Here is a 55,400-nt window from a genome sequence, read left to right as displayed (position 1 = left end):
TCGCCACTGGCGGTCTTCAGCCCCTCGGCGGTCACCTCGCTGACCGGCGAGCCGACCAGCACGCGCACGCCGAGCTTCTCCAGGGTGCGGTGCACCGGCTGGCTGATGCGCTCGGGCAGCGCCGGCAGTACCCGCGGGCCGGCCTCGATCAGGGTGATGCGCATGTTCTCCGGCTGGATACCGTTCAGCCCGTAGGCCGCCAGCTCCTGCGCGGCATGGTGCAGCTCGGCCGATAGCTCGACGCCGGTGGCGCCGGCGCCGACGATGGCCACGCTGATCTGGTCGTCCTCGCCCTGGCGGGCATGGGCGCGCAGGTAGTGGGTGAGCAACTGCTTGTGGAAGCGCTCGGCCTGCTCGCGGGTGTCCAGGAAGATGCAGTGCTGCGCGGCCCCGGCGGTGCCGAAGTCGTTGGTGGTGCTGCCGATGGCCAGGACCAGGGTGTCGTAGCCCAGGGTGCGCGCCGGCAGCAGCTCGCTGCCGTCCTCGTCGAGGGTGGCGGCCAGCTGGATGCGCCTGGTCGTGCGGTCCAGCCCGCTCATCCGGCCGAGCTGGAACTGGAAGTGGTTCCATTTCGCCTGGGCGACGTAGTTCAGCTCATCCTCCGCGGAGTTGAGCGAGCCGGCGGCCACTTCGTGCAGCAGGGGTTTCCAGATGTGGGTGAGGTTGGCGTCGACCAGGGTGACCTGGGCGCGACCCTTTTTACCCAGGGTGCGGCCGAGACGGGTCGCGAGCTCCAGCCCGCCGGCGCCGCCGCCGACGATCACGATACGATGGGACATGGGACGTACTCATAGCTAGGGAATCCTGTGCAGGCCGGCGGCGCTCAGTGCGCGAGGTAGGCCAGGAGGCGGCTGAGCAGTCCCAGGACGATGACCACGAGGGTGAGCCCGGCCATCATCAGCCAGGGCTTGAAAGGTGCACGCTCGACTTGGTGAACGGGCGAGCTGAGGTACTGCTCGACCTTCTGCTGGTCTTCGGGGCTCAAGCGACTGGGCATGGGCGGCCTCCGTTTCTAATGCCGAGCATTCTAGTCGGGTGTTGGCTCGCGCTCAATCCGACCCGTCGGTCAGAGCCCGACACCATTGTCGAGCAGCACCACGCGGCCGAGCTGGCTACGCAGGAAATCCGGGGCGTCCTCGTGGGCGAAGATCACCCGGGCGAAGTTCGGCCCCACCAGCGACAGCGAACGCCAGCCCTGACGCAGGAACTCCGTGGGCGGCGGAAAGGGGGTGTTGAAGTCCGGCGTCTCGCGCTTGAGGCTGACGAAGGCGAGCAGGTCCAGCTCGCCTGGGTCGATGCCGCGCTCGCTGTAGTTGTGCGCCTTCTTGCGCAGGGTCGGCGCCAGGCGCCGCTGCAGCTCGCTGCAGTTGATCCGCCGCGGCTTCTGCTCGCGGCGGATCAACTGGCGCAGGCTCTGGGCCAGGCGCCGGCGTTGCAGCTCCTCGCGCCATTCCTCGTTGAGCCGGCGACCCTCGTCGAGGACGAAGAACACCTCGAAGCAGGCATCGCGGAACAGCACGTCCGGTGGCTGCTGTTCCGGCGCGATGAACTCCTCCTGGCGAAAGGGTACCTTGAGCGTCTGCAGCAGGCGCTCGCAGGCCCAGCACTCCCGGTCCCACTTGCGCGCGTTGGAGAGGAACTCATTGGCCAGTTCCGCCTGGCGCCGGAGCAGGTGCAGGTAATCGGTTTCATTCATATCAACAGCTTAGCCGCTACTGGCGCTTCGGTCCCGCTGCGACATGGCGCCTCACCCCATGGCCGGGCAAAAGTGCCGGAGTTGGCGGCGCCCTGTGTACACTGTGGCGGTCCTTCCCCGGAGCCCTTCAGCATGTTCCTGCGCAGCGCATCGACTGCCGATCACCCGCGGCTCATCGCCCTCTGGGCGCGCACGCCGGGCATCCAACTGCGCCGCGACGACGACTTCGAACCCTTCGCCGCCTACCTGGCGCGCAACCCCGGCCTCAGCCTGGTGCTGGAGGCCGAGGGACAACTGATCGGCAGCCTGCTGGTCGGCCACGACGGCCGCCGCGGCTACCTGCAGCACCTGGTGGTGGATGCGCCCTACCGGGGCCGCGGGCTGGCCCGGCGCCTGCTCGACGAGGCGCTGGCACGCCTGGCGCGGCTGGGCATCGGCAAGTCCCATGTCTTCGTATTGCGCGACGCGCCCGAAGCCCTGGCCTTCTGGGAGGGCCAGGCCGGCTGGGGGCGGCGCGACGACATCCTGGTCTATTCCGCTGGAGCCTGAGCATGAGAAGCCTGTGTGCCGCACTGTTGTTGTTCCTGGTCCCGCTGCTGGCCCAGGCCGCTGGCGAGGAGGTGCCCCCGGCGGGGTGGACGCTGCTCGACCAGTACGAAAAGCCCTACACTCAGAACGACGACCTGAAGGTCCTGCTGGTCGCCCGCGACATGGCCGGCGGCAAGCTGCTCAAGGCGGCGCTCGAAGGCCGCCCGCAGGGCTACCTGGAACGGCGGCACGCGATCTTCGTCGCCGACATCAGCCGCATGCCCTCGCTGGTCTCGAAGATGTTCGCCGTGCCGGCCATGCGCGACTACAACTACCGCGTGCTGCTCGACCGCGAGCCGCGGGTGGCCAGCCATTTCCAGGTGCCGGCGGACAGCGTGCTGTGGATAAGCCTGCAGCAGGGCAGGGTGACCGCCACCCAGGCCTACGATTCCGCGCCCGCGCTGCGTGAGGCCCTGGAGCAGGTCCGCCCGTGATAGCCGCGCAACTGCTCTCGGAAGAGAGCCTGGCCCTGGGCTGGGCGCTTTACCTGCCCGCGCTGGCGCTTGCCGCGTGGCGCACGCCCTGGGTGGAACTGGTCAGCGACTTCCGCCGCCAGCACCTGGTGTTCGGCACCATGCTGGCGCTGTTCCTGCTGTGGCTGGTGCGCAGGGACTTCGCCTCGGGGCTGTCCTTCCACTTCATCGGCATGACCGCGGTGACCCTGCTGCTGGACTGGCCGCTGGCGCTGCTCGTCGGCCTGGTGGCGCAGCTCGGCCTGTGCCTGCTGGGGCGCCAGGACTGGGCGGCGATCGGCGTCAACGGCGTGCTGCTGGTGCTGGTGCCGGTGTTCATCACCGAAATGGCGGCGCTGTTCGTCGAGCGCCGCCAGCCGCGCAACCTGTTCGTCTACATCTTCTGCTCGGGCTTCTTCCCCGCGGCGCTGGCGGCCCTGTGCAGCATGCTGCTGGGCCTGGGCCTGCTGTGGGTGGACGGCATCTTCCCGATGCCGCCCTGGCTGGACGACTTCATCGGCTACCTGTGGCTGATCATGTTCCCCGAGGCCTTCATCAACGGCACTGTGGTCACCGGCCTGGTGGTCTTCTACCCGGACTGGCTGGAAACCTTCAACCGCACCCGCTACCTGCAGGCGCCCTGGAAGGAAGAGAAGAACGACGAGGGCAGGGACGACGAGGATGACCGGCATTGATGACAGCCGATTCGCAGCTGTCATCCCTTTCCTCGGATTGATCCAGGTCAGTTCGCCGCAAGCGTCACGCCGGGACACTCTGCTGCCCCACAGCGATGGAGAACGGCATGAGCATTCACAGTTGGGCCGAACAGCGCCTTCACGAACTGCTGGTGGAAGCCGAGGCGGCCGGCATGGACACGCAACTGGTGCTGCGCGCCCTGCTCAGCTCGGTGGTACGGGCCAACGCCCAGGTGCGCACGGAAGAAGACCTGGCGCACGAACTGCAATTCCTGGCCGAGAACCTCGACGAGGAGCGCGATTACGCGTTCATGCGGCCGTAACGTTGCCCCGAGTCCCTTCGTAGGATGGGTGGAGCGAAGCGATACCCATCGCCGGCACCGGATGACGGGGAATGCCGTCCTTGCTGTTGATGGTGGGAGCGTGCGGGTACTGTCGGAACAACCTGCACCGAGATGCTCTTCGTAGGAGCGAGCTTGCTCGCGAACAGATTCCGCAGTGAAGCTCATTCGCGAGCAAGCTAAGCCTGTCCCCGCCGGGCGGATTCATCCGCAATGCCCCCGTAGCGGTGACGCATTCGACTCCTCGACGGCCCGGGCTCCGAGGTCGATGAGCTTGCCACGGCCCGCAATGTTGCCCGCCACGCGCGATAGATGGCGTCGGGCGCGCCATGGGGCGAGATGAGGGTATTGAACAGGATGTTGCTATCCAGCACGACCCGCATCAGCGCTTGCGTGCCCAGGCCAGCGCTTCGTCGACCGCACCAGCCAGTTCGGCTTTGCTCCGCTGGGCGTTGGCGGCCTTGGCCTGTTCGGCGCTCAGTTCCAGGATATGGGCCCGCACCGCCTCCTCGATGAAACGCGACAGGTCGCCCTTTCGCCCTCCGCCCTGGCTGGCCAGGAACATGCGTAGCGACTGGTCGGTATCGGCCGAGACGGCGACGTTCCAGCGAACGGTTTCCATGATGATTTCCTGCAATAGGTGTTTATGTGCCTGTGTGTTCATATGCCGAAATCCGTAGCGAGCACAACAGCGCAATCAAGCCCCGAGGCAGAAGCCATTCGCGAGCAAGCTCGCTCCTACCAGAAATATGTTGTGCGGCGACCGCATAGGCGTAACTGTGAGCCACCTGAGCCGAGCGCTCTTCGTAGGATGGGTTGAGCCTTGGAGAAACCCTGTGGCCATGGCGATGGAGTTTCTTCTACACCCGTAGGAGCAACTGTCTTCTGGGCTCCCTCGTTCGCGGGGGTGACTGGATCAAAATTCGCGTCTCCCATGTCGCCCCATTGTAGGAGCGGGCCCTGCCCGCGATTCGCGCGCAGGGCGCGCTCCTACAGGGGAATGGCATGGCTCGGCCCGCGTAGGATTCATCCGCGATGCCGGCCAACAGGCCGGCCCATTCAACTCGCGAACCCTCAATGCCCCCGCAGCGGCGGTGCATCCAGCTCCGCGGAGAACACGTCGTCCTCCAGGTCGTTGCCGGGAATCGCATGCTCCTCGGCGGCCCAGGCGCCCAGGTCGATGAGCTTGCAACGCTCGGAGCAGAAGGGGCGGTAGAGGCTCTTGGCGCTCCATTCCACCGGGGCGCCGCAGGTCGGGCATTCAACGGTCAGGGGCTGGCTCATGGGCGTCCTCCGCGCAGGCTGAGATAGAAGTCGTGCAGGCGCTCCACTTCGCGCTGCAGGTGGCCGAGATCGCGGTCGTTCAGCAGTATGTCATCGGCATGCTTGAGGCGGTCGTCGCGTTGCGCCTGCGCCTGCAGGATGGCGCGCACCTGTTCCTCGGGGACGTTGTCCCGACGCACGGTGCGCTCCAGTTGCAGGTGCTCGGGGGTATCCACCACCAGCACCCGCTGGGCCATGCGGTGCTGCCCGGACTCCACCAGCAGCGGCGAGACCAGGATGGCATAGGGCGACTCGGCCTGCGCCAGGTTGCTGGCGATCTCCTGGCCGATCAGCGGGTGCAGCAGCTGCTCCAGCCAGCGGCGCTCCTCCGCGGACTGGAAGATGCGCTCGCGCAGGGCGGCGCGGTTGAGGCTGCCGTCGGGCAGCAGCATGGCTTCGCCGAAGCGCTCCACGATGCTCGCCAACGCGGGCCGGCCGGGCTCGACGACCCAGCGCGCGGCATGGTCGGCATCCACCATGTGCACGCCGAGGTTGGCGAAGTGGGCGGCGGCGGCGCTCTTGCCGCTGCCGATGCCGCCGGTGAGGCCAAGGATCCAGGGTTTCATCGTACTCCTCGCGCCTGGCTCCCCGTCGTCCCGCGAACGCCGGGCCGGAGAGGCAGCGCTCGAGCAGGATTACCGGAAGCCGGCGAACTGCAGATAGGTAGTGGTTATTTGATCACCCCAGAGCAGCGCAATCCAGCCGGCGATGGCCAGATAGGGCCCGAAGGGGATCGGCGTGCCGGTCTCGGCGTTGCGCAGGCGCAGCAGAATGACCCCCAGCACGGCCCCGACCAGGGACGAGAACAGGATGGTCAGTGGCAACACCTGCCAGCCGCCCCAGGCGCCGAGCATGGCCAGCAGCTTGAAATCGCCATAGCCCATGCCTTCCTTGCCGGTCAGCAGCTTGAACAGCCAGTACACCGACCACAGGCTCAGGTAACCGAACACCGCCCCCCAGAGCGCATCGCCCTGGCTGGCGAAAAGCCCGAAGTAGTTGACGATCAACCCCAGCCAGAGCAGCGGCAGCACCAGCGCATCCGGCAGCAACTGGTGGTCGACGTCGATCAGGCTCATGGCCAGCAGCCCCCAGGTCAGCAACAGCATGGCCCCGGCCTGCCAGGTAAAACCGAAGTGCCAGGCAACGAAACCGGAGAGCAGGGCGGTGGCCAGCTCGACCAGCGGATAACGCGCACTGATCGGCGCCTTGCAGGCCGAGCACTTGCCACGCAGGGCCAGGTAGCTCACCACGGGGATGTTCTCCCAAGCGTGGATCTCATGACCGCAATGCGGGCACTGGGAGTTGGGCAGCACCAGGTTGTAGGTGGCCTTCTGCTCGGGCTGGGGCAGGGAAAGCGCATCCCGCGCCTGCTGTTGCCATTCCAGCTCCATCATCTTCGGCAGGCGATGGATGACTACGTTGAGGAAGCTGCCGATCAGAAGGCCGAGCAGGGCGGCGCATAAAACAAAGGCCAGCGCGTGGCTGGCCAGGAAGTCGAGTACAGGCATGCTTAGACGACGGAACCCAGTTGGAAGATGGGGAGGTACATGGCGATGATCAGGCCGCCGACCAGTACGCCGAGGACCGCCATAATCATGGGTTCCATCAGGGTGGTGAGGTTGTCGACGGCGTTGTCGACTTCTTCTTCGTAGTAACTGGCGACCTTGTCCAGCATCGAGTCCAAGGAGCCGGACTCCTCGCCGATGGCTGCCATTTGCACGGCCATACTTGGAAAAACGCCGGTGGTGCGCATGGAGAAGTTGAGCTGAGTGCCCGAAGAAACGTCCTGCTTGATCTTGTTCACCGCGTTGCGGAAGACCACGTTGCCGGTGGCGCCAGATACCGAGTCCAAGGCTTCTACCAGTGGCACGCCGGCTGCAAAGGTAGTCGAAAGGGTACGTGCATAACGGGCTACGGCAGATTTATAAATGATACCGCCGACAATTGGTAGTTTAAGAATTCCGCGATCAACTGAGTCTCTGAATTTTTCTGACCGCCTGTGGGCTTCTCTGAGAGCGAAAGCAATGATGAACATTGCTATCAATACAATAAACCACCACTTCTGTAACGTCTCAGATAGGCCAATAACCATCTGTGTAAAGGCAGGAAGCTCAGCGCCAAAGTTGGCAAAAACAGACTGAAATTGAGGGACGACTTTAATCAAGAGGATCGCTGAAACTACAATTGCTACAACTACCACAGCGATGGGGTAGGTCATCGCCTTTTTGATCTTGGATTTCAGGGACTCAGTCTTTTCTTTGTAAGTCGCCACCCGGTCCAGTAGTGTTTCCAGTGCACCAGACTGCTCACCTGCATCCACAAGGTTGCAATAAAGATCATCAAAATACTGTGGCTTCTTGCGCAATGAGTTGGCTAGGCTATTACCCGCAGCGACCTCCTGCTTGATATCTTCGACCAACTTCCTCATGTTGGGGTTGTCGAAGCCCTCGGCGATGATGTCAAAGGACTGCAATAGGGGGACACCCGAGCCCATCATGGTGGCCATCTGCCGAGTGAATAGGGCGATGTCCATGGGCTTAATCTTCTTGCCCTTGCCTAACAGCGAAATGCCTTTTTTGCGTACCTTGGTCGGGTTGATGCCCTGCTTGCGCAGTTGTGCCTTGACCAGTGCAGTGTTGGCGCCGGAAAGCTCCCCTTTTACCTTCCCGCCCTTGCGATCCGTACCCTCCCAGGTAAAGACGCTCATCTTCAGTGCTTTTTCCGCCATGGATTAATCCTTGGTCACGCGGTTGACTTCCTCAAGGCTGGTAATGCCTTGCATGGCCTTGAGCAGGCCTGAGGTGCGCAGGTCATTGAAGCCTTCTTTGCGGGCTTGCTCCGCGATCTGAATGGAGTTGCCTTCTTCCATGATAATCCGCTGCAACGCCGGCGTGATTTTAACCACTTCATAAATACCCACGCGGCCCTTGTAGCCGTTCTTGCAATTTTCGCACCCCACGGGGGAGTACAGCTTGAAGCTGCCGATCCGCTCCTCGGGGAAGCCCTCGTGAAGCAGGGTTTCGCGTGGGATATCGTGCTCCTTCTTGCAGTGGGCGCAAAGCTTGCGCGCCAGGCGCTGGGCGATGATCAGGTTGGTCGAGGTAGCCAGGTTGAAGGAGGCCACGCCCATGTTCAGCAGACGCGTCAGGGTTTCCGCGGCGCTATTGGTGTGCAGCGTGGACATCACCATGTGGCCGGTTTGCGCCGCCTTGATGGCGATCTCGGCGGTTTCCAGGTCGCGGATCTCGCCTACCATGATCACGTCCGGGTCCTGGCGCAGGAAGGCGCGCAGGGCCTGGGCGAAATCCATGCCCTGGCGAGGGTTGACGTTGACCTGGTTGATACCCTCCAGGTTGATCTCCACCGGGTCCTCTGCGGTGGATATATTGATGTCCGGGGTATTGAGGATGTTCAGGCCGGTATAGAGGGATACCGTCTTGCCCGAGCCGGTGGGGCCTGTCACCAGGATCATGCCCTGGGGCTGCTTGAGGGCTTCCAGGTAAAGCTCTTTCTGCTCCTCCTCATAACCCAGCGCATCGATGCCCATCTGTGCGCTGGCCGAGTCGAGAATCCGCATCACGATCTTCTCGCCCCACAGCGTAGGCAGGGTGTTGACGCGGAAGTCGATGGACTTGCTCTTGGACACACGCATCTTGATACGGCCGTCCTGGGGCTTGCGCCGCTCGGAAATATCCAGGCCCGCCATTACTTTGAGGCGCGCGGAAATCCGGCTGGCCAACTGAATCGGTGGTTTAGCCACTTCATGCAGCATGCCGTCGGTACGGAAGCGCACCCGGTAGATTTTCTCGTAAGGCTCGAAGTGCAGGTCGGACGAGCCTCCCTTGATGGCATCCAGCAGCATCTTGTTGACGAAGCGCACCACCGGCGCGTCATCTGCATCGCCGCCAATGGTCTCTTCCTTACGCTCGGCGTCGCCGCTTTCGATGTCCAGGCCTTCCAGATCGACGTCGCCCAGGTCGTCCAGCCCCCCGGTAGCGCTCTCGAAGAGCTTCTCGATTGCATCACCGAGTTTGTCGTCCTCAACCAGAATAGCTTCGGTGGTCAGGCCTGTACTGAACTGGACATCCGTGATGGCCTGGTGGTTGGTTGGGTCGGAGATGCCGACAAATAGCTTGTTACCTCGACGCCACAATGGAATGACGCGGTGCTGGCGAACCAGCTTTTCGCTGATCAGTTCTTTGGGAATGCCTTCTTTGTCGATGGCCCCTAGGTCGCAGAAGGCTATGCCGAACTGATCCGCCGCCAGTTCGGTCAGTGGCCGGCTTTTGACCAGCTTGTTCTGTACCAGGTAGGTCACCAACGAAAGCTTGTTTCGTTGAGCCTGCTGCTGGGCTTGCTGGGCGCTCTTTTCGTCCAACAGATCAGCGATCACCAATTGGCGGGCGAGGCCGGAAAGCACGGCTTGATCGTTCATTGGGGGCAAATATGCGAGTTGAGTTGGACAGGACTTATAACGCACGAGGGCGATGGTGCCAAATGCCCATCATTGAAGGTGCCATTTTTTGTCAGAACCTGCCCTCAGACGATGTTCTCTTCATGGGGCTACGCCTGTAGGTCGCGGCCTTCAGCGCACGGTGATGTCTGGCACGATCTGTGCTTTTTTTCTGAAAGGTCGATAGACCTCTTCCCATTTCAAGGAGAGTTTCATGAAGGCTCAAAAAGGTTTTACCCTGATCGAATTAATGATCGTTGTCGCGATCATCGGTATTTTGGCTGCTATCGCCCTGCCGGCGTATCAGGACTACACCAAGCGTTCTCATGTGGCCGAGGGTCTGTCTCTGGCTGGTGGTGCTAAGGCTTCTGTGACTGAGTTTTTCTCCTCCCAAGGCAAGTTCCCGCCGTCTCAGGCTTCCGCTGGCTTGGCTACTGCTACTGACATCAAAGGTAATGCGGTCAAGTCGGTAGGTGTGACAGCCAATACTGGTCTCATCACCATTACCTTCAACGACAAGGTTGATGATGGCAAAACTCTGCTGCTGAGCCCGACCACTAGCTCTGGCTCCATCACTTGGAAATGTAAAGGTGGTACTGTAGAGACCAAGTATCGTCCGGCCAGCTGCCGTTAATTCTTGGTTTTCGTTGTATAAACGCCCACCCCTTGGTGGGCGTTTCCATATTTGAGATTTATTACAATGCGCCTGATGTCTCGCCATCTTCCCTTGGCTATGCTTCTGCTGATTATGGGGTTGACGGCTTTCTGCTATTTCCCAGGATTGAAAGGCGGTTTTCTCTTCGATGATTTTCCCAACCTCAGTGATCTTTCCGCCTACGGTGGAGTAGTGGACTGGGAAACCTTCAAAAGTTTCGTATTCAATGGTTGGTCTGGCCCCAGCGGTCGTCCTGTCGCATTGGCTAGTTTTTTATTGAACGACAATGCATGGCCCAGTCAGGGAAGCTATTTTAAGTCTACAAATCTTCTGATTCATTTGCTGTGCGGCTTATTGTTGTGCTGGTCCACCTTTCTTTTGCTGCGCTTGTATAATTATCCAAGAGATAAGGCAGAGTGGGTCGCCATTCTTACTTGTGCGCTCTGGCTGCTACATCCTTTTTTTGTTTCTACTACCCTTTATGTTGTCCAGCGAATGGCTCAACTGGCAGCGTTGTTCAGCCTTGTTGGTATAGTCGGTTATCTAAAGGGGCGGTTAGCGCTAGCTCAGGGCTATGCCAAGCAAGGGTACTGGTTGATGAGTGTTTCTCTCATCGTAGGGACAGTGCTGGCAACCTTAAGCAAAGAAAATGGCATACTTTTGCCGCTCCTTCTGGGATTGATTGAGTTTTGCAATCCGAGTCAAAGTAGGCTTGATTGGCGCTGGCGCCTTTTTTTCATTTGGATGCCTTCATTTTTAATTATAGGGGTATTGCTGAGTTATCTAAATTTTTCGGCAGAACCCTGGCCCAATCGCTCCTTTAATCAGATTGAGCGTTTGTATAGTGAGTGTCGCATTGTCGCCGAATATCTGATGAATCTGGTGGCTCCGCGTATAGAAGGGCGTGGTTTGTTTCAAGATGGTTTTTCTGTATCTAGTTCGCTGCTGCATCCGCTCTCAACTCTTTATTCGTTCTTGCTATTGCTCTGCTTGCTTGCTCTGGCTCTATTTGCGCGTAGACGTATCCCTTTACTGGCCTTGGCTATTCTTTTCTTCTTTGTCGCGCATATAGTGGAGTCAACACTCATTGGGCTTGAATTGTATTTCGAGCATAGAAATTATTTGTCTGCGTTGTTTTTGTTTCTTCCGTTGGCGCTGTTCATTGTTTGGTTGGCGGATAGAGTCAGTGTATCCGTTTCTGTATTGGTGGCTGTGTCGGTAATCCTGCTTTTAGCCTGCATGACTTGGCAGCGCGCTGAGCTATGGGGTGATACCGATCGCCTAGAAATGTACTGGGCGAACAATACACCAGAGTCTCCTAGAGCACAGAGCACTATTGCTTGGCGCTTGAATCGGCTTGGCCGAGGGGGGGACGCTCTTGTATTTATTGATCAGGCTTCACAACGTCTACCCGATAGTGCTCTGCTGACCATCAACGGGCTGTTGCTGCGAGTCGAGCAAGGGGTTGCGATTAACGCAGATTTTCAAGCAGCTGCGCTCCGCCTTTCTCAACAACCCTTTGATGCCCAAGCAGTTAGAGGTGTCCGTTCGCTTGCTGAAGTTATTGCTCGCGAAAGAGTTCTGGCCCGCTATCGCGAGCCTAGTGTGGAGCTTTTGGAGCGTATGGAAACCAGCTCTCGTTATGGGCGCTTTGCACTTTTCCGCCGACTGACACCATATCTGAAAGGGAAGCTGCTCCTATCGCAAGGGAAGCGCCAGCAGGCCTTGGCGAATTATTCCCTTGCTATCAGTCGATACAATGATACCGATGCAGCGATGATGATGGTCGCGGAAGTGGCTAGTAGCGGTTATGCAGAGGGTGCTCTGCAGTTGCTCGATCAGGCGGAGAGGGTCTACCGCAAGCAACCCACTTTCAAGCTGAAAAGATCCCCTGAAGTGTATGAGGCGGAATTCGAGCGTATACGTTCTCTTATATTAGGATCCAGCCAGATGCAGTCGTCGCGTTCGAAATTTAATCTAGTAGGTATTATCGATGAAGCTTAGTGTTGTTCTTCCGGCGAAGAATGAATCAGAGGCAGTCGCTAATGTGATTGAGGGTATTCGGGAGCTATATGGTGACGCAGAAATTATCGTAGTTGATGACGGTTCCACTGATGCTACCGCTAAAATTGCTGAAGGGGTTGGTGCTAAGGTTGTCCGGCATTTGTATTCGAAAGGAAATGGCGCAGCGATCAAGTCTGGGGCAAGGCAGGCAAGAGGTGATGTCATCGTTTTCATGGACGCTGATGGTCAGCATTCCCCGTCAGATATTCCGAGGCTGCTAGAGGCTCTGGAGGAGGGGCATGATATGGTAGTCGGTGCGCGTCAGAGCGGTTCTCAGGCCAGTATGGGCCGAGGTTTGGCCAATGGCTTCTATAATAGTCTGGCTACCTACATGACTGGGCATCGTGTCGAGGATCTTACCTCGGGGTTCCGTGCCGTGAGGGCGCAAAAATTTAGAGAGTTTCTCTACCTACTACCAAATGGTTTTTCATATCCAACTACCTCTACCATGGCGTTTTTTCGGGCGGGCTATTCGGTTTTCTATGTTCCTATTCATGCAGCGAAAAGAGTTGGAACTAGCCATATAAAGCCATTCAAGGATGGTGTGCGATTTTTGCTGATAATTTTCAAGATTGGTACGCTTTACTCGCCCTTGAAACTGTTTGCACCGATAGCAGCTTTTATAATGATCTTGGCAACATTTTGGTATGGATACACTTATCTTTTACACGGGCGCTTCACCAATATGAGTGCTCTTCTTTATACCGGAGGGGTAATGATATTTTTGATGGGGCTAATTTCAGAGCAAATCACAGCACTTATGTATAAGGATTCAGCAGGGCAGGATCGGAGCTAGTTCACGCGGGGATGAGCAGATGGGATGTCTGTCATGCTTAGTAAGGTGCTACCTTTCATGAGCAAGTGCTTACAGAGAAACGGTGGTTCCTCCTCTGGGTGGGAGGCACCGTTGCGCGCTGCAGGGTTGGGCACATTACTGAAACTGCTTTCAGCTGCTATGGCATTTTGCTCCAGTATCGTTTTTGCTCGCGCCCTAGGAGCGAGCGAGTTCGGTGTGTACTCCTTCGTTAATGCATGGGTATCGTTGCTTGCGATCTTGGCGGGACTTGGTTTTCCCCAGTACCTGATTCGAGAGGGTGTGCAGGCGCCGCATTGTCTAGCGTGGATGAGAACCTTTGCGGATCAACGAGCTTTTCTCTGTGGTGGAGTGTGTGCTCTTGTCCTTGTTATATTCGGCACGTTAGCTCAGCTGAGATTCGATAGTCATATCTTCCTGGCAGCAGCCCCGTTGCCATTGCTCTTGGCGTTGAGTAGTGTTCGTCAGGCATTGTTGCAGGCTCAAGGTTGGCTGGTGCGTAGTCAATGGCCATCCTTGCTCCTGATACCGACAGTGTCCTTTCTTCTCTGCTCAGTTTTATGGTTGTCGCAAGGCGGAGTAAGTGCCGCGCAGCTCATGTCGATTTCGACGATTTCTGCGGCGATAGCACTTTTGATCAATCATTTGCAATTTCGCCAGGCTGTGTCGCCCAAGGTGTCGCAGGAGGCTGCTGCGCTGCGAGTTGGGCAGGCTTTTCCATTTATGCTGCTGGCTTGCACTTATTTTGTTTCCAGCCGAATCGATCTGATCATGCTGGGGATCAACAGCAAGCCACAGGAGTTAGGGATTTATAGTGTTTCCTCTAGGGCCGCAGAGCTATTGGTTTTTTTGAGTATGGCTTCGGTTACAGCAGTGGCTCCAAGTTTTGCCCGGCTCTTGGCATCGAAGAAAAAGGATGAGTTGCAGTTGTTGGTGACATCGCTAGGGCGGCGACTGGCTTTGTTGACAGTGCCGCCTGCCTTGATCATTTTTATCTTCGCTCCCCAATTGGTTCCATTAATATACGGGCACAGTTATGCTGAGGGTGCGACTATCTTACAGATACTGATTGTTGCTCAGTTAGTTGCCGTGCTTGGCGGTCCTCTTGGGACTTTGCTAAATATGTCAGGCAACGAGAAGTCTCATCTGTTTGGTGTTGCGTTGGGTGTTCTACTGAATATCTTGCTAAATACCCTGCTATCTCCGCGTTACGGTGCCATTGGTGCGGCTATCGCCACCTGCGGTAGTATCCTATTTTCACGTGTTGTTCTACTGCTGCAAGTTCGCCAGCGACTGGATATACGACCTACGGTCTTGGGTGTCTGAAGGTTTTGATGAAAATTTTAAATAAAATACCTGTACTCCGGATTCTTAGTAGATATTGGCGTGAGATAACTCGTCCGGCTCCATTGCAGGAGTTCGAGGACTATGAAACTTACTGGCAGATGCGAGTCCAGGAGCAACGTACAGCCAAGGAGATGGATCGCTATCGCCTGATTGCCGGCGCACTGCCGATAAACTCGTCTGTTTTAGATGTCGGTTGTGGTGAAGGAAGCTTTTTACGCTACTTGTCGCGCAATCGACCGGATTGTAATGGGCATGGAGCGGATATTTCTTCTACTGCTCTAGAGAGGTTGGCCGCTTCAGGTATTAGGACGACCCAGATTAACCCGCGGAAGCGACTCGTTGAGCAATTCACCGAAGACTGGGATGTCGTTGTATTAATGGAGGTGATTGAGCATGTGGTAGATGCAGAGGATCTGGTGCGACAAGTTATCGAACTTGCTCCGCGTCGAATTTTCATAACGATTCCCAATGCCGGTTTCCTGTTGCATCGGCTCAGGTTAATGTTCGGTGGCCGCTTTCCCATTACCACAATAATTTACCACATGCGTGAGCATATTCGTTTTTGGACGGTAAAGGACTTCGAGCAGTGGGCGGCTGTATTGGGAATGCATATTCATAATTGCCAGGCTCAGGTGGACAAACCCGACAGGCTGATACGCTGGCTCAGCAATTGGTGTCCTGCACTGTTTGCGGCTCAGGTCGTCTATGAGCTGAGTCCTAATGTACAAGCCTGATAGCTTGGCCAAGGATTTTTCCAAGGGGCGGGTATCAGTAGTGATACCTACCTACAATGCCGCATCGACTATAGTCGATGCGGTTGAGTCTGTGCTGGCGCAGACCTACCGGGATATCGAGATAATTATTTGTGATGACGGGTCAATCGACGATACTCGACAGCGTCTCCAATTATTGTCTGACTCTAGGGTTCGTATTTTATATAACGATAGAAACTGTGGGGCTGGTATTTCTAGGAATCGGGCCATTGATGTATCTAGTGGGCGCTGGCTGGCATTTCTAGATGCTGACGACCAATGGATGCCGCAGCGTCTGGAAAGGTTGGTTGAGGCAGCAGGTAATGATGACTATGCTATAGTCTTCGACGATATCTTTGAATGTATCTCCACTATTCATGGTTTGAGGCCTTGGCGGCGTTTGCGTGGACCAAAAGCCTTTGGTACCAAGCCTGAGGTTCGAGTGCAGGATATTCCTAGTGCTGCATGGGCCGGTTCTTCTAGGCTACTGATGAAGCCCCTGGTTTCGCGCGCGATGCTGGAGTCCTCAGGAGTACGCCAGGGATGTAGGCCCTATGCCGAGGACTCGGAGTTTATTTTTCGATTGCTGGCCGCTGGTGCTTTTTTACGGTATGTGTCCGAACCCCTGTATCTGTATCGCGTACTGGCTGTCTCGACCAGTTCAAATCAGTCGCGTCACACCCATATGCGCGAGCTTCTCGATTTATCGCTGGGGTGGTTTGTTGACCGACCAGATATGTGTATGGCCATACGGCGTCGCCTTGCACTAGAGGTTCGCCTAGAAGCCTATTTCTTATTCCTATGGGCGTGCCGGTCCCGGCACTTCACTCTGGCGGGACGTTTGTTCTTTCGATGGCCGGGTGCTATTTCATTGGAACTCATGCGTCGATTTGCTCGGGAGGCACCCGTTTGGATTTCAAGATCATTTTGCAAGGTAAGTAAGTGAAGAAGACAGTCATCACTTTTGGGACCTTTGATGTCTTTCATGTCGGACATCTCAATCTCCTTGAGCGTGCTGCAAAGCTGGGGGAGAGTTTGATTGTTGGCGTTTCGACCGATGCTTTGAATATTTCGAAAAAAGGACGTCATCCCATATACCCAGAAGGTGAGCGGGTCAGGTTGATCCAAGCGCTGCGCTGTGTTGACGAAGTGTTTCTCGAGCACTCTCTAGAGCAGAAATTGGAGTACATTCGAGAGTACCGTGCTGACATACTAGTCATGGGTGATGACTGGGGCGGAAGATTCGATTGGCTAATGCCTTGGTGTGAGGTTATTTATCTACCGCGTACACCGTCGATCTCTACGACAGAAGTAATAGAACGAATACGCACTTAGCCTTGTTTCTCGTCGAGGTGGTTTCTTGATGTTTCACAAAGCGATATTTGCAACGGGTGCTGCTTTATTGGCACTGGTATCTAGACTTGTTGCCTACCCACTCACATTGATGATACCTCGTGATTCATTCAGTATTCTCGTTTTAGGGCGCGAGCACGGAAAGTTTTTGGATAATGCTAAGCATTTCTTCTGCTATTTGCAGGACAAAACTCCCGGATGGCGCTGCGCATTCCTAACTGAATCAACCACTACCGCATCCATGCTGCAACAGCAAGGTGTTAAAGTATTACGCTATCCAAGCTGGCCTGCATTCATTAGATTGCTACGTGCTGGCATTCTGGTGGTCGACTCCATGGATTACGGAGAGCATGGGCGAATAGGGCTGATTCGTGGTGCTCGTCTTATTCAGTTATGGCATGGTGCACCACTGAAGGAAATTGAGCTGGATCTTCATCGTCGTCGTTTGGCTCGACTATCTCCCTTTAAACGATGGCTAGTGGGGATGTACAAGGGAGTGTTGGGGAGATATCGACGCACCGATCTGTTGGTCTCTACATCCGAGTATTTCACCGAGAAGGCATTTCAACGGAGCTTTCACGCGAAGAAAATTCTAGCGCTGGGCTATCCAAGGAATGATGCCATGCTCGACGCTCTGAGGCAGTCTGGTGGATTGGTGAATTGCAATGTGGATGCTGTGGCGAGGCAGCGAATTCATGCGCACCGTGAGTCGGGTGGCAAGATCGTGGCATATATGCCGACTTTTCGTAATGGAAAAATCTCCCCCTTCGACACCGGTCACATGGATCTATCGCGTTTGTCTGCTTTTTGCGAGCGTCTTGGGATTTTGTTTGTCCTAAAATTGCATCCGCTCATGCAAGGCCGATATAGTATGGAGAGCTCTCCTTTCTTAGTGGATATTGATCCTGACTCGGATATCTATCCTCTCTTGGCTGGTATAGATATTCTGATAACTGACTATTCGTCTATTTACTTCGATTTTCTTCTCCTTGATCGCCCCATTATTTTCTATCCGTACGACTTGGATGAGTATCTGCGAGACGACAGATCTCTTCTATTTCCCTATCCAGATATGACTCCCGGGGCTCATGCACATACGTTTGATGATTTGCTTGCTTCTCTAGAGAGGCAGGTTGTTGGTATTGATGAATATGCGGGAAGACGAGAGATGGTCTTACGCCTCGCTTTTGACCATCGTGATGCTGCGGCATCAGCTCGTTTGCTTGAGTGCCTCAACTCGATACCAGTATGAGGTATCAGCGTACAGGCAACTCTCGAAGGATCCGCTCAGCAATGTGTTGCCAGTCCATCTCCAGCGGTGTGCTTGCTAGTACCGGCGCCATAAGCTGTTGGGCTATGCTCATGGCTAGGCTAGTGGGGTCATTTGGAGCTGCTAGTACATTCTCGAGCTGCAGTGCTTGAGTCGGAAAGTTCTGTATGAGATTTGGTGTGCGGGTTGCTGCGATAGGAATCTGAACAGCCAAATATTCAGCAATCTTGCAGGATGAGGCCATGTCTAAGAAGTCCGAATTTCTATAGGGCAAGGATAAGACATTACAGCAGCAGAGAGCTATTGCCACTTTTGTATGTGGAATATTGCCTAGATAGTCAACCCAGTCGTCGCTTATATTTAAATTTGCAGATTTATTTCCTGCTAGGAGTAGTCGAATCTCAAGGCCGCTTAGACGGAGATATCGGATGGCAGTCAGCAGATCAGTTAGGCCTCGATCTGGTTCCATACTTCCGAAGTAGCCTACATATAATGAATGCGTGTCGAGTCCTAGGGTTTTTCGGCAATGAGTGCGGTATCTCGGGTAGAATATTTTAGAGTCGATCCCGTTCGGGGCTATACTGAATGTTGCTTTTCGGCTTTGATAGGGCGTGGTCTCGGCTGCTAATACTGTGCTGGCAAAGAGCAGGTGGTCTGAGTTTTTGACTAGGAATTTGAATGGATCGATGCCTATGATTTTGCGATATCCAGGAAAGGTAGTGTACTTGTCGTAAATGTCGAAAGTGAACCCAGCGCCGCTCAGACGAGCAATCATGTATCCCAGCAGTCCGATATAGCAGTCACCACTGGCAATTACATTTCGCGGTCTTCGTCGCAGACTGGTAAGTAGGTGTCTCAGGCTATGCAAGCTGAAGACTGGGAGTGAATGAATTCGCAGGCTCTGGTGATGCTCACTCATCCGTTCCTTGGTGTGATAGTCGATCAGCCAGAGATTGACTTCCATACCTGTTTCCGCCCAGAACCTCGGAAGCTGGTAAATTCTACCAAATTGGTCCTTCAGAGCATCCCTGTTAGTGTAAAAGCGCTTGCCGATGAAAAGTGTGCTCATGATCGGTGCGAGGGAGCGGGCTGCTCAAGCTGATCGAGTACAGCTCTGCCAAAGTTTTCCCATGCGAAGGCTACACTATGACGCAAGCAGGTGGTATGCATACTGCCGGGTGACTTTATTACGCGAAGAGCCAACTGGGCCAGGAATTCATAATCTTCAGGTGGTGCCAGGTAACCCGACTCTCCTTCAGCGACGGCATCTATGATGCCTCCCGTGGCAAATGCCACCGTGGGTACGCCGTTGGCCGCTGCTTCAATTGCTACCATACCAAACCCTTCCGTATCATTGGGAATATGGCGAACAGGAAAAATGTGCGCGATGGCCGACTGATATGCAGTGAGCAGTTCGTCTGTGTTGGTGATTTGTCCGATTAGCCGAACGTTGTTGGCGACACCTGCAGTTCGTGCCACCTCTTCAATGCTTTCTGCCGTCTGGGTATGTGCGTGAAGGGCATCGTTGGGGGTTGAGCCCACTATCAATAGGAGTGCATCTGGACGCTCGGCGACGATGAGGGGAAGTGCCAACTGTACAAATTCGCGCAATCCCTTTCGAGCGGTCAGTCGGCCGACAGAGATGAGCACATCCCTGCCCTCGAGATTGTGCTTTGCTCTGAAATTTTGCAATTGATCGGTAGAGGCTGGAGGGGCTGGCACTGTTACGCCAGGATGTACTAAGCCGATGCGTTGCTCGCTAATTCCTGCTAAGCGGGCAAACTCCGCAGTAGAATGACTATTGGCAATTATGCGGTCCATCCGTCGAAGTGCAGGAAGCCACAGCGTTTTGTAGATTGGATTTTGGATCGTGACATCCAGTCCGTGTACATACGCCACTGCTTTTGCGCCACAAGTTCGGGCGGCTAGCAGGGCAATCGGAGCTGTGAGACCACTACCAGCCATGATGATATGGGGGCGCCATCGCCGAGAGATGCATAGTGCTTGCCTGAATGCACTCGAGAGGAAGCGCCAGAGTGGTCGTAGTGGCACCGGGTTGAAGATGGTGTTGCTTGGCACCAAGAGGGCCGCTTCACTTGGGCCGATGGTCATAACCTGCGCAGCCTTGGCTAGCTCTTGGATCAGATGCCAGTTCAAGCGCTCCATGCCTCCTACTAATGGGGGGAGGTTGCGGGTGATTAGGAGAATCTTCCAGCTTCGGTGCATTTGCTCAGGCACTGACGACATTGGCTGCCCCGGTTAGGCGTCCTCGAGTATCGATTAACAACGGTGAATGCTTCTGCAGCAGTTCGTAGTCGAAGGTATCGTGATCGGTTGTTAGCACCACGCAATCAAAGCTCTGCAAGCTTTGTTGCGTTAGCTCTACCGATTCAAGGTTAAATGAGTAGTCCCGTTTGCTTGGAAACTTTGGTACATGAGGGTCTGAGTACTCCACATGTGCTCCTTTACCCTCCAGTAGTGACATGATTTCCACTGCAGGAGACTCACGTGTATCGTCAATATTCTTTTTGTATGCCAGGCCTAGTACCAGAATACGGCTGCCCTTGATGGCACGACCGCGGTCATTAAGGGCATCCGCTATTTTCTGAACGACCCAGTGCGGCATGTAATGGTTGATTTCGCCGGCTAGCTCGATGAAGCGGGTATTGATGCCGTATTCCTTGGCCTTCCAGGTCAAGTAGAACGGATCAATGGGGATGCAGTGGCCGCCGAGACCTGGTCCAGGAGTGTAGGGAACGAAGCCGAAGGGCTTGGTCGCTGCAGCTCGGATCACCTCATGGATGTCGATTTTCATCTTATCGCAGACGATCTTCATCTCATTGACCAGGCCGATGTTCACTGCTCGGTGGATGTTTTCGAGCAGTTTGGTCATTTCCGCCACTCGTGGGCTGCTGACAGGCACCAGCGTCTTGATGGCGTGAGCGTAGGCGGCCTGCCCCAATTCTAGGCAGAGAGGAGTTTGCCCTCCAATTACCTTGGGAATGTCACTGGTGCCGTAGACGGGGTTGCCCGGGTCCTCCCGTTCCGGAGAAAAGACCAGCGCACAGTCAATTCCGGGTTCGAAACCGTGTTCGCGAAGACGGGGGAGGAGGACTTCCTCGGTGGTGCCTGGCCAAGTCGTGCTTTCCAGGCTGAGCATCTGGCCTGCGCGGAAGTGCGGCAGAATGGCTTCTATTGTGTTCACCACGAAGCTCAGGTCCGGTTCATGGTGGCGATCGAGGGGGGTCGGAACGCAAATGATCAGTACGTCGACCTCTATGCTGCGAGAGAAATCGTCCGTTGCCTCGAAGCCGCTTTCTAGAGCTTTGACAATCTGATTGCTTTCCAGTCGCTCGATGTAGCTCTTGCCCGCGTTGAGCTTGTGAACTTTCTCTGGGTCGATGTCGAAACCTATGACCCGCACGCCAACCTCGGCAAACCGAAGCGCCAATGGCAGGCCAACGTAACCAAGTCCGTAGATGCCGACAACAAAGTCATTGTCAGTGATTTTCTGACGGAGCAGGTCTAGCGCATTCATATCCGACTTCCTGAGAGGATCGACGCGCTATTCTGTCGGACTTTGTCCTGTGGAGGAAACGTGGTGTGGGCGCACGCGGAAAACTGTGATGGCGCTCTCGCCAATGCTGGTTCACGGATGAATCCGGAGCGATTGATTTGGCCTTTTTAGAGTGCTAGCTTACGCCGCGCCGCCGGTGTAGCTCAGTCGGTAGAGCAGCTCATTCGTAATGAGAAGGTCGGGGGTTCGATTCCTCTTACCGGCACCATCTCTGGCAAAGGCCCCGCTTCGGCGGGGCCTTTTGCTTTTTCGGCTCCGAAACCGTCGTATCCGCCGCATGGATGCTATCGAACGGCCATCAGGCGCCGGACTATACTGCCGCTGCCCAGGGAAGCTTTCGGTGAGGAAGGGAGCGGTCTGTGAAGCAGTCGAGTGAGTCCGCCAGGTTCAGCCGTTCCTATGCCCAGCGCGTGCTCTTGCCGCGCGCGGTGGGTTTGGCCGTGGGGTTCTTCTGTGTTGCCGGTGTGCTCTGGGGGAAGGGGTATTCGGCGTGGCTGTGGGGGTTGTTGCTGTGGTTCTGCTACCTGTGGCCCCTGATGGCCTACCAGGTCACCTCGCGCTCATCGCGGCCCAAGGAGCTGGAGCGGCGTTTCGTGCTGTTCGATTCGCTGATGGGCGGGTTCTGGATCGCCACCATCCAGTTCAACGTGCTGCCTTCGGTGATGATGCTTTCCATGCTGGCGATGAACAACACGGCGGCGGGCGGGGCGCGGTTCGTGGTCCAGGGCTTCGTGTTGCAGTCGCTGGGCATGGTGCTGTCCGGCCTGTTGCTGGGCTTCGGTTTCTCGCCCGACACGTCCCAGGTCGAGTTGTACGCCTGTATTCCCATGCTGGTCATCCACCCCATGACCATCGGCCTGGTGCTCTACCGCCTGGCCATCCAGCTGTCGCGGCACAAGAAGGCGCTGCGGGACCTGAGCCGTACCGACAGCCTGACCCAGCTGTTCAACCGCGGCTACTGGAAGGAGCGCCTGCAGCAGGAGTTCGAGCACTGCCGGCAGGCGCAGCAGCAGGCCTCGCTGGCATTGATCGACGTCGATCACTTCAAGGCCACCAACGATAGCCACGGGCACGTGATCGGCGACCTGGTGCTGCGTCGCCTCAGCGAGTTCATGCGCAGCCATCTGCGGGCCGAGGACCTGGCCGGGCGCTACGGCGGCGACGAGTTCTGCGTGCTGTTGCCGCGGCTGGAGCCGGAGGCGGCGCGGGAGGTCCTGGGGCGGCTGTCCCGCGAACTGGCCGCGGAGGCCTGGGAGCGGGTGCCGGAGTTGCGCGTCAGCCTCAGCATCGGCATCGCCGGTTTCGATCCGGCCATGCCCGACGCCACCGAGTGGCTGCGCCGGGCGGACCAGGCGCTCTATGAGGCCAAGGGGCAGGGGCGCGACCGCATCGTCCTGGCTTCCGAACTGGACGCCGCGGCGCGCCTGGCCTAGAGGACAACTGCCTGTTCGGCAAGCTGCTCTTCATCCGTGCGCTGGTCAATTACGAAGGCGAGACAGTGAGCGAATTGCAGGCCGCCTTCCGCGAGGCGGTGGACGACTACCTGGCCACCTGCCAGGAACAGGGGCGGGAGCCAGAGGTGCCCTGCAAGGGATCGTTCAATGTGCGGGTCGGCCATGACCTGCATCTGGCCGCGAGCGTGGCGGCCAACCGGCAGCGCATGAGCCTGAACGACCTTGCCCGGCAGGCGCTGAGCGAATATCTGCAGCACCATGGTTGAGGCGCCGAATACCCTCGAAGAGGCGCTTGCTGGATGAGCTATCGGCCTCGTGGCGCTGACCTGGCCCGTCGCGCCGCTACAGGCCAAGCTCGCTATGCGAGCCGAGGCGGATGATACAGTTGGATGACGTTACCCTTTCAACTGAGACAGAGCCATGGCGGATGAGTCGAGGATTACCCTGGAGCCCGGCAAGCGTGGCGGGAAACCCTGTGTGCGCGGGCTTCGGATAACCGTGGAGGATGTCCTGAGCTGGCTGGCCGCCGGAATGAGCCAGGAAGAAATCATCGCTGACTACCCGGAGCTCGAGCGTGAAGACATTCTCGCTTGCCTGGCCTTCGCGGCGGCTCGCATGAAGCATTCGGCGTGGATCAAGGCGGCATGAAGCTTTTGCTGGACGAGAATCTTTCCCGGCGCATGTTGCCCTCCCTGGAAATGGACTTTCCCGGTTCTTCCCAGGTTGCCTTGCTCGGGCTCGAGCAGGTAAGTGATAGGCGGATATGGGAATACACGAAGCAGCGCGACTACGTGATCGTCACCAAGGATGAGGACTTTCATGATTTGCAGGCAGCTTGGGGATATCCACCCAAGGTGATCCTGCTGGCGATGGGTAACGGTTCGAACCAGTCAATCGTCCAGGCCCTTTGCAATTCGGCAGAGCAATTGAAAAGGAGCCTGGAAGACGAGCGCATCGGCCTGGTGGAGCTGATCTGACCCGCGGCGCCGTTACAGGCTCAACCGCATCGACAGGTCCAGCGCCTTGACGTCCTTGGTCAGGGTGCCGATGGAGATGTAGTCCACGCCGGTCTCGGCGATGCCGCGCAGGGTGCTCTCGTTGATCCCGCCGGAGACTTCCAGCTTGGCACGGCCGGCGGTCAGGGCCTGGTTCGGTTCGTCCAGGTCTTCCACCTTGATTTCCACCGGCTTGCCCGGGCCTAGCCGAAGGTCCTGGCGAAGGGTTCGGCGCTGTGTCGGATGGCGGCCACCACCCGGGGCGCTTGCTCGCAGAGCCCGGGGTGGTTTGCCAGCACTTTTTCCACCGCTTGCAGTTGCGCGCGTATGACTTCGGCCGGCCGGGCCACATCACATACCCTGGCAAGGTCCAGAAGCCCTTGCCTCGATGCGAACAGCGACTTGTTGCCGGCAAGGTCCAGGGCAAGCACGTCCTCTGGGATATAGGCAGTGGTATTGACGATGTCATAGGCCGGCGCCTGCCGCGCGTCGCCTTGTGTCGGATCCGAATAGAGCAGGCCGAAATTCTTCAAGTGTGCGTCGCCATTGCCGACGATGCAGCTCAGGGACACGATGCCGAAAAACTGTTCCAGGGAGGCCGGCACATGCTCGGGAGGACAGAACAGACGGATGGCCTTGGCAATGGCCGCTTGGCCAGGCGGTTGCGCAGTTGTTCCAGGACATAGCCTTCGGGCAGGTTCATCTGGAAAATCGGGTGCAGCTCGCGATGGCGATACTCTTCCTGGCGCACAGGCATGAGCAGGCTGACCGTGGCTCGCGCATCCGTCCCTTCCTGATAGCGAAACAGGTAGTCATCTGCGCTACTGAAGAGCCTTCCGCTCGGACCTTCTGGCGTTGAAACCTTCAGCGTCACCGGCATCAGTCGAACACTCCCTGGATTTCCTCCAGCGTAGGTCTCGCTGCCGGTACGAGCGCGAACTCGCAGTCCAGGGCGCCGAGGATGCGGGCATAGGCCATCATGGCGACCGACAGGCTGCCTTTCTCGGCGGCGATGATCTTTTGTCGGGTGAGCCCGGCCATGGAAGCAAGCTTGGCCTGGGTCAGCCCGCGATTCAGACGCCTTTGTCGAATCTGCTCACCCAGGCGGGTTGAGATGAGGGAATAGTCCATGTTCTGAATACGTGACAAGGCATGTGTTATGTAACGTATACGGAACCTGCTGGAAAGGCAAAGCCCTGGGTCGCCTACGCCGCCCCACTCGCACCATTCCCTTGTAGGAGGGCGCCCCTGCGCGCGAATCGCGGGCAGGGCCCGCTCCTACAGGTAGCCGGGAAGCACGGTATTCCTCCCCCGTAGGACCTTGTCCGCGATGACCGGGCATATCGGCGCGATTCGTGGATGAGATCCGCTCCTACGCTGCCCCACCCACGCCATTCCCTTGTAGGAGCGCGCCCTGCGCGCGAAATCGCGGGCAGGGCCCGCTTGTGGCTTCGCTGGGAGGGGCGCGGGTTCTCATGCCAAACCCGCAATGCCGTTCCCCTTCCTGGTGGCCCGTCGGCCTGGTGGAGCTGATCTGACCCGCGGCGCCGTTACAGGCTCAACCGCATCGACAGGTCCAGCGCCTTGACGTCCTTGGTCAGGGTGCCGATGGAGATGTAGTCCACGCCGGTCTCGGCGATGCCGCGCAGGGTGCTCTCGTTAATCCCGCCGGAGGCCTCCAGCTTGGCGCGGCCGGCGGTCACTTGCACGGCGGTGCGCATGTCCTCCAGGCTCAGCTCGTCGAGCATGATGATGTCGGCGCCGGCGGCCAGGGCCTGGTTCAGTTCGTCCAGGTCCTCCACTTCGATCTCCACCGGCTTGCCCGGGGCGATGCGCCGGGCCTCGGCGATGGCCTGGGCGATGCCGCCGCAGGCGGCGATGTGGTTTTCCTTGATCAGGAAGGCGTCGTACAGGCCGATGCGGTGGTTGTGGCAGCCACCGCAGGTGATCGCGTACTTCTGCGCCAGGCGCAGGCCGGGCAGGGTCTTGCGGGTGTCCAGCAGCTTGACGCCGGTGCCTTCCACCAGGTCCGCATAGTGGCGGGCGCGGGTGGCGGTGCCGGAGAGCAGCTGGAAGAAGTTCAGCGCGCTGCGCTCGCCGCTGAGCAGGGCGCGGGCCGGGCCCTGCAGGCTGAACAGCGTCTGGTCGGCGCTGACCCGCTCGCCGTCGCGCACCTGCCATTGCACCTGCACGCGCGGGTCGATCTGCCGGAAGACTTCGTCGACCCAGGCGCAGCCGGCCACGGTGGCGTCCTCGCGGGTGATGACGCGGGCCTGGGCCTCGCGTTCGGCGGGGATCAGCTGCGCGGTGATGTCGCCGCTGCCGATGTCTTCGGCCAGGGCGGCGCGGACGTTGGCCTGGATTTCCCCGGTGAGGTCGGCAAGGGTGAGGTTCGGCATGGCGGGCTCCTGATTCGCGGTGGCGGGATTATACGGGGCGCGGCGGCGGCCGTGTGCATCCGCGGTGGCCGCCGGGAGTCGGACGAACGGTGGCTGTTCTTGTGTGAATTTCATCAAGAATGCCCGTGAAGGCTCTTGGTTGTAATCGGGGGTTCTCTATAATGAATAAGATGATTCTTATTTTTGACGCCATCTGATTGACGTTACGGACAACGCTCCCCCGAACATTGCCGTCGAAGCCCTGGCAGGCCCGTCGGCAGGAGACTTGCGATGCAGAACGACGCGAACGTAGTGCCGCTGAACAAGGCGGCCCAGGGCCAGTCGCCGACTGCTATCCCCGGGCGCCTGCCCGCGGCGCTGGTCAACGTCCGTGACAAGGCTTCGGTCCAGCTGCGCCAGGCCCTGCAGGTGCTGTTCGACAATGCCGACGACACCCTCTTCGAGATGGCCGACCGTGCCACCAGCAACGCCGAGCAGAGCGCCTTCTTCGAGGCCATGCGCGACCTGCGCCTGAAGCGCAAGGGCATCGAGCGCGGCTTCGTGCAGAAGTTCTTCGAGGGCTTCGCCAACCTCAACCAGTACCAGATCGGCAAGGCGCCCCAGCTGGACGCCGTCTCCTTCGACAACCTGTCGCTGGTACAGAACGACGAACTGGAAGAGACCGTGGCGATGGACGCCATGGTCGGCAAGGTGCTCAGCCGCGACGGCCTGGCCCTGGGCCACCTGACCACGCGCCTGAACACCCTGGTCAGCAACAAGGTCGAGGACAAGACCAACCCGCTCGGCCCGCGCCCGCTGTGCGAGGCCTTCCTCGAGGCCTGCCAGGGCCTGGGCGTGGAGATCAAGGTCAAGCTGATCGTCCTCAAGCTGTTCGAGAAGTACGTCCTTTCCGAGCTCGAGCAATTGTATGCCGAGGCCAACGAGATCCTTGTCGCCCACGGCGTGCTGCCCGAGCTGAAGTCCGCCCCCGTGCGCCGCCCGTCCCGTCCCGCCGCCGAGGCTCCGGCCAGTGGCGGCTACGCCGGTGCAGCCGCACAGGGCGCCGCCTCCGCTGCCTATCCGGATGCCGAGAGCCAGGAGGCCTTCGGCGCCCTGCAGGAGCTGATGTCCCAGGTCCGCGGCAGCCTGGCCGCGCGCCGCCAGGTGCCCGCCGACGCGGTGCCGATTTCCAGCAACGACCTGATGCGCCTGCTCTCGCACCTGCAGGACCACCTGCCGGCCCAGGGCATGGACGAGGTGGACGTGCGCCACCACCTGGACCACCTGCTCAACCGCGTCAGCCACAAGAGCGGGCGCTCGCGGGTGGTGGGGCAGGTCGACGAGGACGTCATCAACCTGGTGTCCATGCTCTTCGAGTTCATCCTCGACGACCGCAACCTGCCGGATTCGCTCAAGGCCCTGATCGGCCGCATGCAGATCCCGATGCTCAAGGTCGCGGTGCTGGACAAGACCTTCTTCAGCCGGGGCAACCATCCCGCCCGGCGCCTGCTCAACGAGATCGCCTCGGCGGCGCTCGGCTGGGCGGAACAGACCGACCTGCAGCGCGACAGCCTGTACCAGAAGATCGAGCAGGTGGTGATGCGCCTGCTGAACGACTTCGTCGACGACACGGCGATCTTCGGCGTGCTGCTGGAAGACTTCATCGCCTACACCGGCGACGAGCGCCGCCGCAGCGAACTGCTCGAACAGCGCACCCGCGACGCCGAGGAAGGCCGCGCCCGTGCCGACGCGGCCCGGCGCGAGGTGGCGCTGGTGCTCAACCAGCGGCTGTTCGGCCGTACCCTGCCCGAGGTGGTGGTGCGCCTGCTGCGCGAGGCCTGGAGCAAGGTCCTGCTGCTGACCTGCCTGAAGCACGGCAGCGATTCGCAACCCTGGCGCGACGCCGTGGCGACCATGGACGACCTGATCTGGAGCGTCGAGCCCCACGAGGACCCGGAGTCCCGCACGCGCTTGCTGGAAATGGTCCCGCAACTGCTCAAGTCGCTGCGCGAGGGCCTGACCAGCGCGGCCTTCGATCCGTTCTCCACCGGCGAGTTCTTCAGCCGCCTGGAGAGCCTGCACGTGCAAGCCTTCCAGCGCTTCAAGCAGGCGCAGGAAGCGGCGGCCGACGACGACCTGCTGGATGGCATCCCGCTGCTCGACGAGCCCGTCGAGGCGCCCGCGGCGCAGGCCAGCGGCCAGCCGGAGATGGTCGCGGTGGTGGAGGAGATCGTCCTGGCGACGCCTGACGAGGAGCGTGCGCCGGAGCCGGAAGAGCTGCTGGCGGACGACGACGAGTCGCTGCGCAAGGTCGACGAGTTGCGCGTGGGCAGCTGGGTGGAAATCCACGAGGATGCCGAGCACAAGCTGCGCTGCAAGCTGGCCGCGGTGATCAAGCCGACCGGCCGCTACATCTTCGTCAACCGTACCGGCATGAAGGTGCTGGAGAAGACCCGCATGGGCCTGGCCGTGGAGTTCCGCCGCAACGCGGTGCGCCTGCTGGACGACGCCCTGCTGTTCGACCGTGCGCTGGAGTCGGTGATCGGCAATTTGCGGCGGTTGAAGAACGCCTGAGCCTTCCTCCCCAGGGAGCACGCTCCGTGCTCCCGGTACCCTCATCTATCGCGGACAAGGCTCCTACGCAGCAGAAACACCATGCCTCACAACAAACTGTAGGAGCGGGCCCTGCCCGCGAATCGCGCGCAGGGCGCGCTCCTACATGGATGCGATGTCGGGGCAACCCGTAGGAGCGGATCTCATCCGCGAATCGCGCCGATACCTCCGGTTATCGCGGACAAAGTCCGCTCCTACACAGCGGAAACGCCCTGCCTCACAACAAACTGTAGGAGCGGGCCCTGCCCGCGATTCGCGCGCAGGGCGCGCTCCTACATGGACGCGGTGTCGGGGCAATCCGTAGGAGCGGATCTCATCCGCGAATCGTGCCGATACCTCCGGTTACCGCGGACAAAGTCCGCTCCTACACAGCGGAAACGCCCTGCCTCATAGCAAACTGTAGGAGCGGGCCCTGCCCGCGATTCGCGCGCAGGGCGCGCTCCTACATGGACGCGGTGTTGATGCAACCCCTAGGAGCGGATCTCATCCGCGAATCGCGCCGGCACCTTCGGCTATCGCGGACGGAGTCCGCTCCTACGGGAGTGCCATGCCTCGCGGTGGGCGGTAGAACCGCAAGGCCCCGACATCCCCCACAACAACCCCAATCGTTCTCTTCCGCCGCAAGCTGCTTTAGAGTGGGCCCAATCAAGGAGCCCCTATGCAGTTCGATCCCCGCAGCGGCTGGTGCCAGGGCGTCAGCCACTGTCCTTCGCCCAATTTCAACGCCCGCCCGGAGGGGGAGGTGGTCTCCCTGCTGGTGATCCACAACATCAGCCTGCCGCCGGGGCAGTTCGGTACCGGCAAGGTGCAGTGCTTCTTCCAGAACCGCCTGGACGCCGACGAGCACCCCTATTTCGCCGACATCGCGCAAATGACTGTGTCCGCGCACTTCCTCATCGAGCGCGACGGCAGCGTGTTCCAGTTCGTCTCCTGCAACGACCGCGCCTGGCATGCCGGCGTGTCGCGCTTCGATGGGCGGGAGAACTGCAACGACTTCTCCATCGGCATCGAGCTGGAAGGCACCGACGATGAGCCCTACAGCGATGCGCAATATGCCGCCCTGGCGGCGCTGGGCCGGCAGTTGCTGCGGGCCTACCCGGCCATCACCGCCGAACGCATCCGCGGCCACAGCGACATCGCCCCGGGGCGCAAGACCGACCCGGGCCCGGCTTTCGACTGGCAACGTTTCCTCGCCGCTCTTTCCAAGGAGTCGACATGAGTTTCCTGGTACTGCTGCTGGCCCTGCTGGTAGAGAAGTTCTCCGGCTGGCGCGCGCGCCTGCAGAAGGATGGCGCCTGGCTCGCCTGGCTGGGTATGGTGCAGGGGCTGCCGGCCGTGGCGGCGCGGCCCTGGCTGGCGCTGCTGGTGGCCCTGCTCGGGCCCCTGCTGGTGCTGGCGCTGGTGCTGACGCTGCTGCAGCCGCTGGCATACGGCCTGCTGGCGCTGCCGGTGCACCTGCTGGTGCTGGTCTGGAGCCTGGGCCGCGGCGACGTGCACCAGGCCATGGGGCCGTTCCGCGACGCCTGGCGGCGCGAGGACCTGCAGGGCGCCTACCACGTCGCCGAGCGCGACCTGGGCGTGCAGGCCGATTCCGATGCCGAGCTGTTCGCCCAGGTCCAGGGCATGCTGGTGTGGCAGGCCTTCCAGGGCTTCTTCGCGGTGATCTTCTGGTATGCCCTGCTGGGCCCGGCGGCGGCCCTGGCCTACCGGCTGCTGTCGCTGACCGAGGTGCACCTGGGCCGTGCCGCGGGGCTCGGCGAACGGGCCGCGCTGCTGCGCCATGCCTTCGACTGGCTGCCGGCGCGGGCCCTGGCGCTGAGTTTCGCCTTCGTCGGCAACTTCGCCGCCGTGGCCCGGGTGCTGCTGCACCACCTGCTGGCCTGGGACGTCCCGGCGGCCCGCCTGCTGGCCCAGGCCGCCTGCGTCGGCGAGGACCTGTGCGACGCCACGCCCGGCCCGGCCGGGGTCGCCAGCCTGGATGCGCTCTGGCAGCTGCTGGTGCGGGCGGCGGTCTTCTGGTACGCGGCTTTCGCCCTGTGCGCGCTGTTCCTCTGAGTACCGCACGTCGCCACTGATGGCGTTTTAACCTTAAGTTACAGAACGTCCCGCCGATATCGGGTACACAGGAGCCTGCGCCATGCGCGGGCCCGGCGCCCCGCACCGGCCATCCCACACAAGAACAACAACGGGAACAGGAGACGTCTTACGTGAAGACCGTGCTCTATCCAGCTATCGCACTGATGAACCGCCTGAGCTTCGGCATGAAGTTCAGCCTCATCAGCGTGCTTTTCTTCCTGCCGATGCTGGTGACCAACTTCTACCTGGTGCGCGATTCCTACCGCCAGTTCGTCAGCACCCGCGCCGAGCTGCAGAGCCTGCAGCTGATCGCCTCGGGCATGCAGGTCCGCCGCGACGTCGAGGCCTACAACGACCTCCTGCAGATCAACATCGGCATCGGCCAGAGCCGTGGCACCGGCGACCTGGACAGCCGCATCGCCCAGTTGCAGCAGCGCCTGCGCACCGCGGTTGCGGCCCTGCAGCCGGTGGCGCGGGACAGCGCGCAGGTGGCGGCCTTCACCGCCAAGCGCGACGAACTGGTCGCCGCCCTCAAGGCCGTGGAGGCCGAGGGCTCGATGCAGAGCAAGGCCGGCATGGCCACGCACCTGCTGAGCAACGTGCAGATCTTCAACAAGCTGCTGGCCGCGCAGTCCGGCCTGAGCCAGGACGACAGCGCCGAAGTGCGGCAGATGGCCGAGCTGATCAGCAGCGTCACCCCGGCGGTCACCGAGACCATCAGCCGCGGCCGCGTGCTGGGCACCGCGGCGCTGGGCCAGGGGTTCCTCAACTCCTCCACCAGCAGCAAGCTCGACGACCTGCTGCAGGACCTGGAGAAGCTCCACGCCGAATATGCCCTGAAGCTGCAGGAAGTGCTGGGCGCCAGCGGCGCGGCGCAGCAGGCGCTGGCCGGCGACGCCGCGGCCAGCCGCGAGACGCTCAAGAGCCTGGGCAAGCTGGTCGAGGACAAGGTGGTGATGGCCGACGCCCTCGACACGCCCTGGGCGCAGTTCTACGAGCAGTTCAGCCAGGGCATGGACAAGACCTACCAGCTCGACGACAAGGTGCTCGGTTACCTCGACGGCCAGCTGCAGCAGCGCCTGACCGGCAAGCAGGCGCAGATGGTCCTGCTGGTGGTGGCGCTGCTGGTGGTGTTCCTCGCCATCGTCTACCTCTATGGCGGCTTCTACGTCTCCACCCGCTCCACGCTCAAGAGCCTGGGCGCGATGATGGAGCGCGTCGCCGCCGGCGACATGACGGTCAACTACCAGGCGCAGAGCCGCGACGAACTGGGCGAGCTGGGCCAGGCCTTCAACGAGACGGTGCGCCGGGTGCACGACCTGATCGAGCAGGTCGGCCGCACCGTGGCCGAAGTGGAACGGCAGACCGGCCGCGTGGAAGTGGTGTCGGCGCAGAGCAACCAGGCGGTGGCCGGCCAGCGCGACCAGATCGAGCAGGTGGCCACGGCGATGAACCAGATGGCCGCCACGGCCCAGGAAGTGGCGCGCAGCGCCGCCGCCGCCGTGGGCAGCGCACAGAGCGTGAACCAGGAGACGGTCAGCGGCCGCGACCTGGTGGAGTCCCAGGTCGGCAGCATCCAGCGCCTGGCCGCGGAGATCGACCAGTCGGTGGAAGTGATCAACCAGCTGGCCGCCGACAGCGCCTCCATCAGCCGAGTGCTGGACGTGATCAAGGGCATCGCCGAGCAGACCAACCTGCTGGCGCTCAACGCCGCCATCGAGGCGGCGCGGGCCGGCGAGCAGGGCAGGGGCTTCGCGGTGGTGGCCGACGAGGTGCGCACCCTGGCCAAGCGCACCCAGCAGTCCACCGAGGAGATCGAGCAGATGATCGCGCGCCTGCAGAACGGCGTGGGCGCGGCGGTCAAGGCCATGGGCAGCAGCCACCAGACCGCCGACGGCACCGTGAGCCAGTCGGCGCAGGTGCAGCAGGCGCTGGACAACATCCTCGGCGCGGTCGGCATGATCGTCGACCAGAACCAGCAGATCGCCGCCGCCGCCGAGCAGCAGACCACGGTGGCCCACGACATCGACCAGAACATCGTGCAGATCAACCAGGCCGGCGAACGCACCGCCCTGGGCGCCAACGAGACCGAGCGCGCTAGCCGCGAGCTGTCCGGGCAGGTGGTGGAGCTGAAGCGGCTGATCGGCGCCTTCAGGGTCTAAGGGGTTTTCGCCAGCAGCCCGGCCCCCGCGCGAGCGCAAGGACGCTTCCCCATCTCGCGGGTGCCGGGTTGTCGGTGAAAAGGATGTTGCCGGGAGCGTACGGCGTATGACGCTCCGCGTTATACGCCGTTTGGCCTGTGGCTCCGGTGTATCGGCGGATAACCGCGAACGGTTATGCGCCCTACGTTATGGGTGGGTCTGGTGTAGGGCGCATAACGCCTACGGCGTTATCCGCCGTCTGGCCTTGATTCCCGGCGGCTCAGGGGTTGACCTGGGCGTTGGCTAGGGCCTCGGTGTAACGGCGTACAACCGCGAACGGTTGTACGCCCTACGTCCAGCCAAACACCTCCCTGGCATTCCGCGTACTGGCCTCCGCCAGCTCCTCCGCGCTCACCCCCCGCAACTCCGCCAGCGCCTCGCAGATCGCCGGCAGGTGCGCCGGGCTGTTGCGCTGGCCGGGGAACATCGCCGGGGCCATGTCCGGGGCGTCGGTTTCCAGCACGATCGAATCCAGCGGCAGCTCCGCCACCGTCTTGCGCAGGCGGTTGGCCTGCGGCCAGGTGGGCGCGCCGCCCAGGCCCAGGCGGAAACCCAGCCTGATGTACTCGCGGGCTTCCTCGCGGCTGCCGGCGAAGGCGTGGACGATGCCGCGGCGCGGCGGGCGGAAGCGCTTGAGGGTGGCGATCATCGCGGCGTGGGCGCGGCGCACGTGGAGCAGCACCGGCAGTTCGAAGTCGATGGCGATGCGCAACTGTTCCTCGAACAGTGCCTGCTGCGCCTCCCGGTCCAGTTCCTCGATGTAGTAGTCCAGGCCGATTTCGCCCACCGCGCACAGCTTCGGGTGGCCGACCAAGCGCTGCAGGTGCTCGCGCAGGTCGCGCAAGTGTTCGGGGCGGTGCTGCGCCAGGTAGATCGGGTGCAGGCCCAGGGCGGCGTAGAGCGCGTCGTTCTGCTCGGCCAGTTGCAGCACCCGCTCCCAGTTCTCGCGGAACACCCCCAGCAGCACCTGGCGCTCCACGCCCAGTTCGGCGCAGCGTTGCAGCAGCGCCGGACGGTCGGCGTCGAAGTCCGGGAAGTCGATGTGGTTGTGGGTGTCGACCAGGCGCATGGCGGTCACCCGGCGCGCAGCTTGAGGGTGCGCGGGATGGGGTGCACGCCGGGCCGGTAGTGCTCCTGCTCCACGGCCTCCAGGGCCAGTTCCAGGGCGCGGGTGGCGATCAGCGCGTGCTGCTGGGAGATGGCGTTGACCTTCAGCGGCACGAAGTCGAGCAGCTGGGTGTCGCCGAAGGTGCCCAGGCGCAGGTCGCGCGGCCAGCCGCCGGGCAGCGCCTGGAACACATCGAAGACGCCCTCCAGCAACACGTAGGAGGTGGTGATCAATGCGTCCGGCAGGTAGCCCAGGCGCTGCAGCAGGCCCTCCATCAACTGGCGGCCGCACTCGCGGCTGAAGCTGGCGCCCTGTTCGATGAAGCGCTCGCCGCGAAAGCCCCGCAGGGCCTGCTCGAAACCGGCGCTGCGTTCCTGGCTGATGATCAGCTCCGGCCGCGCCCCGATCAGGGCGACGTGCCGCGGGGCGGGCGCCAGCAGGGTGGCGGTGAGGCGCTGGGCGGCGTCGCGGTCGTCGCTGACCACCGAGCAGAAGCGCTGCGGGTCCAGCTGGCGGTCGATGGCGATCACCGGCACGCCCTTGTCCAGCAGCAGTTGGTGGCTGTCGTCGTCGGCCGGCAGGCAGCTGGCTACCACCAGGGCGTCGCAGCGCCGCGCGCGGAACAGGTTCAGGGCCTGGCGTTCGCTTTCCGGCTCGTCGTCGGAGCAGGCGATCAGCAACTGGTAGCCACGGGCGCGGGCGCCCTGTTCGAGCAGCTTGGCGATGCGGGCGTAGCTGGGGTTCTCCAGGTCCGGGAGGATGAAGCCGAGGGTGCGCGTCTGCCCGCGGCGCAGGCTGGCGGCCTGCTGGTCGGGGTGGTAGCCGTGGGCCTCGATCACCGCGCGCACGCGTTCCACGGTGGCCGCGCTGATGCGCCGCTGCACGGCCTTGCCGTTGATGACGTAGCTGGCCGTGGTCACCGAGACCCCGGCCAGACGGGCGATATCACTGAGTTTCAACGCATACCCCGGCACTGCTGACTGACAACTGGAGGCTTCCAAGGATCACGCATTATCGGGTAACGTGCCAGTCTCAATAGGTGAAACGATTCAGCAAAAGCTGTCCCCCTGCCTGCGGCCACTATGCTGGTCACCAGGGACAGCCTCGCTGTTCACCCCAACAAGCGGATAACCGCCCCGTTCCGGCAACCCGGTCCTCCTCCCGGGCGGGCCGGTGAGGAGAACGATGTGCTCGAACTGACCGCGCAGCAGGTCCGCATGCAACAGCGGGCCGCGGGCAAGCCGGCCGCCCTTGAACTGCTCTGCCAGGCCCTGGAGGCCGACGGCCTGGTCGAACCGGGCTACCTCGCCGGGCTCGAGGATCGCGAGGCCCAGGGCTCCACCTACCTCGGCCAGGGCATCGCCATCCCCCATGGCACCCCGCAGACCCGCGACTTGGTGCGCCGCACCGGCGTGCGCCTGCTGCACTTCCCCGAAGGCGTGGACTGGGGCGGCGGGCAGATCGTCTACCTGGCCATCGGCATCGCCGCGCGCTCGGACGAGCACCTGAACCTGCTGCAACTGCTGACCCGCGCCCTGGGCGAGGGCGACACCGGCGCGGTGCTGCGCCAGGCGCAGGACGCCGAGCAGTTGCTGAAGGCGTTGCGTGGCGCGCCGCAGCCCCTGGCGCTGGACGCGCAACTGGTGGCCCTGGGGCAGGGCGCCGAGGACTTCGACGAACTGCTGCTGCTCGCCGCGCGCCGGCTGAAGGCCGCCGGCTGCGTGGAAAGCGGCTTCCTTGCCGCGCTGCAGCAGGGCGAGGCGCTGCCGCTGGGCGAAGGCCTGTGGTGGCTGGGCGGCGGGGAAAAGGTCAACCGCCCCGGCCTGGCCTTCGTCACCCCGCAGCGCGAGCTGCAGCATGCCGGCCTGCCCCTGCGCGGGCTGTTCTGCCTGGCCGAGCGTGGCGACGCCGCACGCGCTGCGCTGGAGCGCCTGTGCGACCTGCTGGTGGACGGCCGCGGCAGCGAGCTGGCGCGGGCCGCCTCGGTGCGTGCGGTGCTGGAGGCCCTGGGCGGCGAACTGCCGGTGGACTGGCCGAGCCTGCGCGTGCCCCTGGCCAACCCCCACGGCCTGCACGCGCGGCCCTCGCAGGTGCTGATGCAGATGGCCCGCGACTTCGACGGCGAGATCCGCGTGCGCATCGCCGACAGCGACGCCGTGCCCGTGTCCATCCGCAGCCTGAGTAAGCTGCTCAGCCTGGGCGCGCGGCGCGGCCAGGTGCTGGAGTTCTTCGCCGAACCGGCGATCGCCGAGGCGGCCCTGCCGGCCCTGCGCGAGGCAGTGGAGCAGGGCTTGGGCGAGGAGGTCCTGCCGCTGGCGGAAGCGCCCGTGGAGCCCGAGGCGCCCGCCGCGCCGGAAGCCCCGCAGCCCGAGCCGGCGCGGGGCGAATGGCTGGCCGCCATCGCCGCCGCGCCGGGCATCGCCAGCGGCCCGGCGCACCTGCAGGTGGAACCGACCTTCCGCTACCCGGCCCGCGGCGAATCCCCCGAGATCGAGGCGCAGCGCATGGCCGAGGCCAAGGCCGCCATCGCCACGGAGATCGAGGCCCTGGTGGAGAGCAGCCGCAGCAAGGCGGTGCGCGACATCTTCGTCACCCACCAGGCCCTGCTCGACGACCCCGAACTGGGCGCCGAGGTGGCCGTGCGACTGGCCGACGGCGCCAGCGCCGAAACGGCCTGGCACGCGGTGATCGAACAGGCCGCCAGCCAGCAGGAGGCCCTGGGCGACGCCCTGCTCGCCGAGCGCGCGGCGGACCTGCGCGACCTCGGTCGCCGGGTGCTGGCGCGCCTGTGCGGGGTGAGCCTGCCCGCGGAGCCGGCGCAACCGTACATCCTGGTCATGGACGAGGTCGGCCCCTCCGACGTGGCGCGCCTGGACCCCGAACGCGTGGCCGGCATCCTCACCGTACGCGGCGGTGCTACTTCCCACAGCGCCATCATCGCCCGCGCCCTGGGCATTCCCGCCCTGGTCGGCGCCGGCGAAGGGCTGCTGGCGCTGCCGCCGGGCACGCCGCTGCTGCTCGACGGCGAACGCGGCCGCTTCGTGGTGGCGCCCGCGGGCGAAGTGCTCGAACAGGCCCTGCGCCAGCGCGAGGAGCGCCTGCGCCACCAGGCCCTGGCCGAGGCGCGCCGCCACGAGCCGGCGCGCACCCGCGACGGCCATGGGGTGGAAGTCTGCGCCAACCTCGGCGACAGCGCCGGCGCCGCCCAGGCGGTGGAACTGGGCGCCGAAGGCGTGGGCCTGCTGCGCAGCGAATTCGTCTTCCTCGACAGCCCGCGCGCGCCGGACCTGGCGGCCCAGGAAGCCGAGTACCGCCGCGTGCTCGACGCCCTCGGCGGCCGCCCGCTGGTGGTCCGCACCCTCGACGTGGGCGGCGACAAGCCGCTGCCGTACTGGCCGATCGCGGCCGAGGCCAACCCCTACCTGGGCGTGCGCGGCATCCGCCTGACGCTGCAGCGCCCGCAGATCTTCGAGACGCAGCTGCGCGCCCTGCTGCAGGCCGCCGCCGGCCGGCCGCTGCGGATCATGTTCCCGATGGTCGGCCAGGTCGAGGAGTGGCGCCAGGCGCGCGACCTGGCGCTGGCCCTGCGCGAGGAGTACGACTGCGCCGACCTGCAGCTGGGCATCATGGTCGAGGTGCCCTCGGCGGCGCTGCTGGCGCCGGTGCTGGCGCGCGAGGTGGACTTCTTCAGCGTCGGCACCAACGACCTGACGCAGTACGCCCTGGCCATCGACCGCGGCCACCCGACGCTGTCCGCCCAGGCCGACGGCCTGCACCCGGCGGTGCTGCAACTGATCGACATGACCGTGCGCGCCGCCCATGCCCACGGCAAGTGGGTGGGCGTGTGCGGCGAGCTGGCCGCCGACGCCCAGGCGCTGCCGGTCCTGCTGGGGCTGGCGGTGGACGAGCTGAGCGTGTCCGCGCGCAGCATCCCGCTGGTGAAGCAGGGCGTGCGCGAGCTGGACATGGGCCGGGCCCGCGAACTGGCCAGCGCCGCCCTCGGCCTGGCCTCGGCGGCGGAGGTCCGCGCCCTGGTGGCGCGGGCGCTGGGGGAGGCACGCTGATGGCCCGTATCCTCAGCCTTACCCTGAACCCGGCGCTGGACCTCACCGTGCGCCTGCGCAGCCTGGAACTGGGCGCGGTGAACCGCAGCGAGGCGGTGCTGGCCCAGGCCGCCGGCAAGGGCCTGAACGTGGCCCAGGTGCTCGCCGACCTCGGCCACGAACTGAGCGTGGGCGGCTTCCTCGGCGCCGACAATGCCGAAGCCTTCGAGGCGCTGTTCCGCCGCCGCGGCTTCCGCGACGCCTTCGTCCGCGTGCCGGGCGAGACGCGCAGCAACATCAAGCTGGCCGAGCGCAGCGGGCGCATCACCGATCTCAACGGTCCCGGCCTGGAAGTGGACGCCGCTGCCCGGCAGCGTCTGCTCGACGGCCTGGACGAACTGGCCGTCGGCCAGGATCTGGTGGTGGTGGCCGGCAGCCTGCCGCGCGGCGTGGAGCCGCAGTGGCTGCGCGAGCTGCTGCTGCGCCTGAAGCACCTGGGCCTGCGGGTGGCCCTGGACAGCAGCGGCGAGGCCCTGCGCCAGGGGCTGGCGGCCGGGCCCTGGCTGGTCAAGCCGAACGCCGAGGAGCTGGCCGAGGCCTGTGGCCCGGCGGGCGAGGGCGGTCTCGATGCCCAGGCCCGCGCCCTGCGCGCCGGCGGCATCGAGCACCTGGTGCTTTCCGAGGGCGCCGAGGGCGTGCGCTGGTACGGCCCGGAGGGGCTGTGGCAGGCGACGCCGCCGAAGGTCGAGGTGGCCAGTACCGTGGGCGCCGGCGATTCGCTGCTGGCGGCGATGGTCGACGGTCTGCTCGCCGGCCGGCCCGCCGAACAGGTGCTGCGCCAGGCCACCGCGGTGGCCGCCCTGGCGGTGACCCAGTTCGACTTCGGCATCGCCGACCGCGAGCGCCTGGCCCGCCTGCAGGCGCAGGTGGCGGTGCGCGCGCTGGATTGATTCGCCCGCCCGGCTGCGTCGGGCGGCGCCATGACAAGAGGTACCACGATGAATCTTGCCCTGATCACTGCCTGCCCCAATGGCCAGGTCACCAGCCTGCTCAGCGCGCGCCTGCTGCGCGCCGCCGCCGAGCGCCTGGGCTGGTCGGTGTGCGTCGAGAGCAATGAACCGCAGCGCCCCGAGGCGCGCCTGAGCGCCGAGCAGATCGCCGCCGCCGACCTGGTGCTGGTGGTCAGCAGCCAGCCGCTGGAGCTTTCCCGCTTCGCCGGCAAGCGCCTGGTCCAGGCCCGCCCGGCCGAGGCCCTGGCGGAGCCGGCGGCCTTCCTCCAGCGCGCCGCCGCCGAGGCCCGGCCCTGGCAAGGTGCCGCCGAACCGCAAGCCGAGGCCAGGGCGGTGCGGGTGGTGGCGGTGACCGCCTGCCCCACCGGCGTGGCGCACACCTTCATGGCCGCCGAGGCGCTGCAGCAGGCCGCCGAACGCCTGGGCTGGCAGCTGCGGGTGGAAACCCAGGGCTCGGTGGGCGCGCGCAACCCGCTGTCGGCCGAGGACATAGCCGCCGCCGACGTGGTGCTGCTGGCCGCCGACATCGAGGTGAACGCCGAGCGCTTCGCCGGCAAGCGCATCTTCCGCTGCGGCACCGGCGTGGCCCTGAAGCAGCCCGAAGCGACCCTGAAGAGGGCCCAGCAGGAAGGCACTGCGGAAAGCACCGTCGCCGCCGCTGCGTCGAAGCCGGCCAGGGGCGAGGCGCGCGGGCTGTACAAGCACCTGCTGACCGGCGTGTCCTTCATGCTGCCGATGGTGGTGGCCGGCGGCCTGCTGATCGCGCTGTCCTTCGTGTTCGGCATCGAGGCGTTCAAGCAGCCGGGCACCCTGGCCGCGGCGCTGATGCAGATCGGCGGCGAGAGCGCCTTCAAGCTGATGGTGCCGATGCTCGCCGGCTACATCGCCTGGTCCATCGCCGACCGCCCGGGCCTGGCGCCGGGGATGATCGGCGGCCTGCTGGCCAGCAGCCTGGGCGCGGGCTTCCTCGGCGGCATAGTCGCCGGCCTGCTGGCCGGCTATTCGGCGCGGGCGGTCAGCCAGTGGCTGAAGCTGCCGCAGAGCCTGGAGGCGCTCAAGCCGATCCTGCTGATCCCGCTGCTGTGCAGCCTGTTCACCGGGCTGGTGATGATCTACGTGGTGGGCAAGCCGGTGGCCGGGCTGATGGGCGCGCTGACCGACTTCCTCGCCGGCATGGGCACGGCCAACGCCATCCTCCTCGGCCTGTTGCTCGGCGGCATGATGTGCGTGGACCTCGGCGGGCCGATCAACAAGGCCGCCTACGCCTTCTCCGTGGGCCTGCTGGCCTCGCAGAGCTATGCCCCGATGGCGGCGACCATGGCCGCCGGCATGGTCCCGCCGATCGGCATGGGCCTGGCCACCCTCCTGGCCCGGCGCAAGTTCGCCCGGAGCGAGCGCGAGGCCGGCAAGGCGGCGCTGGTGCTGGGCCTGTGCTTCATCTCCGAAGGCGCCATTCCCTTCGCCGCCAAGGACCCGCTGCGGGTGCTGCCGGCCAGCGTGGTGGGCGGCGCGCTGACCGGGGCGCTGTCGATGTACTTCGGCTGCAAGCTGCTGGCGCCCCATGGCGGGCTGTTCGTGTTGCTGATTCCCAATGCGATGAATTATGCGTTGGCGTATCTGCTGGCGATCGTCGTGGGGAGTGTGGTGACGGGGGTGATTTATGCCGTGCTCAAGCGGGATGAGGTGCAGGGGATGGTGGGGGTGCCGGAGCGGGCTGCTGAGTGATTCCGTTGGGCAATGCACCGGTGCCAGTTCCAAGAGCGCCCTCTCCCTAACCCTCTCCCTGAAGGGAGAGGGGACCGTTCGGAGTGCTCGGATATTTCAGAGTCAGCCGGCAGCTCTGCAGTTTCCGGCTAAAACCATGCTCATCTCGGCACGGACAAGCCCCCTCTCCCTTCAGGGAGAGGGCTGGGGAGAGGGGGCGGAGTCAACCTGCTACACCACAGCCCCCGGGAAACACGGTTCGCGAGCAAGCTCGCTCCTACGAAGAGCCGCTCTCAGGCACTGCGCCGCAACGGCTGCTCCTGCGCCGGCACCGGCAGGCGGTGCGAGTCGCCGCGGCCCATGGCGAAGTACTCGAAGCCATAGCGCGCCATCCGCTCCGGATCGTAGAGGTTGCGCCCGTCGAAGATCACCGGGGCCTTCAGGCGGCTGGCCAGCAGTTCGAAGTCCGGCGCCTTGAACTGTTGCCACTCGGTGCAGACCACCAGTGCATCGGCGCCGCCCAGGGCCGCCTCGGGGGTGCCCATCAGCGTCAGGCGTTCGTCGTGGCCGTACAGGCGCTGGGCCTCGGGCATGGCCTCGGGGTCGAAGGCGCGGACCTTGGCCCCGGCCGCCCACAGCGCTTCCATCAGCGCGCGGCTGGGGGCGTCGCGCATGTCGTCGGTGTTGGGCTTGAACGACAGGCCCCAGAGGGCGAAGGTGCGGCCCTTGAGGTTGCCGCCGAAGTAGGCGTCGATGCGTTCGAACAGCTTGTGCTTCTGGCGCTGGTTGATGGCCTCCACCGCGCGCAGCAGGTCGCTGGAGCAGTGGGCGTCGTCCGCGCTGTGGATCAGGGCCTGGACGTCCTTGGGGAAGCAGGAGCCGCCGTAGCCGCAGCCGGGGTAGATGAAGTGGTAGCCGATGCGCGGGTCGGCGCCCATGCCCTGGCGCACCGCCTCGATGTCGGCGCCCAGGTGTTCGGCCAGTTCGGCTATCTGGTTGATGAAGCTGATCTTGGTGGCGAGCATGCAGTTCGCGGCGTACTTGGTCAGCTCCGCGCTGCGCAGGTTCATGCACAGGATGCGCTCGTGGTTGCGGTTGAAGGGCTCGTAGATCTCGCGCATCACGTCCAGCACCTCGGCTCGCTCGCAGCCGATGACGATGCGGTCCGGGCGGCGGCAGTCGGCCAGGGCCGAGCCTTCCTTGAGGAATTCCGGGTTGGACACGATATCGAAGTCCAGGCTGCGGCCATGCTGGCTCAACACCTTGTGGACGTGCGCCTTGACCAGGTCGCCGGTGCCCACCGGCACCGTGGATTTCTCGACGATCACCACCGGCGCCTTGCGGTGCAGGGCGATGCCCTCGGCCACCGCGAACACCGCGGCCAGGTCGGCCGAGCCGTCGGCGCGCGGCGGCGTACCCACGGCGATGAACTGCACCAGGCCGTGGGCCGCGGCGACTTCCACCTCGCTGGTGAAGCGCAGGCGGCCGGCCTCCAGGTTCTCCTTCACCAGCTCGGCCAGGCCGGGTTCGTAGATGCTCACCTGGCCGCGCTGCAGCTTGGCGACCTTGGCCTGGTCGATGTCCATGCAGACCACGTCGTGGCCCACTTCGGCCATGACCGCGGCCTGCACCAGGCCGACGTAGCCGATCCCGAATACACTGATTTTCATGGTGGTGTCCCTAGTGGTTACAGGTGGTTCGAGGGCGCCGGCCCGGCGCTGGAGCCAGCATGCCGCTGCTTCGTTACGGTTCTCTTGCCGCGCGGCGCGTTGATGGCCAGCACGCCGGCGATCACCAGGGCCACGCCCAGGGCGCCGCGGGTGCTGGGTGGCTCGCCGAAGCCGGGCAGCGCGGCCGCGCCCAGGTAGACCAGGGCGTAGCTGATGCTCAGCAGCGAATAGGCGCGGCCCAGGGGCAGGTGGCGCAGGGCGCCCAGCCAGCACAGCAGCGACAGCGCGTAGGCCAGTACGGCGGCGGCGAGCACGCCCAGCAGCGGCAGGGGGTGGCTGCCCGGCGCTTCCAGCCATTGCTCGGGCTCGGGCAGCCGCGCCATGGCCCAGCGCATGCCCAACTGGGCAGCGCTGACCAGGGCCACGCTGCCCAGGGCCAGGGCGAAGCCGCGGACCCGGCTCATGCCTGCAGCCCCAGCAGCGCCACGCCGCCGACGATCAGGGCGATGCCCAGCCAGTGGCGCGTATCGACGTGCTCGCCGAACAGCAGGCGCGCGGCCAGGGTGACCAGCACGAAGTTCAGGCTCAGCATCGGGTAGGCCAGGCCCACCGGCAGGCGCTGCAGCACCAGCAGCCAGAGCAGCAGGGCCGCGCCCAGGCAGGCCATGGCCAGCAGCAGCCAGGGCGACAGCAGCTTGCCCGTAAGGCTGAGGCTGCGTTCGCGCCAGCCCTCCACGGCGAGCTTCTGGGCGACCTGGCCGAGGCAGGTGAGCAGGCACACGGCGGCGAGCAGCGCGGCGGTCATGGCGCGGCCTGCGGGATCAGCAGGAAGACCAGGTGGTTCTCCCGGTAGCTGGTGGCGTCCCGCGGCATCAGCGCCAGCTCGGCTTCGTCGCCGGGACTGTTGACGCGCAGGATCACCCCCACCAGGCCCTGGTGGCGCGCCGCGGCGAGCCAGGCGGGGAACTGTTCGAGGCCGATGCGCCGGCCACTGGCGTCGGGGTAGCCGAGGCCGTATTTCAGCTCGCCCTCGGTGTTGAGCAGGAACACCTCGCTGCGCCCGGTGCGCCAGGCCAGTGCCGAGGCGGCACCCAGGTCGTTGCTCAGCAGGGTGGTGGCCGTGCCCAGTTCCTCCAGGTGCTGGGCGATGAACTGGTCGGGCATCTTGCTGTTGACCATGCGCTCGGGCAGCGCCGCCGGCGCCGCGGCCACCAGCAGCCAGGCAGCCAGCGCCGGGGCTGCCCACAGCTGTTGCGGGCGCAGCCACTGCAGGGCACCGCACAGGGCCCAGAGGGCGCAGACCAGGCCGACCAGCAGCAGGCTCGGCAGTTGCTGGTGGTACAGCGCTTTCTTCGCCTGCAGGAACACCAGCGCGGCCAGGCCGAGCAGGCCCAGCAGCAGGTTCAGCGCACCGTTCAGGCGCAGCGCCCCTAGGCGTCCGCGCTCCAGGGCGCTGGCCAGGGCATCGGCCATCAGCAGGGCCAGCGGCGCGAAGCAGGGCATGATGTAGGTCGGCAGCTTGCCCTTGGCCAGGCTGAAGAACAGGAAGGGCATCAGGAACCACAGCAGCAGGAATACCGCATGGGGCTCGCGGCGTGCCTGCCAGCCGCGCTGGAAGGCGGCGGGGACGAGCAGCGTCCAGGGCGCCGCGCAGGCGAACAGCAGCGGTACGAAGAACCAGAACGGCCGCGCATGCTGGGCGTCGCTGCCGGCGAAGCGCTGGATGTGCTCGTGCCAGAAGAAGAAATGCCAGAAGTCCGCTTCGCGCAGGTGCACCGCCAGCGCCCAGGGCAGGCTGGCCAGCAGCGCCACCAGCACCGCCAGCGGGCCGAGCAGGAACAGCTCGCCCAGGCGCCGGCGCCACAGCGCATAGGGCAGGGCCACCAGCACCGGCAGCAGGCCGGCGAGGAAGCCCTTGGTCATGAAGCCCATGGCGCAGGCCACGCCCAGCAGCACCCAGGCGCCCAGGCGGGCGCGGGGGGCTTCGGCCTCGAAGGCGAACCACAGGGCGAACAGGCTCAGGTTCACCCACAGGGTGAACTGCGGGTCGAGGTTGGCGTAGCCGGCCTGGCCGGCGATCAGCGCGAAGCTGGCGTAGAGCAGCGCGGCGGTCCACGCCCGGCCCGGCTGCGGCCACAGCCGCCGGGCCAGCAGCCAGACCAGCAAGGTGCTGCAGGCGCTGACCAGCACCGAGGCGACGCGCACGCCGAACAGGTTCTCACCGAACAGCGCCTGGCCCAGGGCCACCAGCCAGTAGCCGGCGATGGGCTTCTCGAAGTAGCGCAGGCCGAGGAAGTGCGGCGCCACCCAGTCGCCGCGCTGCAGCATTTCCTGGGCGGCCTGGGCGTAGCGCGCCTCGTCGGGTATCCACAGGCCGTGCAGGCCCAGCGGCACCAGGAAGAACAACAGCAGGACGGCCGCGGCCAGCAGCCCGTAGCGCCGGCTCATCGCTGCACGCCCAGCCAGCCTTCGCGGCCCGCCAGGCTGCCGCGGCGCAGTTCGCCCAGCGGCAATGTCGCCGGGTCGGCCGGCAGCAACTGGCCGAGGGGGTGGAAGTGGATGCCGCCCTCGCGAGCATGGCCCAGCAACTGGCGGAAGGCATCGGCCATGACGATGCCTTCCACCTCGGCGTGCACGGTGTAGACGTTCAGCGCCTGCGGGCGGAACCGGGTCATGATGAAGTCGTTGAAGGCGCCGGCGAGGACCGCCGTGCCCACCACCTCGTCGAAGGTCGGCAGGTCCACCGGCACCTGCGGGGTGCCCGGGCGGCCGTCGGCCAGGCGCGGGCGGAACGGCGCGCTGCCGCGGCAGTCGCTGTTGTAGCGGAAGCCGAAGGCCTCCTTGGCCTGCACGGTGCGCTCGTCGGCGCGCCAGCCGGCCACCGCCGAGCAGTCCACGCGGCGGCCGAGGATGTCGCTCAGGCTGTCCACGCCCAGGGCGATCTGCCGGTGCAACTGCTCGGCGCTCCAGCGCCCGGCGTTGGCCTGCCAGCCGTGGTGGTCCCAGGCGTGCAGGCCAACCTCGTGGCCGGCCGCCTGGGTGCGCCGCATCAGCGGGCCGAGGTCGCGGCCGATGGGCCGGCCGGGCCAGGCGGTGCCGGCCAGGAGGATGTCCCAGCCATACAGGCTGGCGGCCTTCGAGCGCAGCATCTTGCCCAGGAAGCGCGGCCGCGCCAGGCGCCACAGGTGGCGGCCCATGTTGTCCGGGCCGACGCTGAAGAAGAAGGTCGCCCTGATCCCGGCCTCGTCGAGCATGTCGAGCAGCCGCGGCACGCCGTCACGGGTGCCGCGGTAGGTGTCGACGTCGATGCGCAGACCGGCCTGCATCAGCTGGCGAGCCTCGGCTTGCCGGCCTGCCGCTGTTCGGCGATGGCCTCGCACAGGAAGAAGTCGAGGGTCTTGGCGATGGTCTCGCGCAGGGGCACGCCCGGTTCCCAGTCCAGCAGGCGGCGGGCGTTGTCGATGCTCGGCTTGCGGTGCGCCACGTCCTGGTAGCCGTCGCCGTAGAAGCTGCGGCTTTCCACCTCGCGGAAGCCGGCGAAGGGCGGGAAGTGCGCACGCAGCGGGTGGGCCTCGAACTGGCGCAGCAGTTCCTCGCCCAGCTCGCGGATGCTCGCCTCGTTGTCCGGGTTGCCGATGTTGACGATCTGCCCGTCGCAGCGTCCGCCTTCGTTGTCGACGATGCGCGCCAGGGCCTCGATGCCGTCGTCCACGTCGGTGAAGCAGCGCTTCTGCGCGCCGCCGTCGACCAGGCGGATCGGCGTGCCTTCCACCAGGTGCAGGATCAGCTGGGTGATGGCCCGCGAGCTGCCGATGCGCGCCGAGTCCAGGCGGTCCAGGCGCGGGCCCATCCAGTTGAACGGGCGGAACAGGGTGAAGCGCAGGCCCTTCTGGCCGTAGGCCCAGATCACCCGGTCGAGCAGCTGCTTGGACACCGAGTAGATCCAGCGCTGCTTGTTGATCGGCCCCACCACCAGGTTCGAGCTGTCCTCGTCGAAGCTGGCGTCGCTGCACATGCCGTACACCTCGGAGGTGGACGGGAAGATCACCCGCTTGCCGTACTTCACGCAGTAGCGGACCAGCTTGAGGTTCTCCTCGAAGTCCAGCTCGAACACCCGCAGCGGGTTGCGGGTGTATTCGATGGGGGTGGCGATGGCCACCAGCGGCAGCACCACATCGCACTTCTTGATGTGGTACTCGATCCACTCGCTGTGGATGCCGATGTCGCCCTCGACGAAGTGGAAGTCCGGGTTGCTCTTCAGCCGCTCGATGGCGTCGGAGCCGATGTCCAGGCCGTAGACCTCGTAGCCGCCGTCGCGCAGCAGGCGCTCGGAGAGGTGGTTGCCGATGAAGCCGTTGACGCCGAGGATCAGCACCCGCGTCTTGCGCCTGGGCTTGGCCAATGCATGCAGCCGCGAACCCGCCACCAGGCCCATCTCGCGGGCCAGTTGCGGGCCGGCGAGGTAGAGGCCGGCGTCGCCCTGCTGGCCGGCGACTATCTCCAGGCTGTCTTCGCCGCAGGCGATGCGCAGCGGCTCCACGCCCAGCACGGCGCCGGCCGGGCGGCCCTGGTTGCCGGGCACCACCTTCGATTGCCAGACGATCAGCTTGCGCTCGCCCACCGGGGCGAAGGCGCCGGGGTAGGGCTGGGTCACCGCGCGCACCAGGTTGTGCAGCTCGCGGGCCGGGCGGCGCCAGTCGAGCAGGCCGTCGGCGGGTGTGCGGCGGCCGAAGTAGCTGGCCTGGTTCTCGTCCTGCTCGCGTTCGACGAAGTCGCCTTCGCGCAGCGCCGGCAGCACCCGGCCGAGCAGCTCGGCGGCGCACTCGCGCAATTTTCCGTGCAGGCTCAGGGCGGTGTCGTCCTCGTCGATGGCGACGCGCTGCTGGGCGACGATGGCGCCAGCGTCGGCGCGCTTGACCATGCGGTGCAGGGTCACGCCGGTCTCGCTCTCGCCATTGACCAGCACCCAGTTGGCCGGGGCGCGGCCACGGTAGCGCGGCAGCAGCGAGCCGTGCAGGTTGAAGGCGCCACGGCTGGCGCAGGCCAGCAGTTCGTCGCCGAGCAGGTGGCGGTAGTAGAAGGAGAAGATGTATTGCGGTTGCAGCTCGCGGATGCGCGCGACCCACAGCGGGTGGTTGACGTCCTCCGGGGCGTGCACCGGGATGCCGCGCTGTGCGCACAGCTGCGCCACCGAGCCGAAGAAGCGGTTCTCCCGCGGGTCGTCGGCATGGGTGAAGACCGCGTCGATCTGGTAGCCGGCGGCCAGCAGGGCTTCGATGCCGGCGCAGCCGATGTCGTGGTAGGCGAATACGAGGGTCTTGGCGCTCATTGGGCGAGGGACTCGACGACAGGGGAAGGGGAGATCGACGCGGTGCCGGCGGTGGGCAGGGCGGCACCGCGCGCCACGCGCTCGATGAAGAAGCGCGGGCGGGCGCGCACGTCGTTGTACATGCGGCCCAGGTACTCGCCGAGCAGGCCCATGCCCACCAGTTGCGCGCCGGTGAAGATGAACAGGATGGCGAACAGCACGAACAGTCCGTCGCCGGCCCAGGCCGCGCCGAACAGCAGGCGCAGCACCAGCAGCAGGACGCCGAAGGCCACGCCGGCCACGGCCATGCCGCCGCCGACCAGGCTGAGCAGGCGCAGCGGGCTGGTGGTCATGCAGGTGACCAGGTCGAACATCAGGTTGATCAGCCGCAGGAAGTCGTACTTCGACTCGCCGTGCTCGCGCTCGGCGTGGCCGACGACGATCTCGCTGGTGTGGCGGGCGAAGCCGTTGGCCAGGATCGGGATGAAGGTGCTGCGCTCGCGGCAGGCCAGCATGGCCTTGACGATGCCGCGGCGGTAGGCGCGCAGCATGCAGCCGTAGTCGCTCATGGCCACGCCGGTGGAGCGCTGCACGGCCAGGTTGATCAGCCGCGACGGCCAGCGGCGCAGGGCCGAGTCCCGGCGGTTGCCGCGCACCGTGCCGACCACGTCGTAGCCCAGCGCGGCCTGCTCGACCAGGCGCGGGATTTCCTCCGGCGGGTTCTGCAGGTCGGCGTCGAGGGTGATCACCAGGTCGCCGCGGCACTGCTCGAAGCCGGCCATGATCGCCGCGTGCTGGCCGTAGTTGCGGTTGAGGATGACCGCCAGCACGTGGCTGCCGGGGGCCTCGGCGGCTTCCAGGATGAGCTCGGCGGAACGGTCGCGGCTGCCGTCGTCGACCAGCACCAGCTCGTAGGCGCGGCCGAGCTGGCGGCAGGCCGCCTCGGTGCGGCGCAGCAGCTCGGGCAGGCTGGCTTCTTCGTTGTAGACCGGAATGACCACGGAGACGCAGTCGATGGCGTAGGGTTTCACGGGGTTCACCGCAGAAGGGTTTCGCAGGCCCCGACCACGCGCGCCAGGTCGGCGTCGGTCATGTCGGGGAACAGCGGGATGGAACACAGGCGCGCCGAGTTCCATTCGGTGGCGGGCAGGCTGAGGCCGGGGAAGCGCTGGCGGTACCAGCTGTGCAGGTGGGTGCCGATGAAGTGGATGCCGCTGCCGATGCCGCGCTGCTGCAGGGCCTGCATGAAGGCGTCGCGATCGATGCCGCAGGCCTGCTCGTCGATGCGCAGGATGAACAGGTGCCAGGCGTGCCGCTGCGGGTAGCCGGGCACGGCCAGCGGCTGCACCGGCAGGTGCGCCAGGCGCTCCCGGTACTGTTCGGCCAGTTCGGCGCGGCGCGCGTTGAGGGCGTCCAGGCGCTGCAGCTGCACCAGGGCGATGGCGGCGTTGATGTCGGTGAGGTTGTACTTGAAGCCCGGCTCGGTCACCTGCGCCTGGGGCTTGCGGCCGTGGCTCAGGCGGTCATAGGCGTCCACCCCCAGGCCGTGGAACTTCAGGGTACGCACGCGGTTGGCCAGGGCCTCGTCGTCGCTGACGAACATCCCGCCTTCGGCGCAGGTCATGTTCTTGATCGCGTGGAAGGAGAAGATCGCCGTGCCGCGCGCGCCGACGTGGCGGCCGCGGTAGCGGGTGCCGGCGGCATGGGCGGCGTCCTCGATCACCGCGATGCCGTGTTTTTCGGCCAGCGCGTAGAGCGGGTCCAGGTCGAAGGCGGCGCCGGCGTAGTGCACCGGGACGATCGCCTTCGTGCGCGGGGTGATGGCCGCCTCGATGCGCGCGGCGTCGGTCATCAGGGTGTCGCGGTCGACGTCGACGAACACCGGGGTGGCGCCCAGCAGGCAGATCATGTTGGCGGTGGACACCCAGGTCTGCGACGGGGTGATCACCTCGTCGCCCGGGCCGATGCCCAGGGCCAGCAGGGCGATGTGCATGGCGCCGGTGGCCGAGGCCACGGCCACGGCGTGCCGGCAGCCGACGTAGTCGGCGAAGCGCTGCTCCAGCAGCTGGTTTTTCGGGCCGGTGGTGATCCAGCCGGAGCCGAGCACTTCATTGACGGCCTGGATTTCCTCGGCGCCGATGCTGGGCCGGGAGAAGGGGAGGAAGGGGTTGTCCATGCACTTCACGGGGTGGTGGCGATTGTCAGGGGTCATGCTCGCCGAGCAATCGTTAAGAACCCGTTATGGGCATGTTCGAAAAATGTCGCGGCGCCACCCGCACCCTCGCGGGGCAGGGTGAACGGGACCGCGCGGGCCGCTTCGGGCGCTCCGCCAGGCTCGTCGGTGCCTGCCGCGCCAGGCGCCGGAACGGGGCCTGGAGGGAGCGGCCGCTCTATTCCGGGGCAAATTGAACGATCGCTCGATTTGGCCGGAAAACACTGTTGAACACTCGTTCATTCGTGGTTATGGTGATGCCACGCCCCGCGGCCCGGCAGCGTTGCAGCCGCGGGTTCTCCGTCATTCGGGTGAGGTCCGTGCATGCGTTATTCGTCGCTTGTGGACAGGATGGTCGGGCCGGGCGCAGCCGCCTGGGATATCCACTACGCCGCCGTGGCGGCGCAACGCGCCGGGGAGGATGCGATCGTCCTCAGCGTCGGCGATCCGGACTTCGCCACGCCGGCCTTCATCACCGACGCCGCGGTGGCCGCGCTGCAGGCCGGCGACACCCACTACAGCGACGTGGCCGGGCGCCCGGAACTGCGCCAGGCCATCGCCGACCTGTACCGGCGACGCTTCGACCTGCCGCTGGGCGCGGACAACGTCATCGTCCTCGCCGGCGCGCAGAACGCCCTGTTCGCCGCCGCCCTGTGCCTGCTGGAGGCCGGCGACGAAGTCATCGTCTTCGACCCGGTCTACGTCACCTACGAAGCCACCCTCAAGGCCACCGGCGCGAAGCTGGTGGCGGTGCCGACCCCCGCCGACAACGGCTTCCGCCTCGACGCCGCGGCCCTGGAGGCGGCCATCACCCCGCGCACCCGGGCGATCTTCTTCGCCAACCCGAACAACCCCACCGGCGTGGTCATGCGCCCCGACGAGCTGCGCGCCATCGCCGCCGTCGCCGAGCGCCACGACCTCTGGGTGGTGGTGGACGAGGTGTACGAGGCGCTGACCTTCGAGCAGCCGCACCAGAGCTTCGCCGCGCTGCCGGGCATGGCCGCGCGCACCCTGAGCCTGGGCAGCCTGTCCAAGTCCCACGCCATGACCGGCTGGCGCGCCGGCTGGATAGTCGCCGAGCCGACGCTGGTGACGCACATCGAGAACCTGGCGCTGAACATGCTCTACGGCCTGCCCGGTTTCGTGCAGGAGGCCGCGCTGGCAGCGGTGCGGCAGCACGACCAGGTGGCCGCCGGAATGCGCGAGGTCTACCGCCGCCGCCGCGACCTGGTCGTGCAGCGCCTGGCGCGCAGCCCGCGGTTGAAGGTGCTGAGCCCCGAGGCCGGGATGTTCGTGATGGTCGACGTGCGCGGTACCGGCCTGAGCTCCCTGGACTTCGCCTGGCAGCTGTTCCGCGCCCGCGGCGTGTCGGTGCTCGACGCCGCCGCCTTCGGCCCCCAGGCCGACGGTTTCGTGCGGCTGTCCTTCACCCTGGCCGACGAGACACTGGCCGAGGCCTGCGAGCGCATCCTCGGCTTCGTCGAGGGTTTGCCCGTGGCCTCCCCTGTAGGAGCGGGCCCTGCCCGCGAATCGCGCGCAGGGCGCGCTCCTACACAGAGCGTACCGGCAAAGCCCGCCAGCAAGCCGGTGATCGAAGTCCGCGACCTGCACAAGCGCTTCGGCCAGTTCGAGGTGCTCAAGGGCGTGTCGCTGTCGGCCCGCGAGGGCGGCGTGGTGTCGCTGATCGGCGCCAGCGGCTCGGGCAAGAGCACCCTGCTGCGCTGCATCAACATGCTGGAGGTGCCCAACGCCGGCAGCGTCAGCGTCGACGGCGAGACCATCCGCCTCGACCACGACCGCCACGGCGAGCCGCGGGTGGCCGACCAGAAGCAGCTGACGCGCATCCGCTCGCGGCTGGGCATGGTGTTCCAGAACTTCAACCTGTGGCCGCACCGCACGGTGCTGGAAAACCTGATGGAGGCGCCGACCTTCGTCCTCCACGAGAACAAGGCCGAGGCCCGCGAACGCGCCGAGGCGCTGCTGGCGCGGGTGGGCCTGGCGGAGAAGCGCAACGAATACCCGGCCTTCCTCTCCGGCGGCCAGCAGCAGCGCGTGGCCATCGCCCGCGCCCTGGCGGTGCGGCCGAAGGTGATGCTGTTCGACGAGCCGACCTCGGCGCTGGACCCGGAGCTGGTCGGCGAGGTGCTGCGGGTGATCCGCTCGCTGGCCGAGGAGGGCCGCACCATGATCCTGGTGACCCACGAGATGGCCTTCGCCCGTGACGTCTCCAGCCACGTGGCCTTCCTCCACCAGGGCCTGATCGAGGAGGAGGGCACCCCCGAGGAGGTCTTCGCGCGGCCGCGCAGCGAGCGCTGCCGGCAGTTCGTCAACGCGCACCAGAATCGCTGAACCGGCCGCGGCGCGGCCACCTGACAAGCTTCTAGCACGACAAACCACAAGAAAGCGGAAGGGGCATCATGAACAGACAGGGTCTTTGCGGTTGGTTGGCGGGTGCGGCATTGCTGGCGGCGGGCATGGCCAGCGCGCAGGCGGAGACATTGCGCTTCGCCCTGGCGGCGGAGCCCTACCCGCCGTTCTCGGTGAAGCAGCCGGACGGCAGCTGGAGCGGCTTCGAGCCGGACCTGATCCACAAGGTCTGCGCGCAGATGCAGGCGCAGTGCGAGATCGACGAAGTGGCCTGGGACGGCATCATCCCGGCGCTGCTGGCGAAGAAGGTCGACGTGATCTTCAACTCCCTGTCCATCACCGAGGAGCGCGAGAAGCAGATCGCCTTCAGCGTGCCCTACTACGACACCCCGGTGGCGGTGGCCGCGCCGGCCGCCAGCGACATAGTCGTCAGCCCCGAGGGGCTGAAGGGCAAGGTGATCGGCGTGCAGATCTCCACCGTCAGCTCCAACTACCTGAAGAAGTACTACGAGAAGATCGCCGACGTGCGCTACTACGACACCCAGGACTCGGTGAACGCCGACCTGGTGGCCGGGCGCATCGACCTGATGATGGCCGACGGCATCGCCGTGAACACCTTCCTCAAGTCGCCCGATGCCCAGGCGGCGGGCATCGTCAGCAAGGGCGAGGTGCCCCACGACCCGCTGTTCGGCCGCGGCGTGGGCGCCGGCCTGCGCAAGGACGACACGGCGCTGAAGGCGAAGCTGGACGTGGCCATCGGCAAGCTGCTGGCCAGCGACGACTACAAGGCGCTGTCGGACAAGTACTTCGGCCTGAGCGTCGCGCCCAAGCAGCCGTGATGAACCGGCGCCGCCCGGCGGGCGGCGCCGCGCTTCGAGGACATCGCCATGCAATCCTATCTCGACCTCGTCGGCTTCGGCGCCCAGGGCTGGGGGCCGGCGCTGCTGCGCGGGCTGCTGGTCACCCTGCAGATTTCCTTCGGCGCCTTCCTGGTCGGCATGCTCATCGGCCTGGGCGCCGCCAGCGCCAAGCTCAGCGGCCCGCGCCCGCTGGCCGCCACCGCCCGCGGCTACACCACCCTGTGCCGGGCGGTGCCGGAGTTGCTGCTGATCCTGCTGCTGTACTACGTCGGCTCCATGGGCCTGAACCAGTTGTTCGCCTGGCTCGGCTACGGTGACGTCAAGCTCAATGGCACCGTGGTCGCCATCGCCGTGCTCGGCCTGGTGCAGGGGGCCTACGCCTCGGAAATCTTCCGCGGCGCCATCCAGGCCATCCCCTACGGCCAGATCGAGGCGGCGCGGGCCTACGGCATGCACGGCTTCGGCCTGTTCCGCCGGGTCACCCTGCCGATCATGGCGCCCAACGCCCTGGCCGGCATGGCCAACCTGTGGGTCAACCTGATCAAGGACAGCGCGCTGATCAGCGTGGTGGGCACCAACGAGCTGCTCTACACCGCCAAGCAGGCGGCCGGCTCGACGCGCAGCTACCTGACCTTCTACCTCACCGCGGCGGCGCTGTACTACCTGCTCACGGTGCTCTCCAACCTGTTCTCCGGCTGGCTCGAGCGGCGCTTCCGCCGCTGGATACCGGCGGTGTGAGGGGCGCGCGATGAGCGATCACTGGATATTCACCTACGGCAGCCTGCTGCTGCGCGGCCTGGGCACCACCCTGTCGCTGCTGCTGGTCAGCGCCGTGCTCGGCTTCGCCCTGGCGCTGCTGGTGGCGCTGGCGCGGATGTCGCGCAACCTGTTCGTGGCCAAGGCCAGCCTGGCCTTCACCAGCGTCATCCGCGGCACGCCGCTGCTGGTGCAGATCTACACCTGCTACTACGGCCTGGGCAGCCTGTTCGCCACCTACCCGCCGATCCGCAGCAGCTTCCTCTGGCCATACCTGCGCGACGGCTACTGGTACATCGTGCTGGCGCTGGTGCTGTCGGTGGGGGCCTACGTCGGCGAGGTGGTGCGCGGTGGCCTCAGGGCCGTGCCGCGCGGCGAGCTGGAAGCCGCCGCGGCCTTTGGCATGCACCGCCGCCTGGTGCTCTACCGCGTGTGGCTGCCGCGGGCCATCCGCCTGCTGCTGCCGACCCTGGCCGGGGAGACGGTGCTGCTGCTGAAGTCCACCGCGCTGGCCTCGACCATCGCCGTGGTCGACCTGCTCGGCGCGGCCAACGTGGTGCGCGCGCAGACCTTCCAGGTGTACCAACCGCTGCTGCTGGTGGCGGCCATCTACGTGTGCCTGACGTTCATCATCGAGGGCCTGTTCAACCTGCTGGAGGGGGCCACCCCGGTGCGCCGCGAGTCCACCGCGCCGCGCTCGCGCGCCGGCTTCCTGTTCTGGCGGCGCAAGGCGAAGGCCTAGGCGTAGGCGCCGCGGCGCAGGCCTTCGACCCAGTGGCGGCTGAGCTGCAGGCCGTCCTCGGCGCTGAAGGTGGTGGGGTTCAGGCACCACTCCAGCCACAGGCCGTCGAGCATGGCCGACAGGCCGATGGAGGCCAGGCGCGGGTTGGCGATGGCGAAGTCCTCGCTGCGCGCCAGGTCGGTGATGAGGGTTTCCAGCAGTTGCAGGTAGGCGCGGTAGCCGCGCTCGTGGGCGTCGTTGACCGGCGTGGAGTGGCGGATGAGGCTCCAGAACACCACCCAGGGGCTGAGCAGGTCGGGGTCGAGCACGCCGGGCGAGAAGGAGCCGACCAGGAAGGCGTCCAGGCGCGCGGCGGGGTCGATGCCGGCAGCGGCGACGCTCTCGCGCAGCGACTGGGTGACCTCGGCGGCGAGGGTCTCGTAGGCCTGGGCCACCAGCGCCTCGATGCTGCCGAAGTGGTGGTTGACCAGGCCGACGGCCACCCCCGCCTCCCTGGCGATGCGCCGCACCGAGATGCCGGCGT

Annotated in this window: 52 protein-coding genes, 1 tRNA gene and 4 pseudogenes (1 of these 57 only partly in view); 29 read left to right on the top strand and 28 right to left on the bottom strand. The window is 64.3% G+C overall.

Annotation, left to right across the window (positions count from 1 at the left end; genetic code table 11):
* From DK254_RS13975 to DK254_RS13965, 3 genes are all read right to left on the bottom strand, one after another.
* A protein-coding gene (locus DK254_RS13975; protein WP_109934232.1) for an NAD(P)/FAD-dependent oxidoreductase crosses the window boundary here: on the bottom strand, positions 1-779 show its 5' portion. It extends 520 nt beyond the left edge of the window; only the first 779 of its 1,299 coding nucleotides appear in the window; it begins with the start codon at positions 777-779; the stop codon falls past the left edge of the window.
* A 44-nt stretch (positions 780-823) separates the two neighbouring features.
* Complete coding sequence (locus DK254_RS13970) at positions 824-997, bottom strand: DUF3094 family protein (RefSeq protein WP_009617611.1); 174 nt, start codon at positions 995-997, stop codon at positions 824-826.
* 69 nt (positions 998-1,066) lie between these two features.
* The gene (locus tag DK254_RS13965) at positions 1,067-1,696 is read right to left on the bottom strand and encodes a DUF1780 domain-containing protein (protein WP_089390510.1); all 630 of its coding nucleotides are present in this window, start codon (positions 1,694-1,696) and stop codon (positions 1,067-1,069) included.
* Positions 1,697-1,828: 132 nt separating this feature from the next.
* On the opposite strand from DK254_RS13965, the gene DK254_RS13960 reads away from it, so the two are divergent.
* The 4 genes from DK254_RS13960 to DK254_RS13945 all read left to right on the top strand — a co-directional run bounded on the left by DK254_RS13960 (position 1,829) and on the right by DK254_RS13945 (position 3,754).
* Complete coding sequence (locus DK254_RS13960; protein WP_089390511.1) at positions 1,829-2,245, top strand: GNAT family N-acetyltransferase; 417 nt, start codon at positions 1,829-1,831, stop codon at positions 2,243-2,245.
* A gap of 2 nt (positions 2,246-2,247) precedes the next feature.
* Positions 2,248-2,718 (top strand): FAD/FMN-containing dehydrogenase, encoded by a 471-nt coding sequence (locus DK254_RS13955; RefSeq protein ID WP_109934231.1) that lies wholly within the window; start codon positions 2,248-2,250, stop codon positions 2,716-2,718.
* Positions 2,715-3,431 carry an energy-coupling factor ABC transporter permease gene (locus DK254_RS13950; RefSeq protein ID WP_109934230.1) on the top strand — a complete coding sequence of 239 codons (717 nt, stop codon included), beginning with the start codon at positions 2,715-2,717 and terminating at the stop codon, positions 3,429-3,431. The genes DK254_RS13955 and DK254_RS13950 overlap by 4 nt, the downstream gene beginning before the upstream one ends.
* A gap of 107 nt (positions 3,432-3,538) precedes the next feature.
* Positions 3,539-3,754 carry a hypothetical protein gene (locus DK254_RS13945; RefSeq protein ID WP_109934229.1) on the top strand — a complete coding sequence of 72 codons (216 nt, stop codon included), beginning with the start codon at positions 3,539-3,541 and terminating at the stop codon, positions 3,752-3,754.
* Positions 3,755-4,041: 287 nt separating this feature from the next.
* Here DK254_RS13945 and DK254_RS13940 read toward each other — a convergent pair.
* From DK254_RS13940 to pilB, 7 genes and pseudogenes are all read right to left on the bottom strand, one after another.
* Positions 4,042-4,155: pseudogene (locus DK254_RS13940) on the bottom strand (PIN domain nuclease); the annotation flags it as partial.
* Positions 4,155-4,394 carry a ribbon-helix-helix domain-containing protein gene (locus DK254_RS13935; protein WP_109934228.1) on the bottom strand — a complete coding sequence of 80 codons (240 nt, stop codon included), beginning with the start codon at positions 4,392-4,394 and terminating at the stop codon, positions 4,155-4,157. The gene DK254_RS13935 and the pseudogene DK254_RS13940, both read right to left, overlap by 1 nt.
* Positions 4,395-4,846: 452 nt before the next feature.
* Positions 4,847-5,056: a DNA gyrase inhibitor YacG gene (yacG, locus tag DK254_RS13930; protein ID WP_089390516.1), complete on the bottom strand. Its 210-nt coding sequence runs from the start codon at positions 5,054-5,056 to the stop codon at positions 4,847-4,849.
* A complete protein-coding gene (gene coaE / locus DK254_RS13925; RefSeq protein ID WP_089390517.1) occupies positions 5,053-5,661 on the bottom strand; it encodes a dephospho-CoA kinase in 609 nt (202 codons plus the stop codon). The genes yacG and coaE overlap by 4 nt, the downstream gene beginning before the upstream one ends.
* Positions 5,662-5,730: 69 nt before the next feature.
* Entirely contained in the window at positions 5,731-6,603 is an 873-nt protein-coding gene (locus tag DK254_RS13920) for an A24 family peptidase (protein ID WP_109931545.1), read from the bottom strand.
* A gap of 2 nt (positions 6,604-6,605) precedes the next feature.
* Positions 6,606-7,823 carry a type II secretion system F family protein gene (locus DK254_RS13915; protein WP_109931547.1) on the bottom strand — a complete coding sequence of 406 codons (1,218 nt, stop codon included), beginning with the start codon at positions 7,821-7,823 and terminating at the stop codon, positions 6,606-6,608.
* 3 nt (positions 7,824-7,826) lie between these two features.
* The gene (gene pilB / locus DK254_RS13910) at positions 7,827-9,530 is read right to left on the bottom strand and encodes a type IV-A pilus assembly ATPase PilB (protein ID WP_109931549.1); all 1,704 of its coding nucleotides are present in this window, start codon (positions 9,528-9,530) and stop codon (positions 7,827-7,829) included.
* Between the two features lie 232 nt (positions 9,531-9,762).
* Here pilB and DK254_RS13905 point away from each other — a divergent pair, with 232 nt between their 5' ends.
* The 8 genes from DK254_RS13905 to DK254_RS13870 all read left to right on the top strand — a co-directional run bounded on the left by DK254_RS13905 (position 9,763) and on the right by DK254_RS13870 (position 17,785).
* Complete coding sequence (locus DK254_RS13905) at positions 9,763-10,182, top strand: pilin (RefSeq protein ID WP_109931550.1); 420 nt, start codon at positions 9,763-9,765, stop codon at positions 10,180-10,182.
* A 66-nt stretch (positions 10,183-10,248) separates the two neighbouring features.
* A complete protein-coding gene (locus DK254_RS13900; protein WP_177411998.1) occupies positions 10,249-12,207 on the top strand; it encodes a tetratricopeptide repeat protein in 1,959 nt (652 codons plus the stop codon).
* Positions 12,197-13,063, top strand: coding sequence for a glycosyltransferase family 2 protein (locus DK254_RS13895; protein ID WP_109931552.1), 867 nt, complete (start codon positions 12,197-12,199; stop codon positions 13,061-13,063). The genes DK254_RS13900 and DK254_RS13895 overlap by 11 nt, the downstream gene beginning before the upstream one ends.
* A gap of 57 nt (positions 13,064-13,120) precedes the next feature.
* Positions 13,121-14,407 (top strand): flippase, encoded by a 1,287-nt coding sequence (locus tag DK254_RS13890; RefSeq protein ID WP_158546384.1) that lies wholly within the window; start codon positions 13,121-13,123, stop codon positions 14,405-14,407.
* Between the two features lie 8 nt (positions 14,408-14,415).
* On the top strand, positions 14,416-15,162 hold the full coding sequence (locus DK254_RS13885; RefSeq protein WP_109931556.1) for a methionine biosynthesis protein MetW: 747 nt from the start codon (positions 14,416-14,418) through the stop codon (positions 15,160-15,162).
* Positions 15,149-16,126, top strand: coding sequence for a glycosyltransferase family 2 protein (locus tag DK254_RS13880; RefSeq protein WP_109931558.1), 978 nt, complete (start codon positions 15,149-15,151; stop codon positions 16,124-16,126). The genes DK254_RS13885 and DK254_RS13880 overlap by 14 nt, the downstream gene beginning before the upstream one ends.
* Positions 16,123-16,515 carry an adenylyltransferase/cytidyltransferase family protein gene (locus tag DK254_RS13875; RefSeq protein WP_109931560.1) on the top strand — a complete coding sequence of 131 codons (393 nt, stop codon included), beginning with the start codon at positions 16,123-16,125 and terminating at the stop codon, positions 16,513-16,515. The genes DK254_RS13880 and DK254_RS13875 overlap by 4 nt, the downstream gene beginning before the upstream one ends.
* A gap of 28 nt (positions 16,516-16,543) precedes the next feature.
* Positions 16,544-17,785, top strand: coding sequence for a CDP-glycerol glycerophosphotransferase family protein (locus DK254_RS13870; protein ID WP_109931562.1), 1,242 nt, complete (start codon positions 16,544-16,546; stop codon positions 17,783-17,785).
* Between the two features lie 4 nt (positions 17,786-17,789).
* Here the strand turns inward: DK254_RS13870 and DK254_RS13865 are convergent, their stop codons facing one another.
* Genes DK254_RS13865 through DK254_RS13855 form a run of 3 tightly spaced genes read right to left on the bottom strand, consistent with a single transcriptional unit; the run spans position 17,790 to position 21,341 of the window.
* The gene (locus DK254_RS13865) at positions 17,790-18,872 is read right to left on the bottom strand and encodes a glycosyltransferase (protein WP_109931564.1); all 1,083 of its coding nucleotides are present in this window, start codon (positions 18,870-18,872) and stop codon (positions 17,790-17,792) included.
* Positions 18,869-20,029 (bottom strand): glycosyltransferase family 4 protein, encoded by a 1,161-nt coding sequence (locus DK254_RS13860; RefSeq protein WP_371921147.1) that lies wholly within the window; start codon positions 20,027-20,029, stop codon positions 18,869-18,871. The genes DK254_RS13865 and DK254_RS13860 overlap by 4 nt, the downstream gene beginning before the upstream one ends.
* A gap of 4 nt (positions 20,030-20,033) precedes the next feature.
* Positions 20,034-21,341 (bottom strand): nucleotide sugar dehydrogenase, encoded by a 1,308-nt coding sequence (locus DK254_RS13855; RefSeq protein WP_109931568.1) that lies wholly within the window; start codon positions 21,339-21,341, stop codon positions 20,034-20,036.
* 171 nt (positions 21,342-21,512) lie between these two features.
* Between DK254_RS13855 and DK254_RS13850 the strand changes: the two genes are divergently transcribed.
* From DK254_RS13850 to DK254_RS13830, 5 genes are all read left to right on the top strand, one after another.
* Positions 21,513-21,588 (top strand) — tRNA-Thr (locus DK254_RS13850).
* Positions 21,589-21,739: 151 nt separating this feature from the next.
* The gene (locus DK254_RS13845; RefSeq protein ID WP_109931570.1) at positions 21,740-22,813 is read left to right on the top strand and encodes a diguanylate cyclase; all 1,074 of its coding nucleotides are present in this window, start codon (positions 21,740-21,742) and stop codon (positions 22,811-22,813) included.
* A gap of 11 nt (positions 22,814-22,824) precedes the next feature.
* Complete coding sequence (locus tag DK254_RS13840; RefSeq protein WP_371921080.1) at positions 22,825-23,100, top strand: type II toxin-antitoxin system HicB family antitoxin; 276 nt, start codon at positions 22,825-22,827, stop codon at positions 23,098-23,100.
* Positions 23,101-23,254: 154 nt separating this feature from the next.
* Positions 23,255-23,482 carry a DUF433 domain-containing protein gene (locus DK254_RS13835; RefSeq protein WP_109931572.1) on the top strand — a complete coding sequence of 76 codons (228 nt, stop codon included), beginning with the start codon at positions 23,255-23,257 and terminating at the stop codon, positions 23,480-23,482.
* Entirely contained in the window at positions 23,479-23,811 is a 333-nt protein-coding gene (locus tag DK254_RS13830; protein WP_109931574.1) for a DUF5615 family PIN-like protein, read from the top strand. Before DK254_RS13835 ends, DK254_RS13830 begins: the two co-directional genes overlap by 4 nt.
* A gap of 12 nt (positions 23,812-23,823) precedes the next feature.
* On the opposite strand, the pseudogene DK254_RS13825 reads toward DK254_RS13830, so the two are convergent.
* The 4 genes and pseudogenes from DK254_RS13825 to nadC all read right to left on the bottom strand — a co-directional run.
* Positions 23,824-24,060, bottom strand: a pseudogene (locus DK254_RS13825) (nicotinate-nucleotide diphosphorylase (carboxylating)); the annotation flags it as partial.
* Positions 24,033-24,709 (bottom strand): annotated as a pseudogene (locus DK254_RS13820) (HipA domain-containing protein). The pseudogenes DK254_RS13825 and DK254_RS13820, both read right to left, overlap by 28 nt.
* A complete protein-coding gene (locus tag DK254_RS13815) occupies positions 24,709-24,960 on the bottom strand; it encodes a helix-turn-helix transcriptional regulator (protein ID WP_089390530.1) in 252 nt (83 codons plus the stop codon). The pseudogene DK254_RS13820 and the gene DK254_RS13815 overlap by 1 nt, the downstream one beginning before the upstream one ends.
* 419 nt (positions 24,961-25,379) lie before the next feature.
* Complete coding sequence (gene nadC, locus DK254_RS13810) at positions 25,380-26,228, bottom strand: carboxylating nicotinate-nucleotide diphosphorylase (protein ID WP_109934227.1); 849 nt, start codon at positions 26,226-26,228, stop codon at positions 25,380-25,382.
* Between the two features lie 270 nt (positions 26,229-26,498).
* Between nadC and DK254_RS13805 the strand changes: the two genes are divergently transcribed.
* From DK254_RS13805 to DK254_RS35185, 5 genes and pseudogenes are all read left to right on the top strand, one after another.
* Positions 26,499-28,781 (top strand): DUF1631 domain-containing protein, encoded by a 2,283-nt coding sequence (locus DK254_RS13805; protein WP_109934226.1) that lies wholly within the window; start codon positions 26,499-26,501, stop codon positions 28,779-28,781.
* Between the two features lie 697 nt (positions 28,782-29,478).
* Positions 29,479-30,039 carry a 1,6-anhydro-N-acetylmuramyl-L-alanine amidase AmpD gene (gene ampD / locus DK254_RS13800; protein ID WP_109934225.1) on the top strand — a complete coding sequence of 187 codons (561 nt, stop codon included), beginning with the start codon at positions 29,479-29,481 and terminating at the stop codon, positions 30,037-30,039.
* Positions 30,036-30,875 (top strand): regulatory signaling modulator protein AmpE, encoded by an 840-nt coding sequence (ampE, locus tag DK254_RS13795; RefSeq protein WP_109934224.1) that lies wholly within the window; start codon positions 30,036-30,038, stop codon positions 30,873-30,875. The genes ampD and ampE overlap by 4 nt, the downstream gene beginning before the upstream one ends.
* A 185-nt stretch (positions 30,876-31,060) precedes the next feature.
* A pseudogene (locus tag DK254_RS35190) lies at positions 31,061-32,152 on the top strand (methyl-accepting chemotaxis protein); the annotation flags it as partial.
* Positions 32,129-33,058, top strand: coding sequence for a methyl-accepting chemotaxis protein (locus DK254_RS35185; protein ID WP_371921146.1), 930 nt, complete (start codon positions 32,129-32,131; stop codon positions 33,056-33,058). The pseudogene DK254_RS35190 and the gene DK254_RS35185, both read left to right, overlap by 24 nt.
* Positions 33,059-33,386: 328 nt before the next feature.
* Here DK254_RS35185 and DK254_RS13785 read toward each other — a convergent pair whose 3' ends face one another.
* On the bottom strand, positions 33,387-34,166 hold the full coding sequence (locus DK254_RS13785) for a TatD family hydrolase (protein WP_109934674.1): 780 nt from the start codon (positions 34,164-34,166) through the stop codon (positions 33,387-33,389).
* A gap of 5 nt (positions 34,167-34,171) precedes the next feature.
* Positions 34,172-35,164: a catabolite repressor/activator gene (cra, locus tag DK254_RS13780; RefSeq protein WP_109934222.1), complete on the bottom strand. Its 993-nt coding sequence runs from the start codon at positions 35,162-35,164 to the stop codon at positions 34,172-34,174.
* A gap of 228 nt (positions 35,165-35,392) precedes the next feature.
* Here cra and ptsP point away from each other — a divergent pair, with 228 nt between their 5' ends.
* Genes ptsP through DK254_RS13765 form a run of 3 tightly spaced genes read left to right on the top strand, consistent with a single transcriptional unit; the run spans position 35,393 to position 40,983 of the window.
* Positions 35,393-38,269: a phosphoenolpyruvate--protein phosphotransferase gene (gene ptsP, locus DK254_RS13775; protein ID WP_109934221.1), complete on the top strand. Its 2,877-nt coding sequence runs from the start codon at positions 35,393-35,395 to the stop codon at positions 38,267-38,269.
* Positions 38,269-39,198, top strand: a complete 930-nt coding sequence (gene pfkB, locus DK254_RS13770) for a 1-phosphofructokinase (protein ID WP_109934220.1) — start codon at positions 38,269-38,271, stop codon at positions 39,196-39,198. The genes ptsP and pfkB overlap by 1 nt, the downstream gene beginning before the upstream one ends.
* A 48-nt stretch (positions 39,199-39,246) precedes the next feature.
* Entirely contained in the window at positions 39,247-40,983 is a 1,737-nt protein-coding gene (locus DK254_RS13765; RefSeq protein ID WP_109934219.1) for a PTS fructose-like transporter subunit IIB, read from the top strand.
* A 272-nt stretch (positions 40,984-41,255) separates the two neighbouring features.
* Here DK254_RS13765 and DK254_RS13760 read toward each other — a convergent pair whose 3' ends face one another.
* Genes DK254_RS13760 through arnB form a run of 8 tightly spaced genes read right to left on the bottom strand, consistent with a single transcriptional unit; the run spans position 41,256 to position 50,116 of the window.
* Positions 41,256-42,632: a UDP-glucose/GDP-mannose dehydrogenase family protein gene (locus DK254_RS13760; protein ID WP_109934218.1), complete on the bottom strand. Its 1,377-nt coding sequence runs from the start codon at positions 42,630-42,632 to the stop codon at positions 41,256-41,258.
* A 17-nt stretch (positions 42,633-42,649) separates the two neighbouring features.
* The gene (gene arnF, locus DK254_RS13755; RefSeq protein ID WP_109934217.1) at positions 42,650-43,096 is read right to left on the bottom strand and encodes a 4-amino-4-deoxy-L-arabinose-phosphoundecaprenol flippase subunit ArnF; all 447 of its coding nucleotides are present in this window, start codon (positions 43,094-43,096) and stop codon (positions 42,650-42,652) included.
* Positions 43,093-43,437 carry a 4-amino-4-deoxy-L-arabinose-phosphoundecaprenol flippase subunit ArnE gene (arnE, locus tag DK254_RS13750; RefSeq protein ID WP_109934216.1) on the bottom strand — a complete coding sequence of 115 codons (345 nt, stop codon included), beginning with the start codon at positions 43,435-43,437 and terminating at the stop codon, positions 43,093-43,095. Before arnE ends, arnF begins: the two co-directional genes overlap by 4 nt.
* On the bottom strand, positions 43,434-45,080 hold the full coding sequence (gene arnT / locus DK254_RS13745) for a lipid IV(A) 4-amino-4-deoxy-L-arabinosyltransferase (protein ID WP_109934215.1): 1,647 nt from the start codon (positions 45,078-45,080) through the stop codon (positions 43,434-43,436). Before arnT ends, arnE begins: the two co-directional genes overlap by 4 nt.
* Positions 45,077-45,958: a 4-deoxy-4-formamido-L-arabinose-phosphoundecaprenol deformylase gene (gene arnD / locus DK254_RS13740; RefSeq protein WP_109934214.1), complete on the bottom strand. Its 882-nt coding sequence runs from the start codon at positions 45,956-45,958 to the stop codon at positions 45,077-45,079. Before arnD ends, arnT begins: the two co-directional genes overlap by 4 nt.
* Positions 45,958-47,961: a bifunctional UDP-4-amino-4-deoxy-L-arabinose formyltransferase/UDP-glucuronic acid oxidase ArnA gene (arnA, locus tag DK254_RS13735; RefSeq protein WP_109934213.1), complete on the bottom strand. Its 2,004-nt coding sequence runs from the start codon at positions 47,959-47,961 to the stop codon at positions 45,958-45,960. The genes arnD and arnA overlap by 1 nt, the downstream gene beginning before the upstream one ends.
* Positions 47,958-48,971, bottom strand: a complete 1,014-nt coding sequence (arnC, locus tag DK254_RS13730; RefSeq protein WP_109934673.1) for an undecaprenyl-phosphate 4-deoxy-4-formamido-L-arabinose transferase — start codon at positions 48,969-48,971, stop codon at positions 47,958-47,960. Before arnC ends, arnA begins: the two co-directional genes overlap by 4 nt.
* Before the next feature lie 5 nt (positions 48,972-48,976).
* The gene (arnB, locus tag DK254_RS13725; protein WP_109934212.1) at positions 48,977-50,116 is read right to left on the bottom strand and encodes a UDP-4-amino-4-deoxy-L-arabinose aminotransferase; all 1,140 of its coding nucleotides are present in this window, start codon (positions 50,114-50,116) and stop codon (positions 48,977-48,979) included.
* Between the two features lie 360 nt (positions 50,117-50,476).
* Here arnB and DK254_RS35045 point away from each other — a divergent pair, with 360 nt between their 5' ends.
* The 4 genes from DK254_RS35045 to DK254_RS13705 all read left to right on the top strand — a co-directional run bounded on the left by DK254_RS35045 (position 50,477) and on the right by DK254_RS13705 (position 54,877).
* Positions 50,477-52,501 (top strand): aminotransferase class I/II-fold pyridoxal phosphate-dependent enzyme, encoded by a 2,025-nt coding sequence (locus DK254_RS35045; RefSeq protein ID WP_109934211.1) that lies wholly within the window; start codon positions 50,477-50,479, stop codon positions 52,499-52,501.
* Positions 52,502-52,569: 68 nt separating this feature from the next.
* Positions 52,570-53,358 (top strand): transporter substrate-binding domain-containing protein, encoded by a 789-nt coding sequence (locus tag DK254_RS13715; RefSeq protein ID WP_109934210.1) that lies wholly within the window; start codon positions 52,570-52,572, stop codon positions 53,356-53,358.
* Between the two features lie 48 nt (positions 53,359-53,406).
* Positions 53,407-54,117: an ABC transporter permease gene (locus DK254_RS13710; protein WP_109934209.1), complete on the top strand. Its 711-nt coding sequence runs from the start codon at positions 53,407-53,409 to the stop codon at positions 54,115-54,117.
* A 10-nt stretch (positions 54,118-54,127) separates the two neighbouring features.
* Complete coding sequence (locus DK254_RS13705) at positions 54,128-54,877, top strand: ABC transporter permease subunit (RefSeq protein ID WP_109934208.1); 750 nt, start codon at positions 54,128-54,130, stop codon at positions 54,875-54,877.
* Here the strand turns inward: DK254_RS13705 and DK254_RS13700 are convergent.
* A partial coding sequence (locus tag DK254_RS13700) for a TetR family transcriptional regulator C-terminal domain-containing protein (RefSeq protein WP_109934672.1) occupies positions 54,874-55,400 on the bottom strand: 527 nt, incomplete at its 5' end. The genes DK254_RS13705 and DK254_RS13700 overlap by 4 nt on opposite strands.

The sequence above is a fragment of the Pseudomonas sp. RW407 genome, assembly GCF_003176655.1.
GTDB lineage: Bacteria > Pseudomonadota > Gammaproteobacteria > Pseudomonadales > Pseudomonadaceae > Pseudomonas > Pseudomonas delhiensis.
This window is presented reverse-complemented; position numbering and strand designations above follow the sequence as displayed.

Bases quoted from the DNA above. Each gene is read 5' to 3' on its own strand.
- DK254_RS13915 (WP_109931547.1), bottom strand. From the start codon at position 7,823: ATGGCGGAAAAAGCACTGAAGATGAGCGTCTTTACCTGGGAGGGTACG.
- arnF (WP_109934217.1), bottom strand. From the start codon at position 43,096: ATGAGCCGGGTCCGCGGCTTCGCCCTGGCCCTGGGCAGCGTGGCCCTG.
- DK254_RS13960 (WP_089390511.1), top strand. From the start codon at position 1,829: ATGTTCCTGCGCAGCGCATCGACTGCCGATCACCCGCGGCTCATCGCC.
- DK254_RS13870 (WP_109931562.1), top strand. From the start codon at position 16,544: ATGTTTCACAAAGCGATATTTGCAACGGGTGCTGCTTTATTGGCACTG.
- DK254_RS13815 (WP_089390530.1), bottom strand. From the start codon at position 24,960: ATGGACTATTCCCTCATCTCAACCCGCCTGGGTGAGCAGATTCGACAA.
- DK254_RS13970 (WP_009617611.1), bottom strand. From the start codon at position 997: ATGCCCAGTCGCTTGAGCCCCGAAGACCAGCAGAAGGTCGAGCAGTAC.
- arnE (WP_109934216.1), bottom strand. From the start codon at position 43,437: ATGACCGCCGCGCTGCTCGCCGCCGTGTGCCTGCTCACCTGCCTCGGC.
- pfkB (WP_109934220.1), top strand. From the start codon at position 38,269: ATGGCCCGTATCCTCAGCCTTACCCTGAACCCGGCGCTGGACCTCACC.
- DK254_RS13880 (WP_109931558.1), top strand. From the start codon at position 15,149: ATGTACAAGCCTGATAGCTTGGCCAAGGATTTTTCCAAGGGGCGGGTA.
- ampD (WP_109934225.1), top strand. From the start codon at position 29,479: ATGCAGTTCGATCCCCGCAGCGGCTGGTGCCAGGGCGTCAGCCACTGT.
- DK254_RS13890 (WP_158546384.1), top strand. From the start codon at position 13,121: ATGAGCAAGTGCTTACAGAGAAACGGTGGTTCCTCCTCTGGGTGGGAG.
- DK254_RS13885 (WP_109931556.1), top strand. From the start codon at position 14,416: ATGAAAATTTTAAATAAAATACCTGTACTCCGGATTCTTAGTAGATAT.
- ampE (WP_109934224.1), top strand. From the start codon at position 30,036: ATGAGTTTCCTGGTACTGCTGCTGGCCCTGCTGGTAGAGAAGTTCTCC.
- DK254_RS13945 (WP_109934229.1), top strand. From the start codon at position 3,539: ATGAGCATTCACAGTTGGGCCGAACAGCGCCTTCACGAACTGCTGGTG.
- nadC (WP_109934227.1), bottom strand. From the start codon at position 26,228: ATGCCGAACCTCACCCTTGCCGACCTCACCGGGGAAATCCAGGCCAAC.
- DK254_RS13865 (WP_109931564.1), bottom strand. From the start codon at position 18,872: ATGAGCACACTTTTCATCGGCAAGCGCTTTTACACTAACAGGGATGCT.
- DK254_RS13860 (WP_371921147.1), bottom strand. From the start codon at position 20,029: ATGCACCGAAGCTGGAAGATTCTCCTAATCACCCGCAACCTCCCCCCA.
- DK254_RS13955 (WP_109934231.1), top strand. From the start codon at position 2,248: ATGAGAAGCCTGTGTGCCGCACTGTTGTTGTTCCTGGTCCCGCTGCTG.
- DK254_RS13785 (WP_109934674.1), bottom strand. From the start codon at position 34,166: ATGCGCCTGGTCGACACCCACAACCACATCGACTTCCCGGACTTCGAC.
- DK254_RS35185 (WP_371921146.1), top strand. From the start codon at position 32,129: ATGACGGTCAACTACCAGGCGCAGAGCCGCGACGAACTGGGCGAGCTG.
- DK254_RS13895 (WP_109931552.1), top strand. From the start codon at position 12,197: ATGAAGCTTAGTGTTGTTCTTCCGGCGAAGAATGAATCAGAGGCAGTC.
- DK254_RS13855 (WP_109931568.1), bottom strand. From the start codon at position 21,341: ATGAATGCGCTAGACCTGCTCCGTCAGAAAATCACTGACAATGACTTT.
- arnD (WP_109934214.1), bottom strand. From the start codon at position 45,958: ATGCAGGCCGGTCTGCGCATCGACGTCGACACCTACCGCGGCACCCGT.
- DK254_RS35045 (WP_109934211.1), top strand. From the start codon at position 50,477: ATGCGTTATTCGTCGCTTGTGGACAGGATGGTCGGGCCGGGCGCAGCC.
- DK254_RS13830 (WP_109931574.1), top strand. From the start codon at position 23,479: ATGAAGCTTTTGCTGGACGAGAATCTTTCCCGGCGCATGTTGCCCTCC.
- arnT (WP_109934215.1), bottom strand. From the start codon at position 45,080: ATGAGCCGGCGCTACGGGCTGCTGGCCGCGGCCGTCCTGCTGTTGTTC.
- DK254_RS13805 (WP_109934226.1), top strand. From the start codon at position 26,499: ATGCAGAACGACGCGAACGTAGTGCCGCTGAACAAGGCGGCCCAGGGC.
- DK254_RS13935 (WP_109934228.1), bottom strand. From the start codon at position 4,394: ATGGAAACCGTTCGCTGGAACGTCGCCGTCTCGGCCGATACCGACCAG.
- DK254_RS13760 (WP_109934218.1), bottom strand. From the start codon at position 42,632: ATGAAAATCAGTGTATTCGGGATCGGCTACGTCGGCCTGGTGCAGGCC.
- DK254_RS13835 (WP_109931572.1), top strand. From the start codon at position 23,255: ATGGCGGATGAGTCGAGGATTACCCTGGAGCCCGGCAAGCGTGGCGGG.
- pilB (WP_109931549.1), bottom strand. From the start codon at position 9,530: ATGAACGATCAAGCCGTGCTTTCCGGCCTCGCCCGCCAATTGGTGATC.
- coaE (WP_089390517.1), bottom strand. From the start codon at position 5,661: ATGAAACCCTGGATCCTTGGCCTCACCGGCGGCATCGGCAGCGGCAAG.
- DK254_RS13905 (WP_109931550.1), top strand. From the start codon at position 9,763: ATGAAGGCTCAAAAAGGTTTTACCCTGATCGAATTAATGATCGTTGTC.
- DK254_RS13765 (WP_109934219.1), top strand. From the start codon at position 39,247: ATGAATCTTGCCCTGATCACTGCCTGCCCCAATGGCCAGGTCACCAGC.
- DK254_RS13900 (WP_177411998.1), top strand. From the start codon at position 10,249: ATGCGCCTGATGTCTCGCCATCTTCCCTTGGCTATGCTTCTGCTGATT.
- DK254_RS13710 (WP_109934209.1), top strand. From the start codon at position 53,407: ATGCAATCCTATCTCGACCTCGTCGGCTTCGGCGCCCAGGGCTGGGGG.
- yacG (WP_089390516.1), bottom strand. From the start codon at position 5,056: ATGAGCCAGCCCCTGACCGTTGAATGCCCGACCTGCGGCGCCCCGGTG.
- arnA (WP_109934213.1), bottom strand. From the start codon at position 47,961: ATGAGCGCCAAGACCCTCGTATTCGCCTACCACGACATCGGCTGCGCC.
- DK254_RS13920 (WP_109931545.1), bottom strand. From the start codon at position 6,603: ATGCCTGTACTCGACTTCCTGGCCAGCCACGCGCTGGCCTTTGTTTTA.
- DK254_RS13965 (WP_089390510.1), bottom strand. From the start codon at position 1,696: ATGAATGAAACCGATTACCTGCACCTGCTCCGGCGCCAGGCGGAACTG.
- DK254_RS13715 (WP_109934210.1), top strand. From the start codon at position 52,570: ATGAACAGACAGGGTCTTTGCGGTTGGTTGGCGGGTGCGGCATTGCTG.
- arnB (WP_109934212.1), bottom strand. From the start codon at position 50,116: ATGGACAACCCCTTCCTCCCCTTCTCCCGGCCCAGCATCGGCGCCGAG.
- DK254_RS13705 (WP_109934208.1), top strand. From the start codon at position 54,128: ATGAGCGATCACTGGATATTCACCTACGGCAGCCTGCTGCTGCGCGGC.